Origin of the sequence: Paracoccus beibuensis (assembly GCF_026162625.1) — a bacterium.
Lineage (GTDB): Bacteria > Pseudomonadota > Alphaproteobacteria > Rhodobacterales > Rhodobacteraceae > Paracoccus > Paracoccus beibuensis.
Genome location: NZ_JAOTBD010000002.1, coordinates 1 through 57060, shown reverse-complemented (window position 1 = coordinate 57060; position 57060 = coordinate 1). Strand labels below are relative to the sequence as shown.

Annotated in this window: 48 protein-coding genes and 3 pseudogenes (1 of these 51 only partly in view); 20 read left to right on the top strand and 31 right to left on the bottom strand. The window is 67.0% G+C overall.

What is annotated here, in order from left to right; all coding sequences use genetic code 11:
• The 3 genes from OC159_RS01960 to OC159_RS01950 all read right to left on the bottom strand — a co-directional run.
• Positions 1-1039, bottom strand: the 5' portion of a protein-coding gene (locus OC159_RS01960; RefSeq protein ID WP_265499476.1) for an NAD(P)(+) transhydrogenase (Re/Si-specific) subunit beta. 404 nt of this gene lie to the left of the window's left edge; only the first 1039 of its 1443 coding nucleotides appear in the window; the start codon lies at positions 1037-1039; its stop codon lies off the left edge, out of view.
• A gap of 10 nt (positions 1040-1049) precedes the next feature.
• Positions 1050-2624, bottom strand: coding sequence for a Re/Si-specific NAD(P)(+) transhydrogenase subunit alpha (locus tag OC159_RS01955; protein WP_265499475.1), 1575 nt, complete (start codon positions 2622-2624; stop codon positions 1050-1052).
• Between the two features lie 196 nt (positions 2625-2820).
• Positions 2821-3459 carry a hypothetical protein gene (locus OC159_RS01950; RefSeq protein WP_265499474.1) on the bottom strand — a complete coding sequence of 213 codons (639 nt, stop codon included), beginning with the start codon at positions 3457-3459 and terminating at the stop codon, positions 2821-2823.
• Between the two features lie 181 nt (positions 3460-3640).
• Between OC159_RS01950 and pepN the strand changes: the two genes are divergently transcribed.
• Both pepN and OC159_RS01940 read left to right on the top strand, forming a co-directional pair.
• Complete coding sequence (gene pepN / locus OC159_RS01945) at positions 3641-6214, top strand: aminopeptidase N (RefSeq protein WP_265499473.1); 2574 nt, start codon at positions 3641-3643, stop codon at positions 6212-6214.
• A 12-nt stretch (positions 6215-6226) separates the two neighbouring features.
• Positions 6227-7138: a 1-acyl-sn-glycerol-3-phosphate acyltransferase gene (locus OC159_RS01940; RefSeq protein WP_265499472.1), complete on the top strand. Its 912-nt coding sequence runs from the start codon at positions 6227-6229 to the stop codon at positions 7136-7138.
• 117 nt (positions 7139-7255) lie between these two features.
• Here the strand turns inward: OC159_RS01940 and proB are convergent, their stop codons facing one another.
• Both proB and obgE read right to left on the bottom strand, forming a co-directional pair.
• Positions 7256-8371 (bottom strand): glutamate 5-kinase, encoded by a 1116-nt coding sequence (gene proB, locus OC159_RS01935; protein WP_407674039.1) that lies wholly within the window; start codon positions 8369-8371, stop codon positions 7256-7258.
• Positions 8359-9390: a GTPase ObgE gene (obgE, locus tag OC159_RS01930; protein ID WP_265499470.1), complete on the bottom strand. Its 1032-nt coding sequence runs from the start codon at positions 9388-9390 to the stop codon at positions 8359-8361. Before obgE ends, proB begins: the two co-directional genes overlap by 13 nt.
• Before the next feature lie 110 nt (positions 9391-9500).
• Here obgE and OC159_RS01925 point away from each other — a divergent pair, with 110 nt between their 5' ends.
• The 3 genes from OC159_RS01925 to eno all read left to right on the top strand — a co-directional run bounded on the left by OC159_RS01925 (position 9501) and on the right by eno (position 13013).
• Positions 9501-10901 carry a protein adenylyltransferase SelO gene (locus OC159_RS01925; RefSeq protein WP_265499469.1) on the top strand — a complete coding sequence of 467 codons (1401 nt, stop codon included), beginning with the start codon at positions 9501-9503 and terminating at the stop codon, positions 10899-10901.
• Between the two features lie 87 nt (positions 10902-10988).
• Positions 10989-11669 (top strand): endonuclease/exonuclease/phosphatase family protein, encoded by a 681-nt coding sequence (locus OC159_RS01920; protein ID WP_265499468.1) that lies wholly within the window; start codon positions 10989-10991, stop codon positions 11667-11669.
• A gap of 69 nt (positions 11670-11738) precedes the next feature.
• Entirely contained in the window at positions 11739-13013 is a 1275-nt protein-coding gene (gene eno, locus OC159_RS01915) for a phosphopyruvate hydratase (RefSeq protein WP_265499467.1), read from the top strand.
• Positions 13014-13045: 32 nt separating this feature from the next.
• Here eno and OC159_RS01910 read toward each other — a convergent pair whose 3' ends face one another.
• Complete coding sequence (locus tag OC159_RS01910) at positions 13046-14467, bottom strand: aminotransferase-like domain-containing protein (RefSeq protein WP_265499466.1); 1422 nt, start codon at positions 14465-14467, stop codon at positions 13046-13048.
• 252 nt (positions 14468-14719) lie between these two features.
• Here OC159_RS01910 and OC159_RS01905 point away from each other — a divergent pair, with 252 nt between their 5' ends.
• From OC159_RS01905 to OC159_RS01895, 3 genes are all read left to right on the top strand, one after another.
• Entirely contained in the window at positions 14720-15838 is a 1119-nt protein-coding gene (locus tag OC159_RS01905; protein WP_265499643.1) for a TRAP transporter substrate-binding protein, read from the top strand.
• Positions 15839-16035: 197 nt separating this feature from the next.
• Positions 16036-16455, top strand: a complete 420-nt coding sequence (locus OC159_RS01900) for an Hsp20 family protein (protein WP_265499465.1) — start codon at positions 16036-16038, stop codon at positions 16453-16455.
• A 1-nt stretch (position 16456) separates the two neighbouring features.
• Complete coding sequence (locus OC159_RS01895; RefSeq protein ID WP_265499464.1) at positions 16457-16684, top strand: DUF1150 family protein; 228 nt, start codon at positions 16457-16459, stop codon at positions 16682-16684.
• A gap of 304 nt (positions 16685-16988) precedes the next feature.
• On the opposite strand, the gene OC159_RS01890 is transcribed toward OC159_RS01895, so the two are convergent.
• From OC159_RS01890 to trxB, 3 genes are all read right to left on the bottom strand, one after another.
• Positions 16989-17810: a TolB family protein gene (locus OC159_RS01890; protein ID WP_265499463.1), complete on the bottom strand. Its 822-nt coding sequence runs from the start codon at positions 17808-17810 to the stop codon at positions 16989-16991.
• Positions 17811-17870: 60 nt separating this feature from the next.
• On the bottom strand, positions 17871-19580 hold the full coding sequence (locus OC159_RS01885) for a bifunctional sulfate adenylyltransferase/adenylylsulfate kinase (RefSeq protein WP_265499462.1): 1710 nt from the start codon (positions 19578-19580) through the stop codon (positions 17871-17873).
• A 195-nt stretch (positions 19581-19775) separates the two neighbouring features.
• Positions 19776-20759 carry a thioredoxin-disulfide reductase gene (gene trxB / locus OC159_RS01880; RefSeq protein ID WP_265499461.1) on the bottom strand — a complete coding sequence of 328 codons (984 nt, stop codon included), beginning with the start codon at positions 20757-20759 and terminating at the stop codon, positions 19776-19778.
• Between the two features lie 164 nt (positions 20760-20923).
• On the opposite strand from trxB, the gene OC159_RS01875 reads away from it, so the two are divergent.
• Positions 20924-21424, top strand: coding sequence for an Lrp/AsnC family transcriptional regulator (locus OC159_RS01875; RefSeq protein ID WP_265499460.1), 501 nt, complete (start codon positions 20924-20926; stop codon positions 21422-21424).
• Positions 21425-21430: 6 nt separating this feature from the next.
• Positions 21431-22465 carry a hypothetical protein gene (locus OC159_RS01870; protein WP_265499459.1) on the top strand — a complete coding sequence of 345 codons (1035 nt, stop codon included), beginning with the start codon at positions 21431-21433 and terminating at the stop codon, positions 22463-22465.
• Here the strand turns inward: OC159_RS01870 and pgeF are convergent.
• From pgeF to lgt, 3 genes are read right to left on the bottom strand one after another with little or no spacing between them, the layout of a single operon-like run.
• A complete protein-coding gene (gene pgeF / locus OC159_RS01865; protein WP_265499458.1) occupies positions 22462-23226 on the bottom strand; it encodes a peptidoglycan editing factor PgeF in 765 nt (254 codons plus the stop codon). The two genes, OC159_RS01870 and pgeF, sit on opposite strands and share 4 nt — an antisense overlap.
• A complete protein-coding gene (locus tag OC159_RS01860; protein WP_265499457.1) occupies positions 23210-24268 on the bottom strand; it encodes a class I SAM-dependent methyltransferase in 1059 nt (352 codons plus the stop codon). The genes pgeF and OC159_RS01860 overlap by 17 nt, the downstream gene beginning before the upstream one ends.
• On the bottom strand, positions 24265-25146 hold the full coding sequence (gene lgt, locus OC159_RS01855) for a prolipoprotein diacylglyceryl transferase (RefSeq protein ID WP_265499456.1): 882 nt from the start codon (positions 25144-25146) through the stop codon (positions 24265-24267). Before lgt ends, OC159_RS01860 begins: the two co-directional genes overlap by 4 nt.
• 114 nt (positions 25147-25260) lie before the next feature.
• Here lgt and OC159_RS01850 point away from each other — a divergent pair, with 114 nt between their 5' ends.
• Positions 25261-25512 carry an accessory factor UbiK family protein gene (locus tag OC159_RS01850; RefSeq protein WP_265499455.1) on the top strand — a complete coding sequence of 84 codons (252 nt, stop codon included), beginning with the start codon at positions 25261-25263 and terminating at the stop codon, positions 25510-25512.
• Here OC159_RS01850 and OC159_RS01845 read toward each other — a convergent pair.
• On the bottom strand, positions 25500-25817 hold the full coding sequence (locus OC159_RS01845; protein ID WP_265499454.1) for a DUF6476 family protein: 318 nt from the start codon (positions 25815-25817) through the stop codon (positions 25500-25502). The two genes, OC159_RS01850 and OC159_RS01845, sit on opposite strands and share 13 nt — an antisense overlap.
• On the opposite strand from OC159_RS01845, the gene OC159_RS01840 reads away from it, so the two are divergent.
• The 3 genes from OC159_RS01840 to OC159_RS01830 all read left to right on the top strand — a co-directional run bounded on the left by OC159_RS01840 (position 25816) and on the right by OC159_RS01830 (position 29020).
• The gene (locus tag OC159_RS01840; RefSeq protein ID WP_265499453.1) at positions 25816-26847 is read left to right on the top strand and encodes an RluA family pseudouridine synthase; all 1032 of its coding nucleotides are present in this window, start codon (positions 25816-25818) and stop codon (positions 26845-26847) included. The two genes, OC159_RS01845 and OC159_RS01840, sit on opposite strands and share 2 nt — an antisense overlap.
• Positions 26848-26995: 148 nt before the next feature.
• On the top strand, positions 26996-27904 hold the full coding sequence (gene rpoH / locus OC159_RS01835; protein WP_265499452.1) for an RNA polymerase sigma factor RpoH: 909 nt from the start codon (positions 26996-26998) through the stop codon (positions 27902-27904).
• A 93-nt stretch (positions 27905-27997) separates the two neighbouring features.
• Positions 27998-29020, top strand: a complete 1023-nt coding sequence (locus tag OC159_RS01830; protein WP_265499451.1) for a hypothetical protein — start codon at positions 27998-28000, stop codon at positions 29018-29020.
• 419 nt (positions 29021-29439) lie between these two features.
• On the opposite strand, the gene OC159_RS01825 is transcribed toward OC159_RS01830, so the two are convergent.
• The gene (locus OC159_RS01825) at positions 29440-30201 is read right to left on the bottom strand and encodes an NAD kinase (RefSeq protein WP_265499450.1); all 762 of its coding nucleotides are present in this window, start codon (positions 30199-30201) and stop codon (positions 29440-29442) included.
• A gap of 159 nt (positions 30202-30360) precedes the next feature.
• Here OC159_RS01825 and glyA point away from each other — a divergent pair, with 159 nt between their 5' ends.
• Positions 30361-31656, top strand: a complete 1296-nt coding sequence (gene glyA, locus OC159_RS01820) for a serine hydroxymethyltransferase (RefSeq protein WP_265499449.1) — start codon at positions 30361-30363, stop codon at positions 31654-31656.
• A 70-nt stretch (positions 31657-31726) separates the two neighbouring features.
• Here the strand turns inward: glyA and OC159_RS01815 are convergent, their stop codons facing one another.
• The 7 genes from OC159_RS01815 to OC159_RS01785 all read right to left on the bottom strand — a co-directional run bounded on the left by OC159_RS01815 (position 31727) and on the right by OC159_RS01785 (position 40103).
• Complete coding sequence (locus OC159_RS01815; RefSeq protein WP_265499448.1) at positions 31727-32509, bottom strand: crotonase/enoyl-CoA hydratase family protein; 783 nt, start codon at positions 32507-32509, stop codon at positions 31727-31729.
• Entirely contained in the window at positions 32502-33365 is an 864-nt protein-coding gene (locus OC159_RS01810; protein WP_265499447.1) for a hydroxymethylglutaryl-CoA lyase, read from the bottom strand. The genes OC159_RS01815 and OC159_RS01810 overlap by 8 nt, the downstream gene beginning before the upstream one ends.
• Positions 33358-35283 carry an acetyl/propionyl/methylcrotonyl-CoA carboxylase subunit alpha gene (locus tag OC159_RS01805; protein ID WP_265499446.1) on the bottom strand — a complete coding sequence of 642 codons (1926 nt, stop codon included), beginning with the start codon at positions 35281-35283 and terminating at the stop codon, positions 33358-33360. Before OC159_RS01805 ends, OC159_RS01810 begins: the two co-directional genes overlap by 8 nt.
• 71 nt (positions 35284-35354) lie before the next feature.
• Positions 35355-36959: a carboxyl transferase domain-containing protein gene (locus OC159_RS01800; protein WP_265499445.1), complete on the bottom strand. Its 1605-nt coding sequence runs from the start codon at positions 36957-36959 to the stop codon at positions 35355-35357.
• Complete coding sequence (locus OC159_RS01795; protein ID WP_265499444.1) at positions 36956-38503, bottom strand: AMP-binding protein; 1548 nt, start codon at positions 38501-38503, stop codon at positions 36956-36958. The genes OC159_RS01800 and OC159_RS01795 overlap by 4 nt, the downstream gene beginning before the upstream one ends.
• Entirely contained in the window at positions 38503-38943 is a 441-nt protein-coding gene (locus OC159_RS01790; RefSeq protein ID WP_265499443.1) for a lysozyme inhibitor LprI family protein, read from the bottom strand. The genes OC159_RS01795 and OC159_RS01790 overlap by 1 nt, the downstream gene beginning before the upstream one ends.
• Positions 38943-40103, bottom strand: coding sequence for an isovaleryl-CoA dehydrogenase (locus OC159_RS01785; RefSeq protein WP_265499442.1), 1161 nt, complete (start codon positions 40101-40103; stop codon positions 38943-38945). Before OC159_RS01785 ends, OC159_RS01790 begins: the two co-directional genes overlap by 1 nt.
• Positions 40104-40271: 168 nt before the next feature.
• Here OC159_RS01785 and OC159_RS01780 point away from each other — a divergent pair, with 168 nt between their 5' ends.
• The gene (locus OC159_RS01780; protein ID WP_265499441.1) at positions 40272-40814 is read left to right on the top strand and encodes a histidine phosphatase family protein; all 543 of its coding nucleotides are present in this window, start codon (positions 40272-40274) and stop codon (positions 40812-40814) included.
• On the top strand, positions 40814-41725 hold the full coding sequence (cbiB, locus tag OC159_RS01775) for an adenosylcobinamide-phosphate synthase CbiB (RefSeq protein WP_265499440.1): 912 nt from the start codon (positions 40814-40816) through the stop codon (positions 41723-41725). The genes OC159_RS01780 and cbiB overlap by 1 nt, the downstream gene beginning before the upstream one ends.
• Here cbiB and OC159_RS01770 read toward each other — a convergent pair.
• The 5 genes from OC159_RS01770 to OC159_RS01750 form a co-directional block, all read right to left on the bottom strand.
• Positions 41722-42501, bottom strand: a complete 780-nt coding sequence (locus tag OC159_RS01770; RefSeq protein WP_265499439.1) for a transglutaminase-like domain-containing protein — start codon at positions 42499-42501, stop codon at positions 41722-41724. The genes cbiB and OC159_RS01770 overlap by 4 nt on opposite strands.
• A 49-nt stretch (positions 42502-42550) precedes the next feature.
• Entirely contained in the window at positions 42551-43690 is a 1140-nt protein-coding gene (locus tag OC159_RS01765) for a sensor histidine kinase (protein WP_265499438.1), read from the bottom strand.
• A gap of 89 nt (positions 43691-43779) precedes the next feature.
• On the bottom strand, positions 43780-45012 hold the full coding sequence (locus OC159_RS01760; RefSeq protein WP_265499437.1) for an AGE family epimerase/isomerase: 1233 nt from the start codon (positions 45010-45012) through the stop codon (positions 43780-43782).
• Between the two features lie 11 nt (positions 45013-45023).
• Positions 45024-47321, bottom strand: a complete 2298-nt coding sequence (locus tag OC159_RS01755; protein ID WP_265499436.1) for a Tex family protein — start codon at positions 47319-47321, stop codon at positions 45024-45026.
• A 36-nt stretch (positions 47322-47357) separates the two neighbouring features.
• Entirely contained in the window at positions 47358-49907 is a 2550-nt protein-coding gene (locus tag OC159_RS01750; protein WP_265499435.1) for a cation:proton antiporter, read from the bottom strand.
• A 163-nt stretch (positions 49908-50070) separates the two neighbouring features.
• On the opposite strand from OC159_RS01750, the gene OC159_RS01745 reads away from it, so the two are divergent.
• Positions 50071-51138: an alkene reductase gene (locus OC159_RS01745; protein WP_265499434.1), complete on the top strand. Its 1068-nt coding sequence runs from the start codon at positions 50071-50073 to the stop codon at positions 51136-51138.
• Between the two features lie 52 nt (positions 51139-51190).
• Here OC159_RS01745 and glnA read toward each other — a convergent pair whose 3' ends face one another.
• Both glnA and OC159_RS01735 read right to left on the bottom strand, forming a co-directional pair.
• A complete protein-coding gene (gene glnA, locus OC159_RS01740; protein ID WP_265499433.1) occupies positions 51191-52597 on the bottom strand; it encodes a type I glutamate--ammonia ligase in 1407 nt (468 codons plus the stop codon).
• An 81-nt stretch (positions 52598-52678) separates the two neighbouring features.
• Positions 52679-53017, bottom strand: coding sequence for a P-II family nitrogen regulator (locus tag OC159_RS01735; protein ID WP_265499432.1), 339 nt, complete (start codon positions 53015-53017; stop codon positions 52679-52681).
• Positions 53018-53172: 155 nt separating this feature from the next.
• On the opposite strand from OC159_RS01735, the gene OC159_RS01730 reads away from it, so the two are divergent.
• On the top strand, positions 53173-54687 hold the full coding sequence (locus tag OC159_RS01730) for an NAD(P)H-hydrate dehydratase (protein WP_265499431.1): 1515 nt from the start codon (positions 53173-53175) through the stop codon (positions 54685-54687).
• 182 nt (positions 54688-54869) lie between these two features.
• Here the strand turns inward: OC159_RS01730 and OC159_RS01725 are convergent.
• Positions 54870-55274: pseudogene (locus tag OC159_RS01725) on the bottom strand (transposase).
• 242 nt (positions 55275-55516) lie between these two features.
• Here OC159_RS01725 and OC159_RS01720 point away from each other — a divergent pair.
• Complete coding sequence (locus OC159_RS01720) at positions 55517-55996, top strand: hypothetical protein (protein WP_265499430.1); 480 nt, start codon at positions 55517-55519, stop codon at positions 55994-55996.
• Positions 55997-56277: 281 nt separating this feature from the next.
• Here the strand turns inward: OC159_RS01720 and OC159_RS01715 are convergent.
• Together OC159_RS01715 and OC159_RS01710 are read right to left on the bottom strand one after the other, a co-directional pair.
• A pseudogene (locus OC159_RS01715) lies at positions 56278-56476 on the bottom strand (IS3 family transposase); the annotation flags it as partial.
• Between the two features lie 27 nt (positions 56477-56503).
• Positions 56504-56866: pseudogene (locus tag OC159_RS01710) on the bottom strand (IS66 family transposase); the annotation flags it as partial.
• Positions 56867-57060 lie beyond the last annotated feature (194 nt).

The window sequence follows — 57060 nt, the reverse complement described above, 5'->3', positions numbered from 1 at the left end:
TCAGCTCGCTGACGGCACCCTGCGCCTGCGCGACGGCCATGCCGTAGCCCGGGACGATCACCACGCTGTCGGCCTCGTTCAGGGCCGCAGCCACGCCGTCGGCGTCGATGGCGACCTGCTCGCCCTCGATTTCGGCCGCCGGGCCCGTCTCGCCGCCGAAGCCGCCCAGGATCACGCTGACAAAGTTGCGGTTCATCGCCTTGCACATGATGTAGGACAGGATCGCACCCGAGGAACCGACCAGCGCGCCGGTCACGATCAGCAGGTCGTTGCCAAGCGTGAAGCCGATGGCTGCCGCCGCCCAACCGGAATAGCTGTTCAGCATCGACACCACGACCGGCATGTCGGCGCCGCCGATGCCCATGATCAGGTGATAGCCGATGAAGAAGGCCAGCAGCGTGATCAGGATCAGCCACAGCATCGCCGGGCCGGCGCCGGTGAAGTAGAGGATGCCCAGCAGCACGGACAGCGCCAGCGCGCCAGCGTTCAGCATGTGCCCGCCGGGCAGCTTCTTCGGCTTGCCGTCGACCTTGCCCGACAGCTTGCCGAAGGCGACGACCGAGCCGGTGAAGGTGACCGCGCCGATGAAGACACCCAGGAACACCTCGATCTTCAGCATGGCGATTTCGGCCGAGGTCTTCTCGGCCAGCAGAGCCGCGAAGCCATGGAAGATCTGGTCGATGCCGTCCATGCGGGCCCGCATCACGCGCGCCAGCTCGATCTGGGCGTTGAAGCCCACGAAGACCGCGGCAAGGCCCACAAGGCTGTGCATCGCGGCGACTAGCTGCGGCATTTCCGTCATCTGGACGCGCTTGGCGACGATCCAGCCGACGGTTCCGCCGATGGCAATCATGATCAGCGACACCAGCCAGTTGCCCGCGCCCGGCCCGAACAGCGTGGCCAGCACGGCCAGAGCCATGCCGACGATGCCGTACCAGATCGCGCGCTTGGCACTTTCCTGTCCCGACAGCCCGCCAAGCGACAGGATGAACAGGATCGATGCGACCACATAGGCCGCGGTGGTGAATCCGTATTCCATTCCTGCCCCCTTACGACTTCTGGAACATGGCGAGCATGCGCCGGGTGACCAGGAAGCCACCAAAGATGTTGACCGATGCCATCAGCACCGCCAGCGCCCCCAGGATCACGACCCAGGCAGAGCCGGACCCGATCTGCATCAGCGCCCCCAGGATGATGATCGAGCTGATCGCGTTGGTGATCGCCATCAGCGGCGTGTGCAGCGAATGCGCCACGTTCCAGATGATCCGGAAGCCGACGAAGCAGGCCAGGACGAAGACGATGAAGTGCGACATGAAGCTGGCCGGCGCCACAAGCCCGATCAGCAGAAGCAGCAGGCCGCCGCCCACCAGCAGGCCCACCTGGCTGCGGGTTTCCGCCTTGAAGGCGGCCGCCTCGGCGGCGCGGCGCTCCTCGGGGGTCGGCGCCTTCTTCTTCTCCTTCGGCTTCTGTGCCGCGATTGCCGCGACCTTCGGCGGCGGCGGCGGCCACGTCACGTCGTGATCATGCGCCACGGTCGCGCCGCGGATCACGTCGTCCTCCATGTTGTGGTCGATGACACCGTCTTTCTTGGGCGTCAGGTCGGTCATGAAGTGGCGGATGTTGTTGCCATAAAGTTCGGACGCCTGCGCGCCCATCCGCGACGGGAAGTCGGTATAGCCGATGACGACGACGCCGTTCTCGGTCACGATCCGCTCGTCCGGGACGGTCACGTCGCAGTTGCCGCCCTTTTCGGCGGCAAGGTCGATGATGACGCTGCCCTGCTTCATCGCGGCGACCATGTCGGCGGTCCACAGCTTCGGCGCATCGCGGCCCGGGATCAGCGCCGTGGTGATGACGATATCCATCTGCGGGGCCAGTTCGCGGAACTTGGCCAGCTGCTTTTCTCGGAACTCGGGGCTGGAGGGGGCCGCATAGCCACCCGTCGCCGCGCCGTCCTGCGCAGCCTCGTCGAATTCCAGGAAGACGAACTCGGCCCCCATCGACTCGATCTGCTCGGCCACTTCGGGGCGCACGTCGAAGGCATGGACCTGCGCGCCAAGCGACACCGAAGTGCCGATCGCCGCCAGGCCCGCGACCCCTGCCCCGACCACCAGGACCTTGGCCGGCGGGACCTTGCCCGCAGCGGTGACCTGGCCGGTGAAGAAGCGGCCGAAGTTGTTCGCGGCCTCTATCACGGCGCGATAGCCGGCGATGTTCGCCATGGACGACAGCGCGTCCATCTTCTGCGCACGACTGATGCGCGGAACCATGTCCATCGCGATGGCCGTGACGCCCTGCTCCTTGGCCAGGGCCAGCAGATCGGCGTTCTGTGCCGGATAGAAGAACGAGATGATCGTCTGTCCCTCGCGCATCTGCCGGATCTCAGCCTCGGTCGGCTGGCGGACCTTGGCCACCACGTCGACCGCACCGATCAGCTCGGCCGCCGTCTGGCAGACCGTGACACTGGCCTTGCGATAATCCTCATCGGAAAAGCCGGCCCGATTACCGGCGCCGCTTTCGACATAGACGTCGTGTCCCAGCTTGCCGAGGTGCCCGGCCGAGGATGGCGTGACCGCCACCCGGGCCTCGCCCCCGAAAGTCTCCTTCAATGCGCCAACCTTCATGGCTTAACTGTCCCCCGCCTTGTTGATGTCGCAGTCGCGAAAGTCATAGCATCGCGAAATATTCTTTCACAAGGCCATGTCCCCGAACATCCAGAGCAAAGTCTTATGGCAGCGCGGCGACATCTGTCGTCATCCGGCACAAAAAACGGCCCGGACACGATTGCGTCCGGGCCGCGTTGAGATGCTGTCGGGGCGATCAGTTCGCCGGGGCCGTGGCAGGCTCTTCCTCGACCGGAGCGGCGGGCTCTGTCGTCGCCTCGGGGGCCAGCGGCTCGACCTCGGGCTCGGCCGTATCGGCCGGGGCCAGCGGCTCGGGCAGCTCTTCTGTTTCCGTGGCGTCCGGCGTCACGGCCTCTTCGACGGCATTGGCCGCGTCATCGGCAGCGGTGGCCGCGGCATCGGCGGCATCGGACGCGGCGGCGCCGGCATCCTCGACCGCTTGGTCGACGGCGGCACCGGTGCTCTCGGCGGCGGATTCGGCAGCTGCCGCGGCATCGTCGGCGGCGGCTTCGGCCTCTTCGGCCGAGGCGTCAGCTTCGGCAGCGGCGTTGTCGGCGGCGGCCTCCGCCTCGTCGGCCACAGGCTCGGTCGCCACGACCGCGTCGACGTCTTCCGGCGTCTCCTCGGTGGTGGTCACGGTGGTGGTGTCGCCTTCGACGACCGCCGTGTCATCGGCCATGAAGCGCTGCAGAACGAAATAGGCCAGCGCCAGCGCCAGCAGGACCCCGATGATCAGCGGCAGGGCCGACGATTTGCGCTCGACCGGCTCGACATATGTCTCGCGGTGATCGGCTGCAGGTTTGGGACGGTTCGGGTCGTTGGGATCGTAGCTCATGCTGGCCTCCAAATAAGTCAGTCTTTTCACCGGGTCAGTAGGCGGATCAGTGGCCCGGCGCGGTTCCGCTGTCAATCGGCAGACTGGACGCCGCGGCTTGCGACCCTGCTCTGTGGCGATTAACACGGTGATCACACAAGGGTTCCGGCCCGCGTCGCAAAATTCAGGAAGGCCGCCAAGCATGTCGCAGACTGATCCGCAGCCCGTTCAGTATCTGGCCGACTATCGGCCCTGGCCCTTCGTGCTGTCCGAAACGCGGCTGGACGTGACGCTGGCGCCCCGCGACACCCGCGTGCGGGCCGAACTGCGGCTGACCTCGCAGAAGGCGGGGGCCGACCTGGTGCTGAACGGCGGCAAGGGGCTGCGGCTGATGTCCCTGACCATCGACGGCCAGCAGCCGGATCCGGCCCACGTGATCCGCGACGACGAGCGGTTGACGATCACCGCTGCCGCCCTTCCCCCCGGAACCTTCATCCTGGCGACCGAGGTCGGCATCGATCCGGCCGACAACACCGCATTCGAGGGGCTCTATCTTTCGAACGGGATCTTCTGCACCCAGTGCGAGGCCGAGGGCTTTCGCCACATCACCTTCTACCCCGACCGCCCGGACGTGATGACGACCTTTGCCGTCACCATCCGCAGCGGTCTGCCGGTGCTGCTGTCGAACGGCAACCCGGTGTCGCAGGGGCCGGGCGTGGCGGAATGGCACGATCCCTGGCCCAAGCCGTGCTACCTGTTCGCGCTGGTCGCAGGCGATCTGGTGGCTGTCAGCGACCGCTTCACCACGCGGTCGGGCCGCGACGTGGCGCTGAACGTCTGGGTCCGTCCCGGCGATCAGGACCGCGCCGGCTTTGCCATGCAGTCGCTGATCAAGTCGATGAAATGGGACGAGGACGTCTATGGCCGCGAATACGACCTCGATGTCTTCAACATCGTCGCCGTCGACGATTTCAACATGGGCGCCATGGAAAACAAAGGGTTGAACATCTTCAACTCGAAACTGGTGCTGGCTTCGCCCGAAACCGCCACGGATGCCGATTACGAGCGGATCGAGTCGGTCATCGCCCATGAATATTTCCACAACTGGACGGGCAACCGCATCACCTGCCGCGACTGGTTCCAGTTGTGCCTGAAAGAGGGCCTGACCGTCTTCCGCGACCAGCAGTTCACCAGCGACATGCGCAGCGCGGCTGTCAAGCGGATCGAGGACGTGCAGGCGCTCCGCGCCCGCCAGTTCCGCGAGGACCAGGGCCCGCTGGCCCACCCGCCGCGGCCCGACCACTATGAGGAGATCAACAACTTCTACACCGCCACGGTCTATGAAAAGGGTGCCGAGGTCATCGGCATGCTCCAGCGCCTGGTCGGCGGCGACGGCTATGCCAAGGCGCTGGACCTGTACTTCGACCGCCACGATGGTGAAGCGGCGACGATCGAGGACTGGCTGAAGGTGTTCGAGGATGCGACAGGCCGCGACCTGGCGCAGTTCAGCCGCTGGTACACCGATGCCGGCACGCCTATCGTCGAGATGGACGAGGACTGGCAGGACGGCAGCCTGACGCTGACCTTCCGGCAATCGACGCCGCCGACGCCGGGCCAGCCCGTCAAGCCGGCCCGCGTCATCCCGATCGCCGTGGGCCTTCTGAGCCCCAACGGCGACGAGGTTGCGAAAACGCGGGTGCTCGAACTGACGGAAGACGGGCAGAGCTTCACCTTCGATGGTCTATCCGTGCGACCCGTCGTGTCGGCACTGCGGGGCTTTTCGGCGCCGATCATCCTGCGTCGCAACATGGACGATGCCACGCGCGCCTTCCTTCTTGCGCATGACGCGGATCCGTTCGCCCGGTGGGAGGCCGGGCGCGAACTGGCGCTGTCCGCCCTGACGACGCTATCGACGGGTGGCGAGGCCGGGTCGGATTACGTCGCCGCCATTGGCGCCCTGATCGCCGAGGAGGGGACCGACCCCGCCTTCCGCGCCCTCAGCCTGAACCTGCCGGGCGAAGAAGAGATCGCGACGCGGCTTGCTTCTCTGGGCCACACGCCGGATCCCGACGCCATCCATGCGGCGCGCACCGACCTGGCCCGGCGCATCGCGCTGGCGCACGAGCCGCTGCTGGGACGCATTTACGACGAGATGGCAGTGACCGGCCCCTATTCGCCCGATGCCGCGTCGGCGGCGCGCCGCGCCCTGCGAATCGCGGCCCTGGGGCTGCTTGGCCGGATCGACGGCGGCGACCGGGCCGCGGTCCTCTTCGGCGCCGCCGGCAACATGACCGAGCGCATGGCGGCGCTTGGGATCCTGCTGCGACTGGGGCGCGGCGCCGAAGCCATCTCGGCGCTGCACGACGAGTTTGCTGACAACCGTCTGGTCATGGACAAGTGGTTCAGCATCCAGGCGATGGCCGCGCCGCCGCAGGACGCAGTTGCGATTGCACGCGAATTGTCCGCTCGACCCGATTTCGATTGGAAGAACCCGAACCGGTTCCGGTCGTTGCTGGGCGGGCTTGCGGCAAACCATGCCGGCTTCCACGCGGCCGACGGTTCTGGCTATGGCTTCACCGCCGACTGGCTGATCCGCATGGACGCGATCAACCCGCAGATCGCCGCGCGAATGTCCACCGCGTTCGAGACATGGCCACGGTATGACGCACAGCGGCGTGATCATGCGCTTGCGGCGCTGGAACGGATCGCCTCTGTCGAGGGTTTAAGTCGAAACACGCGGGAAATGGTCTCGCGTATGATCGCCGGCGGGCGCTGAGGGGGGAAAGCGATGGGCAAGACGGACGAAGCCCGCGCCGAGATGCGCGCGCGCCTGGACCCGCTGATCGAGGAACGGGCGCCCTGGCTGTTTTCGACTAAGCTGCATCACCAGATTGCGCGGCAGGCGATGATGCGCCTGCTGCAATACCCCCGGACCATCGACCTCGGGGCCCAGTTCCGCGGCCTGCCCACACCCGAGATCTTTCGCCGAATGAGCGAGATGATCGTCCACGACCTGCGCGTCGAGGGGCTGGAGCATCTGCCCGCCACGGGACCGGCGCTGATCGTCGCGAACCACCCCACGGGGATTGCCGACGGCATCTTCCTGAACGCGGTGGTGTCGCACCTGCGCGACGACCTGTTCATCTATGCCAATCACGACATGATCCGCGTCCTGCCGCAGATGGTCGAAGTGATCGCCCCCGTCGAGTGGCGAGTCGAGAAGCGTAGCCACGCGAAGACCCGTGCAACCATGGATTATACCCGCGACGCGCTTGGCGCGGGGCGGATCGGGTTGATCTTCCCGTCCGGGCGCTTGGCCAAGCGGCGCGGCCTGACGCTGCACGAGCGGCCTTGGATGGCCAGCGCGGCCATGATCGCGCGCAAGTTCGACGTGCCGATCATCCCTCTGCGGATCAGGGCGCGAAACTCGGCGCTGTTCTACCTGTTCGACCGCATCCACCCGACGCTGCGCGACGTGACGCTGTTCAACGAGGTGCTGAACAAGACCAGCCAACCTTATCGCGTGACCATCGGAGAGCCTATCGCGCCCTCGACCCTGCCTCGCAGTAGTGAGGATGCCATCGCCGTCCTGCGCGACCATGTGCTTTCCCTGCCGGAACCGGGCGCAAACGCGGCGCGGCTGAGCCGGGAGCGTGGCGTTGGCAGGCTGGTCGGGGCGCGTCGACCCGTCGGTGGCTGATCGCGTCCCGCGACGGCCGGGGGGCCGGCCCCCCGGACCCCCCTTGCCTGCCCAAGTCGTCTGAAGGCAGGAAATGGGCCGCCTCGAGTCGAATCGTCTGCCGGATAGCCGATTGGATCAGAGCGCCATGTCGTCCCTGTGGACCAGCGCAGCACGAGCCGGATAGCCCAGGAGATCCTCGATCTCGGCGCTGCGGTGTCCAGCGATCAGGCGCGCCTCGTCGGCGGTGTAGCGCGCCAAGCCCGTGGCGAGGCGCTGGCCCCGAGGACCCGTGACGGCGACGGGGTCGCCGCGGCCGAAGTCGCCGATGACATTTGTCACGCCAGCGGGCAACAGCGACTTTCCCCGACCAAGGGCAAGCGCGGCACCATCGTCGACCTGAAGCGTTCCGCGCGTCTTCATTGCGGCAATCCAGCGCTTGCGGGCCAGTTGCGGATCCGCCTCGGGCAGGAACCATGTGGCGCGCGCGCCGTGCGTCACCGCCGTCAGTGGCCGCAGGACCGAGCCTTCGGCGATGGCCATGGCGCAGCCGCCAGCCACGGCGGTCCGCGCGGCCATCAGCTTGGTCTTCATGCCGCCCTTTGACAGGCCCGAGACCGGGTCGCCGCCCATAGCCTCGATCTCTGGCGTGATCGTTTCGACGACGGGCAGGTGCCGCGCGGTCGGGTCCGTCTTCGGGTTCGCGGTATAGAGGCCATCGACATCCGACAACAGCAGCAGCTGGTCCGCGCCGCAGGTCACGGCAATCTGCGCGGCCAGGCGGTCGTTGTCGCCAAACCGGATCTCGTCCGTGGCCACTGTGTCGTTTTCGTTGACGATGGGGACGACGCCAAGCGACAGCAGCGTCTGCATCGTTGCACGGCTGTTGAGATAGCGGCGGCGGTCGGCGCTGTCTTCCAACGTCAGCAGCACCTGGGCGGTGGTGACGCCATGAGGCGCCAGGGCTTCCTCGTAGGCGCGGGCCAGGCGGATCTGGCCGACGGCAGCGGCGGCCTGCGCCCGTTCCAGCGGCAGCGCACCGGGCGGCAGGTCCAGCACGCGGCGACCAAGCGCGATCGAGCCCGAGCTGACCAGCACCACGTCGCATCCGCGCGCCCGCCATGCCGCCACGTCGTCGCAGAGCGCCCGCAGCCAGTCCGTGCGCAGGCCGTCAGGTTCCACCAGAAGGGCCGAACCGATCTTGACGACCAGCCGGCGCGCGCCGGCAAGCGACGGCGCGGTCACGGCTGCCAGGTTCCTTCGGAAGCGCCGGTGGCTGGCGCACGCGAAGGCTCGATCCGGGTCCAAAGCGCGCGCAGCACCTCGACCACCCCGGTTTTCGCCACACCGGACATCAGCATGACGGGGTGGCCCAGTTCGGCCTCCAGCGCGGCACGGCGTTCGGCCAGCGTTTCATCGTCCAGGGCATCGATCTTGTTCAGCACCGTCACGCGGGGCTTCTCCATCAGGACCGGCGAATAGGCGGCAAGTTCGGTCAGGATGGTGCGCGCATCCTCGGCCACCGTGTCCGAGGTACCGTCGACCAGGTGCAGCAGCACGTTGCTGCGTTCCACATGGCCAAGGAACTGATCGCCGAGGCCCCTGCCCTCGCTGGCGCCCTCGATCAGGCCGGGGATGTCGGCCATCACGAACTCGCGCCCGTCGACGCCGACCACGCCCAGGTTAGGGTGCAGCGTGGTGAAGGGATAGTCCGCAATCTTCGGGCGCGCGTTCGATACCGCCGCAAGGAAGGTCGACTTGCCGGCATTCGGCAGGCCCAGCAGGCCGGCGTCCGCGATCAGCTTCAGCCGCAGCCAGATGGCCCTCTCGACCCCTTCCTGCCCCGGATTGGCGTTGCGGGGCGACCGATTTGTCGAGGTCTTGAAATGGAGGTTGCCCCAGCCGCCATTACCGCCCTTCGCCAGCAGCACGCGCTGGCCCACCTCGGTCACATCGGCGATGACCGTCTCCTCGTCCTCGTCCAGGATCTCGGTGCCGACGGGCACGCGCAGGACGATGTCGTCGCCCGACTTGCCGGTCATCTGGCTGCCCATGCCGTGCTGGCCGGACTTGGCGAAGAAGTGCTGCTGATAGCGGAAATCGATCAGCGTGTTCAGCCCCTCGACCGCCTCGGCCCAGACATCGCCGCCGCGCCCGCCATCGCCGCCGTCGGGGCCGCCGTATTCGATGAACTTCTCGCGCCGGAAGGACACGCAGCCCGCGCCGCCGCCGCCCGAGCGGATATAGACTTTGGCGAGGTCGAGGAATTTCATCTGGAGGCTCCTTTTGCCGCTGACGGATACGCCCTTGCCCCAGACCGCGCAAGGGTCGCGGGCTTTCAAACGGGCGTCCGCGCCCTATCTATGGGTCAAAGGAGACCGCGATGATCCACTTCGACAACAGCTATGCCCGGATGCCGCAGGGGTTCTTCGCCCGCGTTGATCCCACGCCGGTGGCCCAGCCCCGGCTTCTGGCCCTGAACACGGCGCTGGCGGGCCGGCTGGGTCTGGACACCGGAACGCTGCAGAGCGCCGAGGGCGTGGCCATGCTGGCCGGCAACGCTGTTCCCGAAGGGGCCGAACCGATCGCACAAGCGTATGCAGGCCACCAGTTCGGCGGCTTCGTGCCGCAACTGGGCGACGGTCGTGCCGTCTTGCTGGGCGAGGTCGTGGCCCCTGACGGCGCGCGGTTCGATCTGCAACTGAAGGGTTCGGGTCCCACGCCGTTCTCGCGTCGCGGCGACGGGCGCGCCTGGCTGGGGCCGGTGCTGCGCGAATACATCGTCAGCGAATTCATGGCGGCGATGGACGTTCCGACGACCCGCGCGCTTGCGGCCGTCGCAACGGGCGAACAGGTCTGGCGCGACCAGGGCGGCCTGCCCGGTGCGGTGCTGACACGGGTTGCGGCCAGCCATATCCGCGTCGGTACGTTCCAGTACTTCGCCGTCCGAGACCGAAAGGACGCGCTTCAGGCGCTGACGGATCACGTGATTGCGCGCCACTATCCCGACGCCACGGGCCCGTTGGACCTGTTGAACCGCGTGGTCGCACGGCAGGCCCGGACCATCGCGCAATGGATGTCCCTTGGCTTCATCCACGGGGTGATGAACACCGACAACATGGCGGTTTCGGGCGAGACGATCGATTATGGCCCCTGCGCCTTCATGGACGTCTATCACCCGGACACGGTCTTTTCCTCGATCGACCGGGCGGGGCGCTATGCCTGGGCGAACCAGCCGCAGATCGCGGTCTGGAACCTGGCGCAGTTCGCGACCTGCCTGATCCCGCTGATGGGCGACGAGGCCGAGGCCATCGAGGCCGCGACCAAGGCCGTGCACGGGTTCGCGCCGGTCTACCAGGCGGCATGGCAGCAACGCTTCGGCGCCAAGCTCGGGATCGAGGGCGCGCCGAACCAGGCCCTGATCGAGCGGCTGCTGGACCTGATGGCGCAGCAACGAGCCGACTTTACGCGCGTGTTCGCCGGCCTTTCGGACGGCACTGCACGGGACGAGTTCACCGACCGCGAGGCCTTCGACGTCTGGGCGCGCGACTGGCAGGCACTTCGGCCGGACCAAGACGCGATGGCGCAGGCAAATCCCCGGCGCATCCCGCGGAACCACCAGGTCGAGGGCACCATCGCCGCGGCCGTGGCGGGCGACATGGCGCCGTTCGAGCGGCTCTTCGACGCCGTCACCCATCCGCGGGAGGATCGTCCGGACTGGGCGGATCTGGCGCGTCCGCCGCTGCCGGACCAGGTCGTGCATCAGACCTTCTGCGGGACCTGACGTCGATATGCGTGCCGGCCCCCTTGCGGGCCGGCGGATCGTTGTCATGATCCGCGCGACGCGACACCGCGACCCAATGGAATGAAGATGCTGAAACTGGCCAGCTACAACCTCCACAAGTGCCGCGGCATGACGGGACCCCATGCGCCTTTGCGGAACCTTGCCGTCATCCGCGCGCTGGACCCCGACATCATCGCCCTGCAAGAGGTCGACTTCCGATACGGCGTGCGTCCCGAGGCGCTGCCGCGCAAGCTGATCCAGGCCGAGACGGGCCTGCTGCCCGCCCGCATCAACGGCACCACCGAAAGCAGCCTCGGCTGGCACGGTCAGACCATCCTGATGCGCCCCCACCTGGCCGAGATCGCGACCCTGCGCCGCCTGCCCTTGCCGGGGCTGGAACCACGGGGCGCCATTGCGCTGCGGCTGCCCGGGCTGACGGTGATCGGCATGCACCTGGGCCTCGCGCGATCCTCGCGCCGGCAGCAGCTGACCCGCATCACCGCGCAGGCGGCCCGCATCGCCGACGACCGGATCGTGATGATGGGCGACTTCAACGAGTGGCGCGACGACCGCGGGCTTGAATCGCTGGCTGGTTTTCGGATGATCGCGCCGGGCCCGTCCTATCCGGCGCCCCTGCCGCAGCTGCGGCTGGACCGGATGGCGATGTCGACGAACCTCGACCTGGTCGAGACCGGCGTCTTCAGCGGGGCGGGCGCGCGCGACGCCTCCGACCACCTGCCGATCTGGGCGCGGATCAACCTGCCGTGAAGATTGCGACTTTCGGCATCGCCCCCGGCTCGCTATGAATGCCGCGACGCAGATCAACGGAGGCCCTTCATGACCACCATCATCGACATTTTCGCCCGAGAGATCCTCGATAGCCGCGGCAACCCGACCGTCGAGGTCGACGTCACGCTGGAGGACGGCACCATGGGCCGCGCCGCCGTGCCATCGGGGGCGTCGACGGGCGCGCACGAGGCGGTGGAAAAGCGCGACGGTGACAAGTCGCGCTATATGGGCAAGGGCGTTCTGGAGGCCGTCGCCGCCGTGAACGGCGAAATCGCCGAGAACCTGGTTGGAGAGGATTCGACCGAACAACGCGCCATCGACGCGATGATGTGCGAACTGGACGGCACGCCGAGCAAGGGCCGCCTTGGCGCCAACGCTGTCCTGGGCGTGTCGATGGCGGTGGCCAAGGCCGCGGCCGAGGCGACGAACCAGCCTCTCTACCGCTATGTCGGTGGCACCGCCGCGCGCATCCTGCCGGTGCCGATGATGAACATCATCAACGGCGGCGAACATGCCGACAACCCGATCGACATCCAGGAATTCATGATCATGCCGGTCGCCGCGGAGAACATCCGCGAGGCCGTGCGCATGGGATCGGAAATCTTCCACACGCTGAAGAAGGAACTGTCGGCGGCGGGCCTGTCGACGGGTATCGGCGACGAGGGCGGGTTTGCGCCGAACCTGTCGTCCACCCGCGACGCGCTGGACTTCATCCTGAAGGCCGTCGAGAAGGCAGGCTACAAGCCCGGCGACGACATCATGCTGGCGCTGGACTGCGCCTCGACCGAGTATTTCAAGGCCGGCAAATACGAGATGAAGGGCGAAGGCGCCTCGCTGACACCTGCCGAGAACGTCGACTACCTGGCCGCGCTCTGCGACGCCTATCCGATCCTGTCGATCGAGGACGGCTGCGCCGAGGATGACTGGGACGGCTGGAAGATGCTGACCGACCGCCTGGGAAGCCGCGTGCAGTTGGTCGGCGACGACCTGTTCGTGACCAACCCGACGCGCTTGGCAGAAGGCATCCAGAAGGGCTGTGGCAACAGCCTGCTGGTCAAGGTCAACCAGATCGGCACCCTTTCGGAAACGCTGGACGCGGTGCGGATGGCCGACCGCGCGGGCTTCACCAGCGTCATGTCGCACCGTTCCGGCGAAACCGAGGACGCGACCATCGCCGACCTGGCGGTAGCCACCAACTGCGGCCAGATCAAGACCGGCTCGCTGGCCCGCTCGGACCGGCTTGCGAAGTACAACCAGCTGATCCGGATCGAGGAGATGCTGGGCGCCACGGCCGAATTCGCAGGCCGCAGCATCCTGCGCTGATTACAGGGCGCGGCCGGACGGATCGGCCGCGCCTATTCCGGTCCCACCAGGGGTCCCGACCGGACCATCTGCGCCAGTGCCGCCAGCGCCCTTGCCAGACGCTCCCGCTCCATCCGACAGTTGAGGGCGATCCTGATGCCGTCCACCGCAGGCTCCACGCCAGGTGCGGCGGCGAAGTCGCTGGCAGGACGAATGACGACGCCCGCCTGGGCCGCGCGGGACACAAGGTCCTCGGATCTCCAAGGCGGGGTTACGGGCAGCCACAGCATCGGAACGCCGTGACGGCTGACGGCGCCCAAACCCTCCAACAGGCTCAGCGCCAGCATGCGGCGATCCTCGACCACGGTCAGCACCTCGCCCGCAATGTGCTCGGCCTCTCCGCTTTCCAGCAAGCGCAGCACCAGCGCCATGATCGGCAGCGACAGGCCCATGTGGCTGTGCTGGGCAGCGATGCGGCCGGCCTGACCCATTCCCTCGGGGCAGATCAACATGCCGAAGCGCAGCCCGGCCGCGATGATCTTGGAAAAGCTCGATACGTGCCACACGCGCTCGGGGGCCAGCATCCGCAGGCTGGGACCGGCAGTTGCGGCTGGGCTTGGGGCGTAGCACTCGTCCTCGATGATCTGCAGGTCGTGGCGACGTGCAACCTCGACGATCCGGGCCTTGCGTTCGGCGCTCATGCCGGCAAGCGTCGGGTTCTGCGCCGAGGGTGTCAGGCAGACCAGCCGCGCCCCCGAACTTCGGGCGGTGCGGTCCAGCGCGTCGGGGATCATCCCTTCATCATCCAGCGGGACCGGCAGCGTCTCGGCCCGCATCAGCCGCGCGGCATGGCGCATTCCCGGATAAGTCAGGGCCTCGGCCATGACCTTGGCCGGCTGGTCGGCCAGACACAGGCCCATGACCAGCGTTATCGCATGTTGTCCACCATGTGTCAGCACCATGTCGTCGGGCGTCAGCGCGCCCAACTGGCGTCCCTGCAGCCATGCGACGGCCGCGCACCGGCACTCCGCATCGCTGCTGAGCGGCGTGTAATCCAGAACCGCTGTCCCCATCTGGGTCGCGATTGACGCAAGCTGAGTGCCGATCCGCGCCGCCTGGCCGCAATCGGGCAGCTGGGGGATGCGCAGGTCGGCCAGCCCCTCGGCACGCCAGCCGCCGTCCAGCGCCTCGTAGAGCAGCGGCTGCGGCGCGGGCCGCCTGGCGGGCGGCGCGGCGACAAAGCTGCCCCGCCCGACATGGCTCTCGACCACCCCTTCGGCCGCGGCGACCTGATAGGCGCGTGCGACCGTGCCGGTGGTGACCTTCAGCCGCCAGGCAAGCTCTCGCATCGGCGGCAGGCGCGTTCCGGGCGCGAGTTCGCCTGACCGGGCCGCCTCGCGCAGAGCATTGGCCAGCGCGCGAAACTTGGGTCCCTGCTGCAGGGACAGGTCAGGCTGCCAGTCGTCGATGCGCATGTGCTTTACCCCGGGCCACACCTGTCTGTGACAGAAGTGTTAATCCCGCCGATTGGGCAGCACAATCGGCTGCATGACCCGCCCGGCGCGCGGCTGCCGGCGATGGGGCGAAAATTACCCGGCGGAACTTCGCTCGGCTCTCGACAGGCTGGCATGGGGGGGTAAAATGCGGCCCATGCAGGGCGGGAACTTGTCGGCCGAGGGGGCCGGCCCGACCCGAGCGGAGGAGAAACGATGAACAAAGACAAAGCTCTGGACCGGCGGTCCTTCCTGACGCGTGCGTCGGTGGGTGGCGCGGCTGCCGCGGCCGGCAGCGTGCTTGCCGCCCCGGCCATCGCGCAGGAAAGCACGCAGATCAACTGGCGCTGCGCGTCGAGCTTCCCCAAGTCGCTCGACACCATCTATGGCGGTGCCGAAGAGCTTTCGGCCCGCCTGGCAGAGGCCACCGATGGCCGCTTCCAGATCCAGATCTTCTCGGCCGGAGAGATCGTGCCGGGCCTTGACGCGATCAACGCCGCGACCGATGGCACTGTCGAATGTGCGCATTCGGTGGGCTACTACAACTGGGGCAAGGACCCCGCCTTCGCCTGTGGCGCCGACCTGCCGTTCACGTTCTCGGCCCGTGCCAAGGCTGCCTACAACTATCACGGCGGCGGGATCGAGAACTACAACACCTTCCTCGACCAGTATAATCTTGTCGGCTATCCGGCCGGCAACACGGGCACCCAGATGGGCGGGTGGTACCGCAACGAGGTCAACACCGTTGCCGACCTGAACGGGTTGAAGCTGCGGATTGCCGGTCTGGCAGGCCGGGTGATGGAACGCCTCGGCGTCGTTCCGCAGCAGATCGCCGGCGGCGACATCTATCCGGCGCTGGAGCGGGGCACGATCGATGCGGCCGAATTCGTCGGTCCCTACGACGACGCCAAGCTCGGGTTCCAGAAGGTCGCGCCATACTACTATTATCCCGGCTTCTGGGAAGGTGGTCCGACCGTCAGCATGTTCGTGAACAAGGGCCAGTGGGAACAGCTGTCCGAAAGCGACAAGGCCCTCTTCCGGACGGCCTGCCAGGCCGTCGATCAGAACATGCTGGCCAAGTACGACTTCCTGAACCCTACCGCTTTGAAGGAACTTGTCGGCACCGGGGCGCAGCTGCGTTCGTTCAGCGAGGAAATCCTGACCGCCGCCTTCGCCGCCTCGCAAGAGGTTTATGCTGAGCTTTCGGCCGAGAACGAGGCGTTCAAGACGCAATACGAGGCGATGCGCCAGTTCCGCAACGACTGGTACCTGTACCAGCAGACCGCTGAATACACGTTCGACACCTTCATGATGATCCAGCAGCGCAACGGCGTTCTGGACCCGGCAGGCTGATCCCGCAGCCCCCGCCGCCGCGGCTCGTCCGCGGCGGCACCGACCAGCTGCCGCGGCGCCTTGTGCGCCATGGGGCGGCGCCCTGTCAGCCGCAGGGATCTTGCAAAGGCTTTCAAGCGTTCACATATTGCAAGGTATCAGGGGTTGCCGCACCGGGACCCCGAACAACAACAGTCGCTTCCACTCAAAGGGCTGAAATGTCGAAGATTTCCTTGGGATCCCATCCCTACCTTCTGGGGTTCGACCAGCTTGAACGCCTTGTCGAACGCGCCGCAAAAGGCGCCGAGGGCTATCCGCCTTACAATATCGAGCACCTCCCGCCCGATGCCTTCCGCATCACACTGGCGGTTGCGGGATTTTTGGACGACGATCTGGCCATAACCACCGAGGACCGGCAGCTCGTGATCCGTGGCCGGATGCCTGAGACCGAGGAGAGCCGCGTCTTCCTGCACCGCGGCATCGCCTCGCGCGCGTTCCAGCGCAGCTTCGTGCTGGCGGACGGAGTCGAGGTTGTGTCGGCCGGAATGGAAAACGGACTGCTGCATATCGATCTGCGTCGAACCAACCCTCAGCAGGTCGTCAAGACCATCCCGATCAGCCGCAAGGAGGGGATCTGAAATGGATAGCAAATTCGACTTCGGCGACGCCGCCGATGCGCCCACCGTCTATATCCGCGAAGTTGCGACGGACACCCTGCCCCAAGACCTGCAAGAGCAGTTGCCGGGCATCACCACCATGTACGCCGTCCACGACGCCGAGGGCGAACGACTTGCCCTTGTGCGCGACCGCCGCATGGCCTTCGTCCTGGCCCGCCAGAACGAACTGCAGCCGGTCAGCGTCCATTAGCGCCGGTTGCTCAAGCCAGCATGGCGGTTGGCAGATGATCTCGGGCACCTCTCGCTCGCGTTCGTGCGGGCTTTGGACTGGCCTCTCAGACCATAGTGAACCCTACCTGAAAATGCGCGACTGCCAATAATTGCGTCGCGGACGGTCCTGTCTTGATATCGACGGTGGTGACGCTGACTGGACCGCAGAAGCACTCAGCGAGAATGTCTGCAGCCAGCGCGATCAGCCTATTGGCCGTACGTTCATCGCGAGGCATGAACCTCAGCCAAGCGCGCCAGCGACGACCCTTGGGATGAATACGGCGCTACGACGATGCGTAGCGCATGAAGGCGACGGAAGTGCCGTCTGGCGACCAGCAGGGAACGTTCAGCGTTCCCTGCCCGCCGTGAACGTCCAGCAGCTTCCGCCTGTCGGAACCGTCGGGACGCATGATCCACAAGGCGACGTCCCGGTCGCGCGGATGCTCCTCGGTCCCCGGCTCGTAGGCCAGGTAGACGACATGGCGACCGCAGGGCGACGGGTGGGGAAACCAGTTCACGTTGTCATCCTCGAAGACCACGCCTGCCTCTGCCCCGTCCCGGCGCATGCGCCAGATCTGGGCATGTCCCGTTGCATCCGAATTGAACCAGATGAACTGGCCGCAGCTTGAGAAGTCCGGTCCGTCGTGATGGGCATCTGCCGGTGTCAGCACTATCTCCTCGTTGCCCGAAAGGTCGCTGATGGCGATACGGACCACGCGGTCGCCCCTCGCACAGGCGTAGGTCAGCAAACCGCCGTGTGCACCGTGCCACCAGCTGGGGCGCGCCATCTCCAGCGGCGTTACACCGGTGCCATCCCAAACATGGATGCCGGCGCCAGTGCCGTCGTGCGAGCTGAAGACGATCCGTCCGTCCGGCAGGAAACCGTGGTCGTTGTTGCACCGCTCGTCATGCGGCATCCGGATCGGCCGAAGGCCGGAAGCGTCGGCCTGCCACAGCCGCCCGTCGCCGTTGACCAGGAACCAGCCGTGGGGGTGCCAGTTTGGCGCCTCGATCAGCTTGTCGGTGCGCAGGATGACGCGCGGGCGCCCGGTTCCGATATCCATAACCTCGAGCGAGGATCGCCAGGGCGCGACAGGCTGGGTCATGACCGGCTCTAGGTCCTTAAAATGCACGGCGCGACGTCGACCGCCGCGCCGCCGCGAAGGTCAGCTGAGACCGATCAGCCCCATGCCTTCCAGCTTCAGAAGCACCTGGTGCGCGACGCCGTCGACGTCGATATCCGTTGTGTCCAGCCGCAGCTCGGGCGTCTTCGGTTCCTCGTAAGGGTCCGAGATGCCCGTGAACTCTTTGATCTTCCCTTCGCGCGCCAGCCTGTAGAGGCCTTTGCGGTCGCGGCGCTCGCACTCCTCCAGCGGGGTGGCGACATGGACCTCGACGAAGGCGCCACCGGCCTCGATCATCTCGCGGACGGCGCGGCGGGTGGCGGTATAGGGCGCGATAGGCGCGCAGATCGCGATGCCGCCGTTCTTGGTGATCTCGGACGCGACATAGCCGATGCGCTTGATGTTGATGTCGCGGTGCTCCTTGCTGAAGCCCAGTTCGGACGACAGGTGCTTGCGCACCACGTCGCCGTCCAGCAGCGTCACGGGGCGGCCGCCCATTTCCATCAGCTTCACCATCAGCGCGTTCGCGACCGTCGACTTGCCGCTGCCCGACAGGCCGGTGAAGAAGACGGTGAAGCCCTGCTTGGCGCGCGGGGGCGAGTTGCGGCGCAGTTCCTGCACGACTTCGGGGAAGCTGAACCACTCGGGGATCTCCAGCCCCTCGCGCAGGCGGCGGCGCAGTTCCGTGCCGCTGATATTGAGGACGGTCACGCCCTCCTCGATCTCGTCTGCGGGTTCGTACTGTGCGCGTTCCTGCACATAGACCATGTGCTTGAAGTCGACCATCTCGACGCCGATCTCGTCCTGGTGCTTGCGGAACAGGTCCTGCGCGTCATAGGGGCCATAGAAGTCCACGCCCGCGCTGTTCTTGCCGGGGCCGGCGTGGTCGCGGCCGACGATGAAGTGAGTCGCGCCGTGGTTCTTGCGGATCAGCCCGTGCCAGACGGCCTCGCGCGGGCCGGCCATGCGCATCGCCAGGTTCAGCAGCGACAGCGTGGTCGTGGCCGAGGGGTACTTGTCCAGCACCGCCTCATAGCAGCGGACGCGGGTGAAGTGATCGACGTCGCCGGGCTTGGTCATGCCGACGACCGGGTGGATCATCAGGTTGGCCTGCGCCTCGCGCGCGGCGCGGAATGTCAGCTCCTGGTGCGCGCGGTGCAGAGGGTTGCGGGTCTGGAAGACCACGACGCGCTGCCAGTTCAGCTTCTTGAACATGGTGCGCAGTTCGTTCGGCGTGTTGCGGCGCGCGCGGAAGTCGTAGTGCGTGGGCGCCTGCAGGCCCTTGATCGGGCCGCCCAGGTAGACCGGGCCCGCGACGTTGTGCAGGTAGTTGACGGCCGGATGCGCCACGTCGTCGGCGCCGAAGACCTTCTCGGCCTCGATCGACTTGTTCGGCGTCCAATTGTCGGTGACCGACATGATCGCCAGGATCACACCTTCCTGGTCGCGCAGGGCGATGTCGGTGCCGGGTTCCAGCCCCTCGGCGAACTTCTCGCTGACGTCCAGGTTGATGGGCATCGGCCACAGCGCGCCCGAGGTCAGGCGCATGTCGTTGACCACCCCGTCATAGTCCGCTTGTGTCAGGAACCCCTTCAGCGGGTTGAAACCCCCGTTCATCAACAGTTCCAGATCGCACAGCTGGCGCGGCGTCAGGTCCCAGCTGGGCATGTTGCCAGCTTCGTCCTTCAGCGAGGCGGCAGCCTCGGCCGAGACATAGAGTTCAGGGATCGGGGTCTGATTCGGGTGGGTCATGAACAGGCCTGGTGGTTGCAGGGGTGGCGGGGCAGCACGCGATCCGGGTGGAGGCGTGGTTCGCGGGACGCATAGCGGCCTTCAAGGCGATATTCAAGTCTGGGAAAACGCTTTTCGCAGATGCACGGGCGCGTAAATCTGACGCCCCGGAAGCCGCGGCGGTGCAGCGGGACCTGTCCCGCTGCACCGCCTGTTTCAGTGGATCGCAGCGACCAGTTGTTCCGGCGCCGTCTCGACACCGTCCTGGGCGGTCAGGAAATGCTCGGCATCCAGCGCCGCCATGCAGCCCATGCCGGCGCTGGTGATGGCCTGGCGATAGACGTGGTCGGTAAGATCGCCCGCCGCGAAGACGCCGGGGATCGAGGTCCGAGTGCTTCCCGCCTCGACCTTGACATAGCCGCCGTCATGCAGTTCCAGCTGGTCCGCCACAAGTTCGCTGGCAGGTGCATGGCCAATGGCCACGAACACGCCGTCGGCCTTGATCGCCCGGGTCTCGCCGTCGTTGACGTTGCGAAGCACCGCACCGGTCACGCCCATCGGCGTGTCGACGCCTGTTACCTCGGACAGCTCGTGGTTCCAGACCACCTCGACCTTGGGGTGGTTCATCAGTCGATTCTGAAGGATCTTTTCCGCCCGCAGGCTGTCGCGGCGGTGCACCAGCGTCACCTTGCTGGCGAAGCGCGTCAGGAACATCGCCTCCTCGACCGCGGTGTTTCCGCCGCCGATGACGACAACCTCGCGGTTGCGATAGAAGAAGCCGTCACAGGTCGCGCAGGCGCTGACGCCAAAGCCCTTGAACCTCTCCTCGGATGGCAGACCCAGCCAGCGGGCCTGGGCGCCGGTGGCCAGGATTACCGCATCGGCGGTCACCACGCGGCCGCTGTCGCAGACGGCCCTGAAGGGCCGCGTCTGCAGGTCCAGCCGCGTCACCAGATCGGTCACAACCTCGGCGCCCATGGCCTTGGCATGCGCCTCCATCTTGAGCATCAGTTCGGGACCCTGGATCTCGGTCTCGCCGGGCCAGTTTTCCACCTCGGTCGTGATCGTCAGCTGTCCGCCGGGCTGCATGCCCTGGATCAGCATCGGCTCCAGCATGGCGCGGGCGGCATAAACGGCGGCGGTATAGCCCGCTGGCCCCGATCCCACGATCAAAAGTTTCACATGGCTGCGTTCGCTCATCTTGCGCCCCTTTCGCGGTTTGTGCATGAGGTAGTCGCTTGCGACGCCGACTGCAACGCATGGCGGCCTTGTGCATCACCAGCGGGGGACAGAAACAATGTTGCGCCGCAGGGGCGCGCGTTGTAGTTTCTGGCAACGCCTCGACCGAACAAAGAAAGACAGACATGGCTGGCGCCAAACTCGACGACATCGACCGCAAGATCCTGGCCGAACTTCAGGCCGATGGCCGGATGACCAATGTCGAGCTCGCGCGCCGCGTCGGGATCTCGGCCCCGCCCTGCCTGCGCCGCGTCCGCACGTTGGAGGAACTGGGTTATATCCGCGGCTACCATGCCGACATCAACGCCCGCGAGTTGGGGTTCGAGGTGCAGGTGTTCGCAATGGTCCGCCTGGCGTCGCAGTCCGAGAGAGACCTGTCGGCATTCGAAACGCTTGTGCAGGGCTGGCCGCTGGTCCGCGAATGCCACATGCTGAACGGTGAAATCGACTTCATCCTGAAATGTGTGTCGCCTGACCTTTCGACCTTTCAGCGCTTTCTGACGAACAACCTGACGGCCGCGCCCAACGTGGCTTCGGTCAAGACCTCGCTGGTGATACGCGGCGCAAAGGACGAACCGACGATCCCCTTCGAGATCGTCGAGGAGCGTGTCCGCGAGGCGGGCTGACCGCTCGTGGCAGCGCAGGCCATCGTCGCCGATTATCGCCCCGGCCCGGCACCGCGGAACCGTCTTCGGGCGCTGGCGCGCATGATCCTCCTCCTCTGGGCGGTCGGCAGCGTGGCCGTCACGGGATGGGTTCTGTCGCAGAACCCTTTTGTCAACCCGGTCATCCAGCGCAGTGCCGCCAAGGCGCAGATGGCAATCGAAGCCGCCATGGCCCGGGAGGTGACGCCGGAATGGCTGGTCCCGCGCCTTCAGGCTGCGCTGGCTGACGATGACACGCCGCGCGTGACGCTGCTGACCGATCTGGGCCGGGACCACGACGTTATTCTTCCGCCCGCGCTGCAGGCGCAGGTTGACGAGGCACGGGCCGCACATGAAGGTTGGAGGGCAGCCGTGTCGGACTGCGGCGTCTGCATTGCCGACGTTACGCAGTGCCCCAGCTTGGCGCTCGTCGCAAGCTGCACGTTGCCGTTCGAACTGTCGCCCGCCGGCGATGCCGCTGCGTTGGCTCGGCAGGGCGGCAATCTCGTCGCGGGAGGCGAGGTCGACGAAATCGAGGCCGCGCTGGCGGGTATCGGACTGGCCGCCACGGTCGCGACAATCGCCACGGCGGGCAGCAGCCTGACGCTGAAAGGCTCGGCCACGGTGCTGCGGGTCGCGCGGCGCGCGGATGCGCTGACCCCAGGAATGCGGCGCGCCCTGCGCGGGGCCACGCGAAGCCCAGCCCCAGTCGCGGCGCTGAGCGCCATGGCGGGCGACGTGCGCAAGCTTGCGAACCGAACCTCCACCGCCGAGGTGCTGCCGCTTCTGCGCCTTGCCGATGGACCGGAGGACCTGCGCGCCCTTGCCCGCCTGTCGGATGTGACGGGATCCGACACGCGCCGGACGCTCGAGGTGCTGGGAAAGGCCCGCAGCCTGCGCCTGCTGAGCCGCATCAGCGACCTTGCGCTGGCCGCAATGGGGCTGATCGCGCTGGTCCTGGCTCAGGCGGCTGCCCTGGCTGCCGCGTTGCTCAAGCTGGGCCTGCGTTCGCTGCTGCGCTAGAGCGAGATGGCGCTGATCAGGCGGCCGTAATCGACCTGCCCTTCAAGCGTGGCGCGGCGATAGCTGAAGAAGCGCTGCGGGTCTGAATAGGTGCAGTGCCGCGACCATTCGGCCTCGACACCCGCGTCGCGCAGCCGCATCAGGCCGAATCCCGGCAGGTCGAACATCGGCTTGCCCTGCGGACCGCCGCTGAAGAAACGTTCTGCATCAGGATCTTCGGCCATGAAGTTATCCATGAACTCATCGCCCACCTCGTAGGCCTGTTGGCTGATCGTGGGGCCGATGACTGCCTTGATGCAGGTGGCACCGACCGAACGCATTGCATCCACCGTCGCTTCGATCACGCCGCCGATCGCGCCGCGCCAGCCTGCGTGGCAGGCAGCGACCACCCCCGCCTGCGGGTCGGCCAGAAGGATCGGCTGGCAGTCGGCCGTCAGCACGGCCACCGCCACGTCGCGGCGCGTGGTCACCAGCCCGTCCGCCTGGACGTCCCGGACGGCGGCAATGTCGTCGCCATCGGCCAGCGTCACGACCGTGGCGGAGTGCACCTGCTTGACCGTCGCAAGGTGATCCTGCGGCACGCCCATCGCGGCGGCGACGCGGGCGCGGTTCACCTGCACCATGTCGGCTTGGTCGGTGGATCGCCGCCCGCAGTTCAGCCCGGCAAACAGCCCGGACGATGCGCCGCCCTTCCGGGTGAAGAAGCCGTGCTTCACATCCGAGAGGAGCGGGTGAGTCAGGATTTCAAGCGTCGTCTGCATAAGCCTCCAGCGCGGTGAACCCGGGGACGGCGGGCGCCCCCTTCGGCCAGATCGCGATTGCCTTGAACAGGTGACCCATTTCCCCCGGATCGGTCAAGCGATGAAGCGCGGCCATTGCGCCACCGTCCCCAGCCGCCGCCAGCTTCGATGCACGCGCCTCGGCCCCAAGCGCGCGCAGCCAGTCACCCTGATGTACCAGGCGCGAGACCTGCGCGCCTGCACGCAACGCGGCGGCGGCCAAGGGGGCGAAGTCGACATGGGCCGTCAGATCAGCCTCTCCGGGATGGGCCAGGGGATTTTCCGGCGCATGGTTGCGCAGCGCCTGCAGCGTGTCGCCGTATCCGTTCCAGCCGCCGTAATCGATCAGGATGCCCGCTCCGCCATGCTTGGCTATCCGTCTTGCGACGGCCTCGGCGACGGCGGCACCTTCGGGGCAATCCTCGACGACGTCACCCGGTTCGCCCTTTCGCGGCAGGTCGACGGTTCCGCCGAGTCCGATCCGCAAGACGCCATCGGCCAGCCCGACGAACCGTTCGCGCCAACCATCTTGCGTCATCTGGAACTGCCGCACCGGCAAGGCGTCGATGAACTCATTCCCAATGAGAAACAGCGGCTTATTATCGATTTCCTCGATGCTGTCGAGGTGCCGGACGGGTCCCAGCAGGCGACGCTGCGCCTGTCTCAGGTGCGGCGACGCTTCGATCAGGGCCACCTCGGCGGCGTCTCGCATTCCCGGCGCCACCCGGAGCGCCCGAAGGATGTCGGCCATCAGCGTCCCGCGACCCGGACCCGGCTCGGCCAAGGTGAAGGACGACGGCCGGCCCTGGTCCATCCAGGCCTGCGCCAGCGCCAGCCCGCAGAGTTCCCCGAACATCTGGTGGATTTCCGGGGCCGTGGTGAAATCGCCCGCGGCCCCGAACGGGTCGCGGGTGGCGTAATAGCCATGGCGGCTGTCCAGCAGGCAGATCTGCATATAGTCGGCAATGCTGATCGGCCCTGTCGCGCGGATGCGTGCCGCGATGATCTCTGCCAAGGGCGTCATGCCGACACGCGCGGCCGCGACTGCGCGCGCAAGATCAGCGCCAGCCCAATCAGAACCATCGGCAGCGACAGCACCTGCCCCATCGTCAACCCGACCAGAGGACCGCCGACGACGTGGCCAAGCGGATTGTCGGGGGTGATGAACTGCGCATCCGCAACCCTGAACAATTCGACGAACATGCGCGCCAGACCATAGCCCGCGAGGAAGACGCCGAAGGCCAGGCCGGGGCGACGCATGCCTCCTGCGCGCACCAGGCCCCAGAGGATCAGGGCCAGCAGCAGCCCCTCCAGCCCCGCCTCGTAGAGTTGGCTGGGGTGGCGCGCGCAAAGACCCTCGACCCCCGGACAGGCCTGCGCGGCCTCGCCCGGGAAGATCACGCCCCAGGGGAGGTCGGTGGGGCGGCCCCACAACTCGGCGTTGATGAAGTTGGCGATGCGCCCGAAGAAGAGCCCGATGGGTGCCACGACGGCCAGCGCATCCGCCAGCCGCAGGACCGGCACGCCATTCCCACGCGACCAAAGCCAGGTCGCCACGATAACGCCCGCAAAGCCGCCGTGAAAGCTCATCCCGCCTTGCCAGACCTTGATGATCTCGACCGGGTTCGACAGGTAATAAGCGGGCTCGTAGAACAGCACGAAACCCAGGCGGCCGCCCAGGATCACGCCCAGGATCACCCAGGTCAGCAGGTCATCAATCTTTTCAGGCGAGGTCGGGGGCGTGCTGCCCCAGATCGCCGGGCGGCGCATCATGGCCACGATCAGCCGCCAGCCGATGATCAGTCCCGCCATATAGGCCAGTGCGTACCAACGCAGCGACAGCGAAAGGCCGCCCAGGTTGATCGTGAAGATCTCGGGCGCGATGTCGGGGAACGGGATCATGGGACCTCGGGGTTGCGGCTCGGGCGCACGCTAGCCGCCAAACCGGTCGTGTCAACATTGAACCCGGCGGTGCGCCGGACCATATAAGGGCGAACGCTAGACAAGGGGCCACCGATGACCACGCAGAACCGCTTCTTCGACGACATGTCCAAGCTGATGACCAACGCGATGGGCGTCGCCCACGGCGCCCGCACCGAGGCCGAGAACGCCATGAAGGGCTGGGTCGACCGCTGGCTGGCCGACCGCGACTTCGTCACGCGCGAGGAATTCGAGGCCGTGCGCGAGATGGCGATCAAGGCCCGGACCGAGAACAGCGAACTGAAGGCCCGGCTGGACGCGCTGGAAGCGGCGCGTCAGGGCGACTGATTGGTCACCGTCTGACTGACCAGGTCGCCCGAGCTGTCATAGAGCAGCACCTCGGCGCCTTCGGTCACGACGACGATCCAGTCGCGGGCGAAGGTGACGGCTGCGGGCTGGGCGCCGGCCGGCAGCGTGATGGTGGCCGGCAGTTCCGGCAGCACGGGCTGGTTCAGCCGCAGCCACAGCATCGCCACCACCGCGACCATGCCCAGCCCCATCACCAGCGTCAGCCCCGTGACCAGCGCCTTCAGAAAGCGCAGCTCGGGGACCGCCTTTGCCGCAACCTTCCAGTCGGTGTCATCATCCGCCATGTCGAACCTGCTTGTGATCATTCCGGCGAACCCGCCCGACCGACTTGATAAGGCGCTTGCCATGGCGGTGCCAGAGGAGGCGGCGCTATCGCGGTCCCGTCTTGCACGGTTGATCGTCGAAGGTGCCGTCACCGGCCCCGAGGGTGTCGCGCGGGACGTCAAGGCCCGCGTGGCCGAGGGTCAGGAGTACCGCATTGCCCTGTCTCCCCCGGAAGAGGTCGAGACCCGGCCCGAGGCGATCCCGCTGGTCGTCGTCCACGAGGACGATGACCTGATCGTGATCGACAAGCCAGCTGGGATGGTCGTCCACCCTGCCCCCGGCAGCCCCTCCGGCACGCTGGTGAACGCGCTTCTGGCGCATTGCGGCGACTCACTTTCGGGGATCGGAGGCGAGAAGCGGCCGGGCATCGTGCACCGGATCGACAAGGACACGTCGGGTCTGCTGGTCGTCGCCAAGTCCGACCGCGCCCATCATGGCCTGGCCGCACAGTTCGAGGCGCATTCCGCCAGCCGCCGTTATCTGGCGCTGGCGCATGGCGTCATCGACGGCGCGGACCCCCGCCTGCGCGGCACGCCCGGCGTCGCGTTCGAGGATGGCGCAGTCCTGCGCATCGCGACGCACCTGGCGCGGCACGCCACCGACCGGCAGAAGCAGGCGGTCTATTTCGACAAGGGCCGACACGCGGTCACCCGCGCGCGGATGATCCAGTCCTTCGGCCGCCCGCCGGTCGCAATGCTGGTCGAGTGTCGGCTGGAGACCGGGCGCACACACCAGATCAGGGTCCACATGGCCCATGTCGGGCTCGGGCTGATCGGCGATCCCGTCTATGGCGGTTCCCGGCGCGCCTCGGTCAAGGCGCTTGGGGCGGCGGCGGAACTGGTGCAGGCCTTTCCGCGGCAGGCGCTGCACGCGGCGCACTTGGGGTTCCTGCACCCGCTGTCCGGGCAGGCGATGGCCTTCGACAGCCGGCTGCCCGCCGACATGCAAACCCTTCAGGACGCGTTGGAAAAGGCCGCGTCGCCCCCTTGACGCGGCGCGAACCCGGCCACAGATTACACGCCAGCCACATGCGTCCGGACATTCCTGTCCGCGCCGCGTTCTATCAGCCTGCGACAAACAGGACCGGAACCGGTCGGACGCAGGCTGCGTTGGGCGATCTCTGCGAAAGGCTTTTACCATGGCGTCATATGGAAATCTGCCCGCCCCCAGTCCCGAACAGGGGCTAAACCGCTATCTGCAAGAGATCCGCAAGTTCCCGCTGCTGGAGCCGGAAGAGGAATACATGCTGGCCAAGGCCTGGGCCGACCACGAGGACAGCGAGGCCGCCCACAAGCTGGTCACCAGCCACCTGCGTCTGGCCGCCAAGATCGCGATGGGCTATCGCGGCTATGGTCTGCCCCAGGCCGAGGTCATCAGCGAGGCGAATGTCGGCCTGATGCAGGCGGTCAAGCGGTTCGATCCCGAGCGCGGCTTCCGCTTGGCGACCTATGCGATGTGGTGGATCCGCGCTTCTATCCAGGAATACATCCTGCGGTCCTGGTCGCTGGTGAAGATGGGCACCACCAGTGCCCAGAAGAAGCTGTTCTTCAACCTGCGCAAGGCCAAGTCCAAGATCGGCGCGCTTGAGGAAGGCGATCTTCGGCCCGAGAACGTCGCCCAGATCGCCACAGAACTGAACGTGACCGAGAAAGAGGTCATCGACATGAACCGCCGCCTGTCGGGTGGCGATGCATCGCTGAATGCACAGGTCGGTTCGGGCGACGGCGATTCCGCCGCGCAATGGCAGGACTGGCTGGAAGACACCGACGCGAACCAGGCCGAGGCCTATGCCGAAAACGAGGAACTGGACACCCGCCGCAACATGCTTGTCGCCGCAATGGACGTCCTGAACGAGCGCGAGCGCGACATCCTGATGGAGCGGCGCCTGCGCGACGACCCGATGACGCTGGAGGACCTGTCGGCCCGCTACAGCGTTTCTCGCGAGCGGATCCGCCAGATCGAGGTTCGCGCCTTCGAAAAGCTGCAGGAACGCATGCGAATCCTCGCCCGAGAAAAGGGCATGCGGATCGGCGAAACCGTCGAATGAGCTGAAGCGTCCGCATCGCGCTGCATTGACCCGATGCGGCGCGGCGCTATGGTCGCGGGAACTGACAGGACGATCCCGGACCATGCCCACGCCATGACAGCCCTGACTGAATTTCAGCGCCTGGAGGCGCAGGGCCTGTGGCGCGAGACACCCCAGACGCGGCAATGCGAGGTGATCGTTTCCGTCGGCGAAGCGACACTGACGCTGATGGACCCGCGGACCGACAAGCCTTTGTCGCACTGGTCGCTGCCAGCTGTCACGCGCCTGAACCCCGGGCGGCTTCCGGCGATGTACACCCCCAACTCGGACGGCCCGGACGAGGTCGTCGAGATTGAAGACCCCCTGATGATCGAGGCGGTCGAGCGGGTGCAGCGCGCCATCGCCACGCATCGGGCGCAACCGCGACGGCTGCGCGGGGTCTTCACGGGGATCACCTTGCTCCTGATGGTGATTGGTCTTGCATTTTGGCTGCCCGATGCGCTGATCCGCCATGCCGCGCGCATCGCTCCTCCGGCACAGAAGCGCACCATCGGCCTTGCCGTTCTGGCGGACATCGAGCGCAGCGGCGGCGCCGTCTGCCGCCGTGTCTCGGGCCAGCAGGTGCTGAACTGGTTCACGCCGGCCTTCGTCGGTCCCGATGGGCTTGTGCAGGTCATCCCGGGGCCGCTGAATGGCGCACGCCGCCTGCCGGGCGATGTCTACGTGCTGGGCGAGGACCTTCTGGCGGCCTCGGCCGGTCCCGAGGCTGCCGCTGGACACCTGCTGTCAGCGCAACTGGCGCAGGACGATGACGAGGTCACGCTGGAAGCCCTGAAGCACGCGGGCCTGATGTCGGCGCTGCGGCTGATGACCCTGGGAACATTGCCGCAAGGCGCGATGGCAGGATACGGAGAGGCGCTTCTGGACCAGCCCCTGCCCCGCCCGGACCTGGCCGTCCTGCCCGCCGCCTTTGCCGAGCGCGATCTGTCGACAGAACCCTTCGCCCGCAGCATCGACCCTACCGGGACGGCCCTCCTGCCGCTGATCGAGGCCGACCCCGTCCGCGCCGGAACGCCAGCCAGAGACCTGTTGACGGACGAACAATGGCTGGCCCTCCAGCAGATCTGCGCGGGCTGAGCCGGACCGACTTGGGCCGGTTCGGTGGGCGACAGCGCGGATGATGCGCGCACGCTCGGATGTCAGTTGCGTGCGCAATGCATTTGCAACGCATTGATAATGACGATGCAGGTCAAGACAGCCAGCACTGGCCATCATCCAGCCTACTCGCGGCCTATGCTTTTGTTAGACCTGCGCGGCCAGAACTTTTGCATGATCTTCAGCCAGAAGAAGCGGCAGGTGCAGCGGGACAGGCCGGCGGCAAGCAGGACCACTCAGCCCTGAACTGCAAGGAGAACCAGTGGCGATAGCTTGGAAATACCGAAGTGATGGGCAGGACGTGCAGACGGCACAGGGATTACTTGGCCCGCTGCCTTAGATAGGCCGCGCCAGGATGTCCCGCCCAACAAAACCGCCAAAAGTGCCGCTGTCGGGTCCGGTCAGACGAATTGCTCGCGAAGCAGTCGCTCGTCCAGGCCGTGACCGGGATCGAACAGCAGCCGGTGGCTGATATCGGCGGCGCTGCGGATCTGGACGCGGATCACATTGCGGACCGAACGGCTGTCCGCATCGGCCATGACGGGGCGGCGGGCGGGGTTCAGCACCTCGACCACGACCTCGGCCTCTTTCGGCAACAGCGCGCCGCGCCAGCGCCGCGGGCGGAAGGGCGCGATGGCGGTCAGGGCCAGCACCTCGGAGCCGATCGGCAGAATCGGACCGTGGGCGGAATAGTTGTAGGCGGTCGAGCCGGCAGGCGTCGCCACCAGTGCACCGTCACAGACCAGCTCCTCCATCCGCAGCCGACCGTCGACGTGGATGCGCAGCTTGGCCGCCTGCGGCCCCTCGCGCAGCAGGCTGACCTCGTTGATGGCAAGGGCCTCGTGGCAGGTTCCGTCCGCGCAGGTCGCCCGCATGCGCAGCGGGTTGATGACCGTTTCCTCGGCCTCGGCCAGACGCTCGGGCAGGTCGTCCTCGGCATAAGCATTCATCAGGAACCCCACGGTGCCGCGGTTCATGCCATAGACCGGCAGGCCCAGCCCCTGCGTCACGTGCAGCGTCTGCAGCATGAACCCGTCGCCGCCAAGCGCCACGACGATGTCCGCCCGGTCCAGCGGCGTTTCGCCATATCGCGCCGTCAGCGCGCTCAGCGCAGCGCGGGCGTGGTCGGCATGGCTGGCGGTGAAATGTACCCGTGGCGTCATAGGCCGCATCTTTTTCCGTTGATGCCTGCACCTTCACGCGGGGCCGCGCGGATGGCAAGCCCCGGCGGTCGTCCCGCTTTTGTCACTTTCCGCACTGCGGACGTTGCGCTAGAAGGCGCCAACCGCAGCCGCCGCAGCAACTGAAAGGACGCAGGACCGATGAACGCCCCCACCCGCGACAACGGCTTCTTCACCGAAACCCTGGCCAGCCGCGATCCCGACATCGCGCAGGCCGTCACTCGGGAACTGGGCCGCCAGCGCGACGAGATCGAGCTGATCGCCTCCGAAAACATCGTCAGCCGCGCCGTGCTGGAAGCGCAGGGCTCGGTCCTGACCAACAAGTACGCCGAAGGTTATCCGGGCAAGCGCTATTACGGCGGCTGCCAGTATGTTGACATCGCCGAGAACCTGGCGATCGAGCGCGCCAAGCAGCTGTTCGGCTGCGAATTCGCCAACGTCCAGCCCAACAGCGGCAGTCAGATGAACCAGGCCGTGTTCCTGGCGCTGCTGCAGCCGGGCGACACGTTCATGGGGCTCGACCTGAACTCGGGCGGGCACCTGACGCATGGCAGCCCGGTGAACATGTCGGGCAAGTGGTTCAACGTCGTCAGCTATGGTGTGCGTCAGCAGGACCAGCTGCTGGACATGGAGGCGATCGCCGAAAGCGCGCGCCAGCACAAGCCCAAGCTGATCGTCGCCGGCGGCACCGCCTATAGCCGCGTCTGGGACTGGGCCGCCTTTCGCAAGATTGCGGACGAGGTCGGGGCCTACCTGATGGTCGACATGGCTCATATCGCGGGCCTGGTGGCCGGCGGTCAGCACCCGTCGCCCCTGCCGCATGCCGATGTCGTCACCTCGACCACACACAAGTCGCTTCGGGGCCCGCGCGGCGGCCTGATTCTGACGAACGACGCCGACATCGCCAAGAAGATCAACAGCGCAGTCTTCCCCGGCCTTCAGGGCGGTCCGCTGATGCATGTCATCGCCGCGAAGGCGGTCGCCTTCGGCGAGGCGCTGCGCCCCGAGTTCAAGACCTACGCCGCGCAGGTCGTCAAGAACGCGCAGGCCATGGCGGATGAGCTGATGAAGGGCGGCATCGATATCGTGTCGGGCGGCACCGACAATCACCTCTGCCTGGCCGACCTGCGCCCGAAGAAGGTGACCGGCAAGGCGACCGAGGCCGCGCTTGGCCGCGCCCATATCACCTGCAACAAGAACGGCGTGCCGTTCGACCCTGAGAAGCCGTTCGTCACCTCGGGCATCCGCCTGGGTGCCCCTGCCGGCACCACCCGCGGCTTTGCCGAGGCCGAGTTCCGTCAGATCGCCCGCTGGATCGTCGAGGTCGTTGACGGCCTGGCCGCGCATGGCGAAGACGGCAATGCCGAGATCGAAGCAAAAGTCCGCCAGGAAGTCGCGGAACTTTGCGGGCGCTTCCCGCTCTATCCGGACCTGTAAGCAGGTCTGGGGAACACGCCCGCCGCTGATGTCAGCGGCCGGGCGTCTTCAGGGATCGAACGACCCACCGTCAGCTCTGCCAGCCGGGTTTGCGCTTGTCGAAGAAGGCGGCGATGCCTTCCGATGCCTCGCCGCCCTTCCAGACTTCCACCAGGCGATCGATGCTGTCCTCGATGACGGCGTTGTCGATCCGGGGGCCAAGCGCGCGGCATTGAGCCTTGGCGGCGGCGACAGCTGCCGGTGCGGCTTGCAGAAAGGGCGCGACTTCGGCTTCGACGGCGGCGTCCAGATCCTCTGGCGCCACGGCACGCGCGGCAAGGTTCAGCGTCACCGCTTCGGACGCATCGAAGAGGCGGGCCGAGAAGAAGACGCGCCGCGCCATCGGCTCGCCCATCCGCGCCACGACATAGGGACCGATCGTCGCCGGGATAAGGCCGAGGCGCACCTCGGTCAGGCCGAACCGGGCCGGGGCGGCGGCAATGGCGATGTCGCAGACCGACATCATCCCGACCCCACCACCAAAGGCGTTTCCGTGCACGCGCGCGATCAGCGGCTTGGGCATCAGGTTCAGCGCCGACAGCATGCCGGCCAGCGCGCGGGCGCCTTCCCGCCGCGTCGGCTCGTCAGCCTCCATCTGCTGCCGCATCCAGCCAAGGTCGCCGCCCGCACAGAACGTGGCACCCTCGGCCGCCAGGATCACCGCGCGCACTGCAGGTTCAGAACCCAAGGCACGGGCCGCTTCGGTCAGTTCATCCATCATCCGGCGCGACAGGGCGTTGTGCTTGTCGGGCCGTGCAAGCCTCAGCGTGGCCACGCCGCGCGCGTCGGTCTCGATCCTGATCGTTTCAGGCATCTGCGCCCTCCCTCATGGCGCGGGCCATGTCGGCCGCGCGTCCGATGATGTCCATGTCCAACCCGTGATCGAAGCCCCGCGCCGACAGATGCGCTGCCAGCGTCTCGGTCGCGACGTTGCCCGCCGCGCCGGGCGCATAGGGGCAACCGCCCAGCCCTCCGACGGCGGCGTCGAAGATCCTCAGCCCCCGGGCCAGGCTGACATCGACGTTGGCCAGCGCCCGCCCGGCGGTGTCGTGGAAATGCCCCGCCAGCCGATCCGCCGGCAGCTCTTGCAGGACGGCCGCCAGCATCGCGTCGACGGTTTCGGGGCGCCCTTGCCCGATCGTGTCGCCAAGGCTGATCTCGGCGCAGCCCATGTCGCGGAGGGCAGCCGCGACCTTTGCCACCTGCGCGGGCGGCGTCGGGCCGTCGAACGGGCAGTCGGTGACCACGCTGACATAGCCGCGCAGGGCGATCCCGTCGCCGAGCGCGGCTTCCGCCACCGGCGCCAACCGCTCGAGGCTTTCCGCGATCGAGGCGTTCAGGTTGGCCCGGCTGAAGCCTTCTGATGCGCTGGCAAAGATCGCAACCTCGTCGGCACCCGCGGCCCTGGCGGCATGGTATCCGCGCAGGTTCGGCGTCAGGACGGCATAGCGGACGGTCGCCGCCCGCGTCATCCCGGCCATGACCTCGGCCGCGTCGGCCATCTGCGGCACCCATTTCGGCGACACGAAGCTTGTCACCTCGATCCGGCTGAAACCCGCCTGCGACAGCAGGTCCACCAGCGCGATCTTATGGACCGTTGGGATCAGCCGCTTCTCGTTCTGCAACCCGTCGCGTGGTCCCATCTCGAAGATCTCGACACGCTCAGACATCGGCGTCCTCCAGCCGGATCAGCGGGGCACCGGCCTCGACCTGGTCGCCCGCCTGCGCCAGAACCTCGGCCACCAGGCCGTCGCGCGCGGCAGTCAGGCTGTGCTCCATCTTCATGGCCTCCAGCACGACAAGCCGGTCGCCGGCTGCGACCGCCTGCCCTTGCGTCACGTGGACCGCCTTCACCAGTCCCGGCATCGGCGAACGGGTCAGCCCGTCGCCGCCATCCTCGGCACCGGCCCGCGCCAGCGGATCCAGCGCCGCCAGATGCACCGTTCGCCCGCCGAAGACGCTGACCCCGGCGGCATGGCAGACGATCCGCTCTCGGCAAAGGTGACCATCGACCCACCAGCGGTCGCCCTGCCAGCGCACGTCATGCGCTTGATCCAGCGTCACGCGGGCAGCGCCGGGCCCCAGCACCTCGAGCATGGCCTGTCCACCATCCCACGCCACGGTCCGCCGCAGCGGCTGCCACAGCGTCACCCCGCCCCGGACGGCGGGATCGGACAGCCCCGCCAGCCCGACGACCCCCAGCACCAGCGCCCGCGCATCCGGCGCCGAATCCGCGATCAGCGCGTCCAGGTCGCGGGCGATCAGCCCCGTGTCGACCTCTCCGCGCCGAAAGCCGCCGTGCCGCGCCAGCGCGATCAGGAAGTCCAGGTTCGTCACCGAGCCCGCGACCTCGGTATCGACCAGCGCCTGTTCCAGCGCCCGAAGTGCCACGGCCCGTGTCGCGCCATGTGTGACCACCTTGGCGATCATCGGGTCATACCACGGGCTGATGGCGTCGCCCGGGCGCACACCGGTTTCGATGCGCGCGCCGTCCGGGAAACGCAGGTGCGACAGGCGCCCGGTCGCCGGCAGGAAGCCTGCCGCCACATCCTCGGCATAGAGCCGCGCTTCGAAGGCGTGGCCCTGGATTGCCAGGTCCTCCTGACGAGCGGGCAGGCTTTCGCCACTGGCGACGCGCAATTGCCATTCGACAAGGTCGATGCCGGTGATCGCCTCGGTCACGGGATGTTCCACCTGCAATCGGGTGTTCATCTCCATGAACCAGAAGCGGTCCGGCCGCAGCCCCTCGCTGCCGTCCACGATGAACTCGATCGTCCCCGCCCCGGAATAGCCGATGGCCTCGGCTGCCTTCACCGCCGCCCCGCCCATCGCGGCACGCATCTCGGGCGTCATGCCCGGCGCCGGAGCCTCCTCGATGACCTTCTGGTGGCGCCGCTGCAGCGAGCAGTCGCGCTCGAACAAATGCACCGCCCGTGTGCCGTCGCCAAAGACCTGGACCTCGATATGGCGCGGCGACAGTACGTATTTCTCGATCAGGACGTCCGGGTTGCCGAAGGCCGTCCGCGCCTCGGAGCGGGCCGAATCCAGCGCCTCGCCGAAACCCGCCGGATCGTCGACGCGCCGCATCCCCTTGCCGCCACCGCCCGCGACCGCCTTGATCAGCACCGGATAGCCGATGGCGGCGGCCTGATCCGCCAGATGCGCCGGGTCCTGGTTGGCGCCGTGATAGCCGGGGACGACCGGCACACCCGCCTCTTCCATCAGCGCCTTGGCCGCGTCCTTCAGCCCCATCGCGCGGATTGCCTTGGCCGAGGGGCCGATGAAGACCAGGCCCGCAGCGTCGACCGCATCCACGAATCCGGGGTTCTCGGACAGGAAGCCATAACCTGGATGAATGGCCTGCGCCCCCGTCGCCAGCGCCGCCGCAATGATCGCGTCGCCCCGCAGATAGCTGTCGGCAGGCGCGGGCCCGCCCAGGTGCACCGCCTGATCGGCCATCGCGACATGGCGCGCCGCGCGATCCGCGTCCGAATAGACCGCGACCGTCGCCACGCCCATGCGCCGGCAGGTATCGATCACCCGGCAGGCGATCTCGCCCCTGTTGGCGATCAGGATCTTGTCGAACATGGCTGCCTCCCTTGCGAACGCCTGCCGTCTTGTCTTTGCGTGAAGAACTCCGCCCAGTGCACCGCCACCGCTCACATCCGGAAGAGGCCGAAGCGCGTCGGCTCGATGGGCGCGTTCAGCGACGCGCGCAGCGACAGGGCCAGCACGTCGCGCGACTTGCGCGGGTCGATGATGCCGTCGTCCCAAAGCCGCGCCGAGGCATAAAGCGGATGCGACTGCCGCTCGAACATCTCGATGGTGGGGCGCTTGAATTCGGCCTCCTCCTCGGGCAGCCAGGTGCCGCCCTGACGCTCGATCCCCTCGCGGCGCACGGTGGCCAGCACGCCCGCCGCCTGTTCCCCGCCCATCACGCTGATGCGGCTGTTCGGCCAGGTCCACAGGAAGCGCGGTGAATAGGCCCGACCCGCCATGCCATAGTTGCCGGCCCCGAAGCTGCCGCCGACCAGCATGGTGATTTTGGGCACATTTGTGGTGGCGACGGCGGTGACCATCTTTGCGCCGTGGCGGGCGATGCCCTCATTCTCGTACTTGCGGCCGACCATGAAGCCGGTGATGTTCTGCAGGAAGACCAGCGGGATGTTGCGGGCGCTGCACAGCTCGATGAAATGCGCGCCCTTCTGGGCGGCCTCGCTGAACAGGACGCCGTTGTTGGCAACGATGCCGACGGGGCAGCCGTCGACATGGGCGAAGCCAGTGACCAGCGTCTCGCCGAAGCGGGCCTTGAACTCGTCGAAGCGCGACCCGTCAACGATGCGGGCGATCACCTCGCGGATGTCGTAGGGGGTACGCAGGTCGGCCGGCACGACGCCGAGGATCTCCTCGGGGTCATGGGCGGGCGGTTCCGGCGACTGCCACAGCACCGTGTCCGGCCTGCGGCGGTTGAGGTTGCCGATGGAGCGCCGCGCCTGTGCCAGCGCATGGGCGTCATCCTCGGCCAGATAGTCCGCCACGCCGGACAGGCGCGTATGAACGTCGCCGCCACCAAGATCCTCGGCCGTGACCACCTCTCCGGTCGCGGCCTTGACCAAGGGCGGGCCTGCCAGAAAGATCGTGCCCTGCCCGCGCACGATGATCGTCACATCCGACATCGCCGGCACATAGGCGCCGCCCGCCGTGCAGGACCCCATGACCACGGCGATCTGCGGGATGCCCTTGGCGCTCATCCGGGCCTGATTGAAGAAGATGCGCCCGAAATGGTCGCGGTCGGGAAAGACCTCGTCCTGGTTGGGCAGGTTCGCGCCGCCGCTGTCGACCAGGTAGACGCAGGGCAGGTGACATACCTCGGCGATCTCTTGTGCGCGCAGGTGCTTCTTCACTGTCATCGGATAATAGGTGCCGCCCTTGACGGTGGCGTCATTGGCCACGACCATCACGTCCTGACCATGCACCCGGCCCACGCCCGCAATGACGCCCGCACAGGGTGCCGCGCCGTCATAAAGCCCATGTGCCGCCGTCGCCCCGATTTCCAGAAACGCACTGCCGGGGTCCAGCAGGTTCGCCACCCGTTCGCGCGGGGGCATCTTGCCCCGGCTGACATGCCGCTCCATCGCCTTGGGGCCGCCGCCGGCCGCGGCGGCCTCGGCGGCCTGCCGCGCGGTGTCCAGCAGCGCCAGATGCGCATCGCGATTGGCGCGGAACTGGTCCGAGGACGGCAGCGCGGTCGAGGTCAGCTTCATGTCGGGGTCTCCTCGGTCATGGCCAGCTTGCGCAGCTCCCGGCGCATGACCTTGCCGGTCACGGTCATCGGCAGGGCGTCGAGAAAGGCGATCTCTCGCGGATAGGAATGGGCGGCGGACTGGCTGCGGGCATGGGCCTGAAGCGTGGCCGCAAGTTCATCCGATGGTTCATATCCTTGCCGCAACACGATGTAAGCCTTGACAATTTCCGTGCGCAGGGGATCAGGTTTGCCGATCACGCCGACCTGCGCCACGGCGGGGTGACGCAGCAGGCAATCCTCGATCTCGGATGGCCCGATCCGGTATCCGGCCGAGGTGATCACGTCGTCGTCGCGCCCGACGAAGCGGATGTACCCGTCCTCGATCACGCCACGGTCGCCGGTCACCATCCACTCGCCCCGGAACTTTGCGGCCGTCGCCTCGGGCTTTTGCCAGTAGCCCAGCATCATGCTGCCCGCGCCGCGACGGATGGCGATGTCGCCCTCGGCAGCCGTGGACTGGCCGCTGTCGTCGATGACCTGCACGTCGAATCCCGGCGCGGCGCGTCCGATGGCGCCCGCGCATTCAGGGAACATCGCCGCGCTGCTGGAGGCGACCATGTTGCATTCGGTCTGGCCATAGAACTCGTTGATCGTCAGGCCAAAGGCACCGCGCCCCCAGGCCAGCATCTCGGCCCCCAGGGTCTCTCCGCCCGATGCGACGCTGCGCAGCCCCGGCAGGCGGATGTCGGCAGCCTTCAGCATCTTCAGCGCCGTGGGCGGGAAAAACACGTTGCGGATGCCGCAATCCTCGATCAATTGCGCCACGGCCCGAGGATCGAACTTGGGCATCCGCGCCGCGACCACGGGCACGCCAAGCGCCAGCGCCGGCATGGCCACATCGAACAGCCCGCCGATCCAGGCCCAATCGGCCGGGGTCCAGATCACGTCGCCGGGCTGGCCCAGCAGGTCGTGGCTCATCTCGACCCCCGGCAGGTGGCCGGTCAGGACGCGATGCCCGTGCAGCGCCCCCTTGGGCGCGCCCGTCGTGCCCGAGGTGTAGATGATGACCGCCGGATCCTCGGGGCCGGTGGCACGGGTCGAGAACGGCCCCGCATCTGGCAGCCCATCCTCGGGGACGATGATGCGCAGATGCGCAAAGGGCTGCAGCATCGCGCGCCCCTCGGGGTCGGTGATGACGGTCCGGACGCCCGCATCCTCCAGCCGCAGCGCCAGCGCCTCGGGGCCGAACAGCTTGAACAGCGGGACAGCGATCGCCGCCGACTTCCACACCGCCAGATGCGCCGCAGCGGTCCAGGCCGACTGAGTGCGCAGGATGCCGACGCGGTCACCCGGGGCTGCATCCAATGCGTGCGCCAGCCGGTCGGTCATCGCCGTTAGCTGGGCATACGTCACCTGCCGCGCTTGGCCGTCATGTTCGATGATCGCCACCTGGTCCCGATCATGCGTCAAGCATTGATCCGCCATGTTCAGGCGCGCGGGAAACTGCCAGCGGAACTCGGCTCGCAGGCGGTCGTAATCCGCATGACTCAGCAGCCGCGTCATCAGCCGTCCTCGGCCAATGAGGCTTGCAGCCGCAGCGCCTGCTCGGCCGTCAGCTGCATCTGGCATTGAAGCCGGACGGTCCCCGCCAGGCTGCCGCCGTCATAGCGGGCCGCGTCATAGGCGCAGGCGGCGTCCCGATACCCGATCCATGCGCGCTGCATCTCGCGCAGCGCTTCCGCGCGGACCGGTGGCAGCGTCTGCATCGCTGACCCGAAGGCGTCGTTCAGCCGCCCGTCCCAAAGGTCGCGTTCGTCCGCGTAGCATTGGTTCATCCCCAGGGTCGTCTGGCTGCCCTCACCCTCCATGCAGGCCCGGGCGGCCAGGCCGATGCAGTCGCGGCCACCCTCGGCTGCAAGACAGTCGCTGACGGGGGCCGGATCGAAGCCGCCTTGGGCAAAAGCGGGCGCGGCGGACAGGGCCAGAACAAGAAGGGGGCGCATCAGACCAGCCCCATCAGTTCGCGGCCGATCAGCATGCGGCGGATCTCGCTGGTGCCGGCGCCGATCTCCATCAGCTTGGCGTCGCGGAACAGGCGGCTGACCGCGCTGTCGTTCAGGAACCCCGCCCCGCCAAGCGCCTGAACGGCCTGATGCGCCTGCACCATCGCCTGTTCGCTGGCATAAAGCACCGCGCCCGCCGCGTCCTGGCGGGTTACCTTGCCGGCATCGCAGGCCCGCGCCACCTCATAGACATAGGCGCGCGCGGTGTTCAGCGCGACATACATGTCGGCGATCTTGCCCTGCATCAGCTGGAACGACCCGATAAGCTGGCCGAACTGTCGACGCTCGGCCACATAGGGCATGACGGCGTCCAGGCAGGCCGCCATGATGCCGGTGCCGATGCCGGACAGGACCACTCTCTCGTAGTCCAGGCCCGACATCAGCACCCGAACGCCCCGGCCCTCCTCGCCCAGGACGTTCTCGAACGGGATCTCGCAATTCTCGAAGATCAACTCGCCCGTGTTCGATCCGCGCATTCCCAGCTTGTCGAAATGCGGGCCGGTGGAAAAGCCGGACATGCCGCGTTCGACGATCAAGGCCGTGATGCCTTTTGACCCCGCTTCGGGATCGGTCTTGGCATAAACCACCAGCGTCTGCGCGTCGGGCGCATTGGTGATCCAGTACTTGTTGCCGTTCAGCACGAAGCGGTCATTGCGCTTCTCGGCCCGCAGCTTCATGCCGACGACGTCGCTGCCCGCGCCTTCCTCGGACATGGCCAGTGCGCCCACGGCCTTGCCGCTGCACAGGTCCGGCAGATATTTTGCCCTCTGTTCGTCGGTCCCGTTCAGCTTGATCTGGTTCACGCAGAGGTTCGAATGCGCGCCATAGGACAGGCTGACGCTGGCGCTGGCGCGGGCGATCTCCTCGACCGCGATCACGTGGGCCAGGTAGCCCATGCCCGCGCCGCCCCATTCCTCGGGAACGGTGATGCCCAAAAGGCCAAGCTCGCCCATCTCGGCCCACAGCTCGTTCGGGAAGGCGTTGGTGCTGTCGACTTCGGAGGCCAGCGGCGCGACGCGGTCCTGCGCCCAACGGTGCACCATGTCACGCAGCGCGTTCACATCCTCGCCCAGATCGAATTCCATGCCCCGCGTGAACATCGCGATCCCCCTCCCCGGTTATTGAACGCTTGTTCATTTCCATAGAGCAGGCCACGCCCGCCCGTCAAGCACAGGCTGCGCGTCCGGCGCGATTGCGTCAAGCGGCAGGGCTTGCCTTGCGCGACGATGATTGCCAAGAAGACGCGAACCTGAACGGGCAGAGCATCCATGCGGCTGACAATCCTGCGCCACGCGCCTTGCGTTCCCGACGGCCGGATGGTTGGCCGGCGCGACGTCGCGGCGAATTGCGGCAACCTTGCGGCGCTGGCCCGGCAACGCGGCAGGATCGGCGCACCCACCCAGGTGATCGCCAGCCCCGCCCTGCGTTGCCGACAGACGGCCGAGGCGCTTAGTCTTGTCCCCGACCGGCTGGAGCCGTCGCTGTGGGAACAGGATTTCGGCCGGTGGGAGGATCTGCCTCCCGACCGGATCCCCGACCTTGGCCAGCTGCCCCCCGACCGACTCGCGCGGCACCGCCCGGATGGCGGCGAGAGCTTCGACGACATGGCCGCACGCGTGATCCCCGTGCTGCAGTCGCTCGACCGCGACAGCCTGCTGATCGCCCATGCCGGTACCGTCCGTGCGGCGCTGTCCATGGTCGTCGGCGCGGTGGCACTGTCCTTCGCGGTGGCGCCCCTGTCGATGACCGTGCTGAACCGCATCGGCGATCAATGGTCGGTCGAGGCCGTGAACATCGGAAGCGACAGCTGATGGCGCTGGTCGCGGCGCTGGCGCTTTTGCTGGACGCGCTGATCGGGTGGCCCGGGGCGCTGTTCCGCCGGATCGGCCACCCGGTGACTTGGCTGGGCCGATTGATCGACGTGCTGGACCGCAGGCTGAACGCCGGCGCGGGCCGACGGGCCAAGGGCGCGCTGGCGGTCGCCGTGGTCGTCGCGGCGGCCATCGTGCCGGCAATTGTGATCCAGTCGTGGTTGGGCGCCTGGGTGGCGGGCGTTCTGGCATGGCCGCTGGTGGCGGCGCGGTCGCTTCACGACCACCTGCGCGCCGTTGCCCTGCCGCTGGGGCGCGGCGACTTGGCGGCGGCGCGCCATGCAACGACTATGATCGTCGGCCGCGACGTCAGCCGGGCAGATGAAGCCGCACTAGCCCGCGCCAGCCTGGAAAGCCTCGCCGAGAACGCCAGCGACGGCGTCCTCGCGCCCCTCTTCTGGGCTGCGGTGGCGGGGCTGCCGGGTATCGCGGCCTACAAGGCGGTCAACACGCTCGATTCGATGATCGGCCACCGCACGCCACGGCACGAGGCGTTCGGCATGGTCGCCGCACGCCTGGACGACGTGGCGAACCTGGTCCCGGCGCGACTGTCGGCGGGGCTGATCGCGCTGGCCGCGGGTCATAGCGGTGGCCGCGCGATCCGCTGCGCCTGGCGCGACGCGGCCGCCCACCGCTCGCCCAATGCAGGCTGGCCCGAGGGGGCGATGGCTGGCGCGCTGGATGTCAGGCTGTCGGGTCCGCGCGTCTATGCCGACCGCATCGCCAATGAGCCGTGGCTGAACGGCGCGGCCCCCGACCCGACAGTGCAGGACCTGTGGCGCGGCATCGCGTTCTATCGCCGGGCGGTCACGCTGTCGGGCCTCCTGCTGGTCGCGCTGGCGCTGCTCTAGCCGAGGCGCGTGACCTTGACGGTCTGGGTCCGCAGCTCGGCGGCGGGAATCGTCGTCAGGAAGGCCACATCCGTGGCGTCGCGGCCGACGGCCACCAGCGCCATCTCGTCGGCCTCGGCCATGCCGGTCGCATCGACCAGGTGCCACTCTCCGGACAGGAAGACCTCGGCGACGGCGTGGAAGTCCTGCGGCTCGACGTCCGGCGCATAGACGCTTGCGATCCGCGCGGGGATCTGCCCCGCCCGGCAAAGCGCGATCAGCAGGTGGGCATAGTCGCGGCACACCCCACGCGCGTCCAGATAGGTGTCGGCGGCGGTGGTGTTTCCGTCGCTGACGCCGGCGACATAGTCCAGGTGCCCCTCGACCCAATCGCGCATCGCGGCCACCTTCGCGCCGCCCGTCAGCATCCCGAAGCGCGAGGCGACGAAGTTCGCGAACCGGTCGCTCTCGCAATAGCGCGACGGAAGCAGATAGCGCAGCGCGTCGGCCGGCATGTGCTCGACCTCGACGGCCTGCAGCGCGGCCATGTCGGGTCGCTGGCGCGTCACCTCGACGATCGCGGAATAGGTGCAGGCCATCCGGTCCTCAAGCCGCATCACCAGCCGCTCACCGATGCCTTCTTCGGCGGTCACCCGGGCAAGGTGGCTGGGCGATTTAACGTCGATGCGCGTGTCGGACAGAACCTGTCCCGCCACGCCCGCGGCCTCGACCACCAGGATGGCGGCGCCGGGCGCAGCCAGCCGATAGTCGAGAGCAACGTCTATCTTCATCCGCATCGGCGGCTCCTGTCTGAACTGGCGGTGTCGTGAACGGCGCTTGCGCTGCTCAATCGCGCGGGGCGGGATCGGTTCCCATCGAAGCGGGCGTACCCGGTGCCGGAGGCTCGATGACCAGCGACACGTCGACGGCAGCACCGCCAAGCGCCGAGGCGCGAAAATTCAGATCGCCGCCCATCTCGGTCGAATAGATGCGGCAGATCTGCATGCCCAGGCCGCGCGACCGCGCCGGGTCGAAGCCGTCGGGAAGCCCAGGGCCGTCATCCTCGACCGAAAGGACCAGCTTGCCGCGGCGTTCCGACAGGCGCACGACAATCCGCGTCTGGCGGTCTGGGCCGCCATGCTTGACGGCGTTGCCCATCAGCTCCGCAAGGATCTGGCCGATCGCCGCCGCCTGCGAGGGACTCGACTGGACCTGGCCGGACAGCTCGACCTCGATGTCGAGGTGGCAGTTCAGCGCCCCGCACAGATCCTTGGCCAGCGACGAGAGATATTCGGACAACTCCAGCCGTCCCGCGCCTGGGTCCAGATGCAGCTGCTCGTGCACGCGGGCCAGGGTCACGATGCGGCTTGCGGCCTCGGCCAGCAGGCTGCCCGCGTCGCTGCCCGCGTGGGTGCGCGCCTGCAGCCGCAATAGGCCGATGACGGCAGCGAAGCTGTTCTTGACCCGGTGGTCGATCTCTCCCAGCAGGATCTTCTGCCGGGCCAGTGCGGCGTCCTTCTCCGCGACCTCTTCCTGCAGCCGCAGACGTGCCGTCACCGTTGCCGTGATGTCGCGAGAGATCGAGACGATGCGTTCGATCTGCCCCGAAAGCCCGCGAACCGGGGCCGAGGTCACATGCCACCAGCGGGGCGTGCCGGTGAAGGTGGGCCGATAGGCTTCGAAGGTGGTGATCTCACCCCGACGCGCGGCCAGGATCATGCTTTCGACCATGCTGCGCTGCTCCTCGGGCCACATCGAGGTCCAGAGCCGGTCCTCGATGGTGCTGGCGTCGTCGATCTCCATCGCGACCACGCCGTTGCTGTTCATGAAGCTGACGCGGCCGTCAAGCTCGATCAGCTTGATGCAGTCGGGCGAGCTGTTCAGGATGGACAGCGCGAAGGCACCTTCGGAACCTGCCAGCAGGTCCAGGGCACGAAGGTCCGGGTTGGCGCTGCGCGGATCGGCAGGCGCGATCTTGTTCGGCAAGGAAGTCACTTTCGAGGCAGGTCGCGGGCGCGCCGCATTCGTCACGGTTGGCAAGCTTGCCGGGGCCTGTCAAGTGCCCGGGCCGTGGATCAGTCGTGCGCCGCCCGCAGCGGTTGAAGCCGGGCCAGCGCCGCCCCCTGGCGCGAGAGATCGGGCACCAGCGGCAGCAGGTCCGCCTGCAGCGCGTGGTAGATGTCGGGCTTGCCCGAGAACTGCGCAGCCGACGGTCGGTCCGCTGCATCCAGTTCCGGGACCCACCCGCCCCGCCGATGGTCGACCAGATGCCGGTCGGCGAAGGACCAGAGCCTGCGGTACCAGCGCTCGTCCTCGGGGCACGGATCCAGCTTGATCAGGGCGGCAAGCGCCCCGATGGCTTCGGTCACCGGCCACCAATAGCGCGCGGCGTTGTCCACCCGGCCGTCGCGCAAGGTATAGACAAGGCCCCCGCGATCCTGATCCCAGGCATCGGCCAGCGCCGCCCCGACAAGCGCCCGCGCCTGCTGCGGCGCATCCGTGCCGGGCCGGCCCGCCAGGTCCCACCAGTGCAGCAGAAGGCGCGCCATTTCGAAGCTGTGGCCGGGCGTCGTTCCGGCGGGACGGAACATCGGATTGCCAGCATAGCCGTGATCAGGCTGCCAGCTGTCGTCGTAGTGCTCGGGGATGCGCCAGCCGTTCGCGGCGGCCTGTCCCCCGATGAAGAAGTTCAGGATGCGACCGGCGCGCAACAAAAAGACTGCCTCGCCCGTGGCCTCGTGCGCTGCCAACAGCGCCTCGACCCCGTGCATGTTGGCGTTCATGCCGCGATAGGTGGAGAAGACCTGCCAGTCGCGCGTGAACTCGTCACGGAAAAGCCCCGCATCCTCGTCCCAATAGTGGCGGTCCAGCACGTTGCGGATGTCGTTCAGCAGCCGGTCCGCGTCGGGATGCCCGACCATTCGGGCCGAAGACGCCGCCAGCAGGACGAAGACATGTCCGTAGGCCAGCTTGGTCCCGTCGCCGATGCCGTCGCTCGTCACCGACCAGAGGTAACCGCCGTGGTCCGGGTCGCGGTGGCGGTTCCACAGATCATCCATCCCCCGGTCGATGATGCCGGCGCGATCTGGCCTGCCTGCCAGCTGCGCCAGCGCATAGGAGTGGACCAGCCGCGTCGTCGTGTGCAGCTCTTGCAGGTCGCGGGGCAGCGGGCGGCCGTCGTGGTCCAGCGCCCGGAAACCGCCATCGGGATCCTGGCTCGCGTCGAAGAAATCCAGCGCGCGATGCGCATCGGCAATCAGGAAAGCGCGGTGGTCGGCGTCGTCCAACACAGTCGGGGCAGCAGTCATCGTTGTCCCTTTCAGCGCTTGCGCAAGGCGTCGGCCAAGGCCGATCCGAAGGCGCCCTGCCCGGCCTGCGGCGGCGCGGCCTTGGCGGCCCGCGGCTTGCCTTGCGGCTTCGAGCGGGCCTCGGCGGGTGCCTGGCCACCATCCTTGCGCATGGTCAGGCCAATGCGCTTGCGGGCCACATCCACCTCGGTCACGCGGACGCGGACCACGTCGCCGGCCTTGACGACCTCGTGCGGGTCCTTGACGAAGCGGTCGGCCAGCTGGCTGACATGGACCAGCCCGTCCTGATGCACGCCGACATCGACGAAGGCGCCGAAGGCCGCCACGTTGGTCACGGTTCCTTCCAGCTGCATGCCCGGGCGCAGGTCCTTGATGTCCTCGACCCCATCCGCAAAGCTGGCGGTGACGAAGCCGGGGCGAGGGTCGCGGCCGGGCTTCTCAAGTTCGGCCAGGATGTCACGCACGGTCGGCAGGCCGAAGTCGCTGGTCACGAAATCCTCTGGCTTCAGGCGCTTCAGCACCACGCCGTCGCCCATGGCCGCGCGCAGATCGCGGCCGCAGGCGGCGACGATCTTGCGCGCCAGGCCATAGGCCTCGGGGTGGACGGCCGAGGCGTCCAGCGCCTCGTCTCCGTCGCGGATGCGCAAAAAACCCGCGGATTGTTCGAATGCCCGCGGTCCAAGCCCCGCGACCTTCTTCAGCGCCGCCCGCGACCGAAAGGCGCCCTGCGCGTCGCGATGCGTCACGATGGCCTGCGCCAGCGACGGCCCCAGCCCCGCCACATGCGCCAGCAGCGGCGCCGAGGCCGTGTTCAGGTCCACGCCAACAGCGTTCACCGCATCCTCGACCACGGCTTCCAGCGACTTGGCCAGCTGTCGCTGGTCCACGTCGTGCTGGTACTGGCCAACGCCGATGGACTGAGGCGGCACCTTGACCAGTTCTGCCAACGGGTCCTGCAGGCGCCGCGCGATGGACACCGCGCCGCGCAGCGACACGTCGAGGTTGGGGAACTCCTTCGCAGCCAGTTCGGACGCCGAATAGACCGAGGCCCCGGCTTCGGACACGATTACCTTGGTCGGCGCCTTCACGCCTTTCGGCAGGTGCTTCAGAACCTCGGCCACAAGGCGCTCCGTCTCTCGGCTGGCGGTGCCGTTGCCGATGGCGATCAGGTCGATTCCGTGGCGCGCGATCAGCGCCAGCAGCGTGGCCTCGGCGCCGCGCAGGTCGTTCTTGGGCTGGAAGGGATAGATCGTCGCCGTGTCCAGCAGCTTGCCGGTCTGGTCCACGACCGCAACCTTGCAGCCGGTGCGGATGCCTGGATCGATTCCCAGCGTCGCGCGCGGCCCCGCGGGCGCGGCCAGCAGCAGGTCGCGCAGGTTGCGGGCAAAGACCGCGATTGCCTCGTCATGGGCGCGCTTGCGCAGATCGGTCAGCAGGTCGATATACATCGTGTTCGACAGCCGCACCCGCCAGGCCCAGCCAGCGACACCGCGCAGCCAGTCCGCGCCCGGCCCCTGCCCGACCGGCCCCAGCCCCTGCGCCACGATCCCCTCGGCCCGCGCTGCCCCCGTCTCGGGATCGGGCGAGATGTCGATGGTCACCACCTCCTCCCTGGCGGCGCGCAGGATTGCCAGGGCGCGGTGGCCGGGGATGCCGGCCCAGGTTTCGCGATGGTCGAAATAGTCGCTGAACTTGGCGCCCGCCTCGTCTTTCCCCGCGACCACGCGGGCCGAGATGAACGCCTCGCGCCGCATGAAGTCGCGCAGCTTGCCCAAGACCTCGGCATTTTCGGACAGCTCTTCGACCAGGATGTCGCGCGCCCCGTCCAAGGCGGCCTTGGGCGTTTCGACGGGGCCCTGCACGAAATCGCGGGCCAGCGCCGACGGGTCGCGCGATGCGTCGGACTGGATGGTGCGCAGCAGCGGCTCCAGCCCGTTTTCGCGAGCGGTCATCGCCTTCGTGCGGCGCTTGGGCTTGAACGGCAGGTAAATGTCTTCCAGCGCGGCCTTGGTTTCGGCCACCGCGATGGCGCGGGCCAGATCGTCGGTCAGCTTGCCCTGATCGCGGATCGAGCCCAGGATCGCCGCGCGGCGTGCCTCCATCTCCCGCAGATAGCCGAGGCGTTCGGACAGGGTGCGCAGCTGCGTGTCATCCAGACCACCGGTGACCTCCTTCCGGTATCGCGCAACGAAGGGCACGGTGGCGCCGCCGTCCAGAAGCCCCGCCGCGGCGCTGACCTGGGCGGGCGTGGCCGCGATTTCGGTGGCGATCTGCCGGGCGATGCGGCTGGCGGTCTGGGCGGCGTCCATGGGGAACCCTTCGGTCGTGATCTTCAGGTCGCCTGTCTAGCCTGCCGCCCGCGCCTCGCCAAGCGGGGCGTCGATCTGCATCTCGGGCAGGCGCAGCACCTCTTGCCCGGCCGCCTTGCCGGTCAGGCTGGCACGGACCGCCTCGCGCAGTGCGGCCGAGCGCTTCAGCACGCGGCGAAAGTCGACTTCGTCCAGCACCAGAAGGCTGGTGGGGGTGATCGCTCGGACCTCGGCCCGGCGGAGGCGGCTGGTCAGGACGCCCATCTGCCCGAACATCTCGCCCCGACCAAGCCGGATCGACTGGCCCGCAACTTCCTGCTCGACCGCGCCAGAGGCCACGAAGAAGACCGTGCGCGCCGGCGTGTCCTTGCGGGTGATGATGTGGCCCGCATTGACATAGCGTGTGCGGATCGCCCGAGAGAGGCGCTTCATCTCGCCGTCGTCAAGGTCGGCGAACAGCGGGAACTGGCGCACCAGGTCGTTCTTCCTCAGCGCCAAGTCCAGCTTGGGCCGCCCCTCGGTCGCCGCGCGGCGGCGGGCGATGTCGGCCATCAGCTCGGTGTGGACCTCGGACCCGATCAGCCCGTCTTCGCGCATCGCCGCGTATTCGCGTTCCTCGAGGCGCAGCGCTGTGCGGCGGATGAAGCGGCGCTCCAGCTCCTCGGCATAGCCGGGATACTGCAGGCGCAGACCCTCCAGCGCGGTGTCCACCGCCTCGATCCGGCGGTTGAGCATTTCGTGCAGCAGCTCGGCCACGCGGCGGCCGTGGATGCGGCGGATACGCCGGTCGATGAAGCCGTGAAGATCGCGCAGGATCAACCGCTTGGCCAGCAACTTCTCGAACCGGTCTGCGGTCATCCGCGCCAGCTGCCCCGGCATGCCGAGGCGATTGCGCAGAAAGGCCGCAAAGCGGAAGGCCGGGCCATAGCGCAGACTGGACCGCGCCGCCCGCTGATAGCCGGTCCGTCCGCCGGACCGTGCGCCCTCGATCAACCGGTCGGCGTCGAACAGCGCCTGTTCCGACAGCCGGGCCGAAATCGCGCGCTCGCGGAAACGCTGGAGGATCACCTCTCGTTCGTGGCCCGCCAGCGCGATCAGGCCAAGCGTGATGCGATCGCGGTCCAAGATCTCGGCGTTGTCCTCGGCCTCGGCGCGCTCGACCGCCTCGTCAAGGCGGGCGCCGAAGCGCTTGGCCTCGGAGCGGACGGTTTCGCGTGTCAGGTCATAGTTTTCGGTCGCCGAAGCAACCCCCTCCCGCACCGTCTGCAGGGCGACGGCAACGACCTGGTTCGACAGCGCGCGATCCAGCGGCGACAACTTGTCCAGTCCCAGAAGCCCGATCACCCAGCGCAGCGTCGTCCCCTGCACGATCAGTGTGAAGACCGTGAACCCGGTGGCGACGATGCCAACCAGCCGCTTGGTTTCCACCGGCACGCGCAGGCTTTCGGTCACCGCCAGCGCCAGCGCCAGGGTGACAGCGCCGCGCAGTCCGCCCCACATGATCGCCACGCGATAGGGGCGCTGGATGCGCGGCGACAGGTGCAGCGCCGTCAACAGCGGCAGCAGTCCGAACAGGATGATGGCGCGGGCGACGAAAGCTGCCACGACCACGACGACGACAAAGCCGAGGTCCGTCAGCCGCAGTTCCACCAGCAGGCGCGGGATCAGCAGCGCGGCCAGAATGAAGATCAGCGCCCCGGCCCAGTGGGCCAGAAGGCCCCAGATCTCGCGCAGGTTGACCCAGAAGCCAGGCGCCAAGCGGCCCGGTCCCATGAAGTTCAGCGTCAGACCGGCGGCCACGACCGCCACGACGCCCGACGCGCCCGCCAACCGCTCCGCGCCGATATATGCAAGATACGGCACCGCGACCGAGACGGAAATCTGCGCCGTCTCGAAGCGGGCGAACAGGCTCATCAGGATCAGGGCAAGGCGTGCGACCAGCCAGCCCGCCAGCGCGCCGCCGAAGATCAGCGAGGGGAACTGGCCCACGGCCTCGCCGAGGCTGGGGTTGGGAACGCCCATCATGACGAAGCCCATGAACAGGCCAAAGAGCGCGATGGCGGCCGCGTCGTTCAAAAGGCTCTCGCCCTCGATGATCCGCGCGAGGCGCTTGGGGGCGGAGAGCGACCGGAAGATGCTGACGACGGCCGAGGGGTCGGTGGTCGACACGATCGAGCCGATGAGCAGGCAGACCATCAGCGGCAACCCGCTGATCCAGGACAGCGTGAAGCCGATGGTCAGCGTGGCCACGACGACGGCGACCACGGCCAGCGTCAGGATCGGCACCCAGTCGTCCAGCATCCGTCTGATGTTCATCTCCAGCGTGGCCTGGAAGATCAGCGTCGGCAGGAACACATACATGAAGACGCTGGAGCGGATCGGAAGCGACAGGATGCCCTCGGCGATCGGGTTCAGGGTATCGGTCAGTTCGGTCCGCAGCACGAAGATCGCGCCGCCGCCGATCAGGATTCCGATCGCGGCCAGCATCACGCTGAAGGGCAGCGACAGGCGCGCCGACAAGGGTTCGGCCGCAGCGATCACCAGGAACAGGAAGGCCGTGAAGGTAGTCAGCAGAACGATATCCATGTTTTCCGGATACTGGCAGATCCTCCCCGAGGGAAGCGCTTCGCGCCCTGAACCGCGAAGGTTTCGCGCGGCTGACGCCGATGTGACAGTTCGCGTCCGGCTTGAAATCTGCAGACTCTGCACACAGTTGCTGTTGCCCTAGTTTCAGTTGAAGGAAATCCCAATGTCCTCGATGTTCGAGCCGGTGACCCTCGGGGCGGTGACGCTTCGAAACCGCATCGTCATGGCGCCCCTGACCCGCAGCCGCGCCGGCGACAAGCGCGTCCCGAACGACCTGATGGCCGAGTATTACCGCCAGCGTGCGGGCGCCGGGCTGATCCTGTCGGAAGCCACCAGCGTGACCCCCATTGGTGTGGGTTACGAGGCGACGCCGGGCATCTGGAACGACGAGCAGGTGGCCGGCTGGTCGCAGGTGACCCAGGCCGTTCACGAACGCGGCGGGCTGATCTTCCTGCAGCTGTGGCATGTCGGGCGCATCTCGGACCCGCAGCTTCTGGACGGGCAGCTGCCGGTCGCGCCTTCGGCCATCCAGCCCGGCGGCCATGTCAGTCTGCTGCGCCCCAAGCGGCCCTACGTGACCCCCCGCGCGCTTGGCACCGAAGAGATCCCCGGCGTCGTCGAGGCGTTTCGCAAGGCCGCCGGGAACGCCCGCCGCGCAGGCTTCGACGGTGTCGAGATCCACGGCGCCAACGGCTATCTGATCGACCAGTTCCTGCAGGACCGCGCCAACCGGCGCGACGACGCCTATGGCGGCAGCATCGAGAACCGGACGCGCCTGCTGGAGGAGATCGCGGATGCCGTCATCGGCGTCTGGGGCGCGGACCGCGTCGGCCTGCACCTTGCGCCGAGGGGCGACGGGCACGACATGGGCGACCGCGATCCGCGGGCCCTGTTTACGCATGTGGCCCGGCAGATGGGCCGGCGCGGCCTGGCGTTCCTGTGTCTGCGAGAGCATGTGGCCGAGGACAGCCTGCTGGACGCCATCCGCGCCGCCTTTGGCGGACCCGTCATCGCGAACGAGGGGCTGACGCGCGAGACGGCGCAGGACCTGCTGGACCAGGATCGCGCTGATGCCGTGGCTTTCGGCCGCGACTTCATCGCGACACCCGACCTGCCGGAGCGCTTCCGCCAGGGCCTGCCGCTGAACGAGCAGGACGCCGCGACCTTCTATGCCGGAGGTGCCGAGGGCTATACGGACTATCCCGTCCGCACCGGCATCGCGGCCGAATGACGAAGAAAGGGCGGTCCTGCGACCGCCCTTTCCCGTTCCGGCTGCCGAAGGATCAGCAGCTGTAGTACATCTGGTATTCCACCGGATGCGGCGTGTGTTCGTATGCGTAGACCTCTTCCCACTTGAGCGCGATATAGCCTTCCAGCTGGTCGCGGGTGAACACGTCGCCCGCCAGCAGGAAGTCCATGTCCTTCTCCAGCTCTTCCAGCGCTTCGCGCAGGCTGCCGCAGACGGTCGGAATTTCCGCCAGCTCTTCCGGCGGCAGGTCGTAGAGGTCCTTGTCCGACGCGGGGCCCGGATCGATCTTGTTCTTGATGCCGTCCAGCCCGGCCATCAGCAGCGCCGCGAACGCCAGATAGGGGTTGGCCGCCGGATCGGGGAAACGGGCCTCGACGCGCTTGGCCTTCGGGCTTTCGGTCCACGGGATCCGGACGCAGCCCGACCGGTTGCGGGCCGAATAGGCGCGCAGAACCGGGGCCTCGAAGCCGGGGATCAGGCGCTTGTAGCTGTTGGTGGCGGGGTTCGTCAGCGCGTTCAGCGCCTTGGCGTGCTTCAGGATGCCGCCGATGAACCACAGTGCCTCCTGCGAAAGGTCGGCATACTTGTCGCCCGAGAACAGCGGTTTGCCGTCCTTCCAGATCGACATGTTGACGTGCATCCCCGACCCGTTGTCGCCCTTCATGGGCTTGGGCATGAACGTCACCGACTTGCCATAGGCATGGGCGACGTTGTGGATGACGTACTTGTACTTCTGGATGTTGTCGGCCTGCTCGACCAGGCCGCCGAAGATCAGGCCCAGCTCGTGCTGCGCGCTGGCAACCTCGTGGTGGTGCTTGTCGACCTTCATGCCCATGCGCTTCATGGTGGTCAGCATCTCGCCGCGGATGTCCTGGGCCGCATCGATCGGGTTCACCGGGAAATAGCCGCCCTTGTGGCCGGCGCGGTGGGCCTGGTTACCCATCTCGTATTCGGTGTCCGTGTTCCAGGCGGCGTCGGCGGCGTCGATCTGGAACGACACCTTCTGCGGCGTGACCGAATAGCGCACGTCGTCGAAGAGGAAGAACTCGGCCTCGGGGCCGAAATAGGCGGTGTCGCCGATACCCGAGGACTTGAGGTAGGCCTCGGCCTTGGCGGCGGTGCCGCGCGGATCACGGCTGTAAGGTTCACCAGTGTCGGGCTCGACCACGTTGCAGTGCACGCAGAGCGTCTTTTCGGCATAGAACGGATCGATATAGACCGACGCCGGGTCCAGGATCAGTTTCATGTCCGACTGGTCGATCGACTTCCAGCCCGCGATCGAGCTTCCGTCGAACATGAATCCTTCCTCGAAGAAGTCCTCGTCGACCAGATCGACGTCCAGCGTCACATGCTGAAGCTTGCCCTTGGGATCGGTGAAGCGGACGTCGACATAGGCGACCTCATCATCCTCGATCAGCTTCAAGACGTCCTTGATTTCCATCTCTTCCCTCTCTTCGTAGTTGCGACCCGGCGGCCGTGGCGACCGGGTGCAGAGATTTTGTGTTGTTCTGTCGGGCCGCGATCAGACCGCGTCGTCGCCCGTTTCGCCGGTGCGGATGCGGATCGCCTGTTCGACGGGCAGGACGAAGATCTTGCCGTCGCCGATCTTCTCGGTGCGGGCGGCGCCCACGATGGCCTCGATGGCGGCGTCGACCTGGTCGTCGGGCAGCACCATCTCGATCTTCACCTTGGGCAGGAAATCGACCACGTATTCGGCGCCGCGATACAGTTCCGTATGTCCCTTCTGGCGACCGAAGCCCTTGACCTCGGTAACGGAAAGGCCCTGCACGCCGACTTCCTGCAACGCCTCCTTCACATCGTCCAGCTTGAACGGCTTGATGATCGCCTCGATCTTCTTCATCGCAATTGATCCTTCCTCGCGGCTTGCCTGAAGACTGATTGGCGCGTTTGGTGGGTGGCGTAAATGAGCCAGCACCGTCTGAGCAAGCCAGAACGGCAGGACCCCTGCCAACTGTTCATTTTTTGCTCACGTTGATCGTTAAATAGGCAACTCCGATGCTCGAAACCTGCGAAATCCGCACCAGCGCCCAAATGCGCGCCATCGAATCCCGCATGATCGGTTCCGGGGCAGTTTCTGGTGTCTTGCTGATGGAGCGCGCAGGAAAGCGGGTGGTCGAGGCGATTCTGGCGCAATGGCCCGATCTTGTGTCCAGCGGTGATCGATCCGCCCTGGTCCTCTGCGGATCGGGCAACAACGGCGGCGACGGGTTCGTGATCGCGAGGCTGCTATCGGCGATGGGGTGGCGGGTCGAGGTGCTGCTCGCCGACGACCCCACAAAGCTGCGGCCGGACGCCCGTCTGAACCACGACCGCTGGCGGGCCATAGGTGGCGTCTTCAACGATCCCACACGCATTTCCCGACGAGCCGATCTGGCTGTGGATGCCCTGCTTGGCATCGGGCTGGATCGTCCGATCGATCCCCTGGCCCCATTCATCGCGGCGCTGCGGACGGCATCGCACCTGGTGGCGGTCGACATCCCGAGCGGCCTCTGCGCTGACAGCGGTCGGGTCATCTCCCGGTCGTGCACACCGGCAGCGGCCGACCTGACAGTGACATTTCATTGCAAGAAGCCCGGGCATCTTCTGGGTCAGGGGCCGTTGCTCTGCGGGCATGTCGTCGTGGCCGATATCGGTCTGCCGCAGGCGCCTTCGCATCTGCGGCAGGTCATCGGCGCCGATCTGGCGAAGCGGCAGGGACACAAGTTCGACCACGGCCACGCGCTGATCATCGCTGGCGGCCGCTGGAAGGGCGGCGCCGCGCGCCTCTCGGCCCGGTCCGCGCTGAGGATCGGGGCGGGGCTTGTCACGATCTGCCCACCGGCCGACGCACTGGCAGAGCATGCCGGTCCGCCGGACGCGCTGATGCGGCACCCGCTGGACGACGCTTCGGATCTGGCGGCGACGTTGCGGGACGACCGCATCTCGGCCATCTGCATTGGCCCGGGATGCGGCGTGGATCGGGCGGCAGCCCTGCTGCCGGTCGTCCTGCGCTCGGGCCGCCCGGCCGTGCTGGATGGCGACGCGATCACCGCCCTTTCGCAGCGACGTCTGCCGTTCCAGGATCTGCACCCGGCCTGCATTCTGACGCCGCATGCAGGAGAGTTCGCGCGTCTCTTCCCGGACGTGGCCGAACAGTTGAAGGAGCCTGTTCTGAAAGGGCCCGCCTGTTCGCGCATCGACGCGGCGAGCGAGGCCGCCGCGCGATCCTCGGCGGTCGTCCTGCTGAAGGGACCGGACACGGTCATCGCCGATCCCTCTGGCCGCGTGCTTGTCCATTCCGCCGCCGACCTGCCCTGGCTTGCAACCGCCGGGGCGGGTGACGTTCTGGCCGGGCTTATCGTCGGCCTGCTGGCCAGGGGCTTCGCCACCCCTGACGCTGCCGCTGCGGCCGTGCTGGCCCATGCGACGGCGGCACGTAACTTCGGCCCGGGGCTGATCGCCGACGATCTGCCCGAAGCAGTCCCGGCTGCACTTCGTGTGCTGCAGGCGCGTTTGCCCTCTCGCGCCTGATCACGGGCTTTGCTATCAGCCACCATGTTGCGGGTGTGGCGAAATGGCAGGCGCACGAAATTTAGATTGCGATGAAAATCGTCACTCGCCGACATCCTGACATGTAGAGATTACAGGACAAACTGCGCTCGAAATGTAAGACGCTGCGCAAGATCTGTTGCCGCCATTTCACGGACACTAGGTCATGTTGACAAATGGCGGATCCAGAGGCGGATCGAGGTGATGTCGATGAAGCCCGGGAAGATCTTTGCGGTTTAATCGTGGCGGATGGGGACGCGGCGGGCGTTCTTGAGCTTGTTGAAGCACCGCTCGACAAGGTTCCGCAGCCGGTAGAGCTTGCGGTCGACAGCCACGCGCAGCTTCCGTGACTTCCGCACGAAACCGGCGGTAGGCGCTGGACCACTTGCCGAGCTCATCGGGCAGGTCGCGCCAACGCGATCCCGTCCGTGCGATCCAGAAAATGCCGTCCAGAACAGGACGATGGTTCAGGGGTTTGCGCCCGTTCGGCGCGCGGACGGCCAGGATGGAGCGTTCATGGAACGCCACTCCTCGTCCGGCATCAGGTCCCGTGCGAATTTGGTCTCCATCGCAGATACCAGCTTGAACCATGATCAGCGCGACCTGTGAATCCCTTTTGTCAACACAGCCTAAGCTTGCATACATTGTGGTGTCCGCTAGTCACGGAGGGGCGCGGCACGCCTTCAAGGCGGGAGGCAGATCGGCTTCGATAGCTGCCCGAAAGGCCAAGTCGACTCGGATCGATGTTCACAGCTACATCAACCGCAGTTTTGTCCGTTCTTTTCTCTCCATCACCTAAAGGAAGCTCATAATGAAGCTTGCCATCGCCTTTGCCGCGCTGCTCGGCACTCCTGCCTCAGCAGCCACTCTTCACCAGGGTGACAAGTGGGTCGGTCAACTCTCGGGTCAGCAAACCCTGACCTTCGAGGCGCCCTATGCGACGCCTTGCGGAAACGGGAACTGGTCCGGCTGCAGCTATCAAGCGGGCGGTTCCATTCTTGCTGTCGATGATCCGACGAAGTGCGGCGGCTGGTGCGGAGAGACGCTGCACACGTTCAACATTGATGCCTACCAACCACAGGCGACCTGGACCTTCGACTTCACCAAGTGGGCAAACAAGTTCGTCCTGGTTCACCTGACGGGGCAGAACCCGGTCAACTTCACCTTGGCGGCTGAGGAAATGCAACAGCCGGCACCCGTGCCGCTGCCTGCCCCCGCCATTTTGCTTCTGGCCGCATTGGGTAGCTTCTTCGGCCTGCGGAGACATCGCCGCGCCGAGGAAGCAGCTTAGCCGATCAAGGGTCCTCAGAAAGCGAAGAAACCGCCCCCCGGCGTTGTGCCGAGGGGCGGACGGATCGAAGAGTGGAAGTGGGCGCTAATGAAAGAGCGCCTGCGCTGGCAGAAATGGCACATCTGCCTCCGTCAAACTTCACATTTTTTAAAATTATCTCTCATACTCAGACGTCTTTCGCCAAACGCGTAAGGACAGGACAGGAACGATTAGCGAATGTTGTGACAGCCGGAAGTCGGTGGATAGATCTTAGAACCGGTCAAGTTGTAGAATAACATTGATCACGGTCGCCGCAGTTTGAATAGCCCGGCAGTTTCGTGGACGCCCTCACGTCTCAACACGTGCTGCCGTTCGAACTCGGCGGGTGACAGCATCCTGTTCCTCGCGTGCTTGCGCATCGGGTTGTAGAACATCTCGATGTAATCGAACACGTCCTGCCGTGCCTCTTCGCGTCCGGTAGGTTCTGCGCCTGATCCTCTGGAATCGGTGTTTGAGGCGCACCTTCTTTCAGCTTGATGGCTTGAAGTTCCAAGGCAGCAGTTTGTCGATTTCTGCCTGCGGATGACCGGCGGCGACGGCTTCCAAGGTCGCCTTGAGATAGGCGGAGGGTTCGACGCTGTTTATCTTTGCGGTGGCAATCAGTGAGGCTCTACGCGTCCAGGATCGACCGCCTTCGTCATGGCCGGCGAAGAGCGCATTCTTGCGGGTCAGGGCGATAGGGCGGATCAGGTTCTAGACGCTGTTGGAGTCGATCTCGACACGGCCGTCGCGCAGGAAGGTCTGCAACCCGTCCCAGTGGCGGTGGATAAAGGCCAGTTTCTCGCCGAGGCGCGACTTCACAGATACGCGCCGACGCTGCAGCTGCAGCCATTCGAAGACGACGCCGGGCGGGTCTGCCTGCCCCGCCCCATGACCGGTCATCGCGCGCCAAGGCCCAGAGATAGGTAAGCGGCGTCTGAGCCCCACGTTGCTTAGCTGAGGCGGTATTGCGAAGTCCTTTTCATCGTTTGATGGGAATGCGTTTCGCAATGTGTGCCAAGAATTCGTTTCTCACTTCCCTGGGT

Bases quoted from the DNA above. Each gene is read 5' to 3' on its own strand.
- OC159_RS01895 (WP_265499464.1), top strand. From the start codon at position 16,457: ATGGATAGCAAATTCGACTTCGGCGACGCCGCCGATGCGCCCACCGTC.
- OC159_RS01800 (WP_265499445.1), bottom strand. From the start codon at position 36,959: ATGAAGCTGACCTCGACCGCGCTGCCGTCCTCGGACCAGTTCCGCGCC.
- OC159_RS01785 (WP_265499442.1), bottom strand. From the start codon at position 40,103: ATGTTCACGCGGGGCATGGAATTCGATCTGGGCGAGGATGTGAACGCG.
- OC159_RS01925 (WP_265499469.1), top strand. From the start codon at position 9,501: ATGATCCACTTCGACAACAGCTATGCCCGGATGCCGCAGGGGTTCTTC.
- pgeF (WP_265499458.1), bottom strand. From the start codon at position 23,226: ATGCAGACGACGCTTGAAATCCTGACTCACCCGCTCCTCTCGGATGTG.
- OC159_RS01845 (WP_265499454.1), bottom strand. From the start codon at position 25,817: ATGGCGGATGATGACACCGACTGGAAGGTTGCGGCAAAGGCGGTCCCC.
- OC159_RS01755 (WP_265499436.1), bottom strand. From the start codon at position 47,321: ATGGACGCCGCCCAGACCGCCAGCCGCATCGCCCGGCAGATCGCCACC.
- OC159_RS01825 (WP_265499450.1), bottom strand. From the start codon at position 30,201: ATGACGCCACGGGTACATTTCACCGCCAGCCATGCCGACCACGCCCGC.
- OC159_RS01920 (WP_265499468.1), top strand. From the start codon at position 10,989: ATGCTGAAACTGGCCAGCTACAACCTCCACAAGTGCCGCGGCATGACG.
- OC159_RS01730 (WP_265499431.1), top strand. From the start codon at position 53,173: ATGCTCGAAACCTGCGAAATCCGCACCAGCGCCCAAATGCGCGCCATC.
- eno (WP_265499467.1), top strand. From the start codon at position 11,739: ATGACCACCATCATCGACATTTTCGCCCGAGAGATCCTCGATAGCCGC.
- OC159_RS01790 (WP_265499443.1), bottom strand. From the start codon at position 38,943: ATGCGCCCCCTTCTTGTTCTGGCCCTGTCCGCCGCGCCCGCTTTTGCC.
- OC159_RS01910 (WP_265499466.1), bottom strand. From the start codon at position 14,467: ATGCGCATCGACGACTGGCAGCCTGACCTGTCCCTGCAGCAGGGACCC.
- glnA (WP_265499433.1), bottom strand. From the start codon at position 52,597: ATGGAAATCAAGGACGTCTTGAAGCTGATCGAGGATGATGAGGTCGCC.
- OC159_RS01805 (WP_265499446.1), bottom strand. From the start codon at position 35,283: ATGTTCGACAAGATCCTGATCGCCAACAGGGGCGAGATCGCCTGCCGG.
- OC159_RS01760 (WP_265499437.1), bottom strand. From the start codon at position 45,012: ATGACTGCTGCCCCGACTGTGTTGGACGACGCCGACCACCGCGCTTTC.
- OC159_RS01860 (WP_265499457.1), bottom strand. From the start codon at position 24,268: ATGACGCCCTTGGCAGAGATCATCGCGGCACGCATCCGCGCGACAGGG.
- OC159_RS01745 (WP_265499434.1), top strand. From the start codon at position 50,071: ATGTCCTCGATGTTCGAGCCGGTGACCCTCGGGGCGGTGACGCTTCGA.
- OC159_RS01875 (WP_265499460.1), top strand. From the start codon at position 20,924: ATGGCTGGCGCCAAACTCGACGACATCGACCGCAAGATCCTGGCCGAA.
- OC159_RS01940 (WP_265499472.1), top strand. From the start codon at position 6,227: ATGGGCAAGACGGACGAAGCCCGCGCCGAGATGCGCGCGCGCCTGGAC.
- glyA (WP_265499449.1), top strand. From the start codon at position 30,361: ATGAACGCCCCCACCCGCGACAACGGCTTCTTCACCGAAACCCTGGCC.
- OC159_RS01890 (WP_265499463.1), bottom strand. From the start codon at position 17,810: ATGACCCAGCCTGTCGCGCCCTGGCGATCCTCGCTCGAGGTTATGGAT.
- OC159_RS01735 (WP_265499432.1), bottom strand. From the start codon at position 53,017: ATGAAGAAGATCGAGGCGATCATCAAGCCGTTCAAGCTGGACGATGTG.
- OC159_RS01830 (WP_265499451.1), top strand. From the start codon at position 27,998: ATGACAGCCCTGACTGAATTTCAGCGCCTGGAGGCGCAGGGCCTGTGG.
- OC159_RS01900 (WP_265499465.1), top strand. From the start codon at position 16,036: ATGTCGAAGATTTCCTTGGGATCCCATCCCTACCTTCTGGGGTTCGAC.
- OC159_RS01850 (WP_265499455.1), top strand. From the start codon at position 25,261: ATGACCACGCAGAACCGCTTCTTCGACGACATGTCCAAGCTGATGACC.
- OC159_RS01750 (WP_265499435.1), bottom strand. From the start codon at position 49,907: ATGGATATCGTTCTGCTGACTACCTTCACGGCCTTCCTGTTCCTGGTG.
- OC159_RS01720 (WP_265499430.1), top strand. From the start codon at position 55,517: ATGAAGCTTGCCATCGCCTTTGCCGCGCTGCTCGGCACTCCTGCCTCA.
- OC159_RS01840 (WP_265499453.1), top strand. From the start codon at position 25,816: ATGTCGAACCTGCTTGTGATCATTCCGGCGAACCCGCCCGACCGACTT.
- cbiB (WP_265499440.1), top strand. From the start codon at position 40,814: ATGGCGCTGGTCGCGGCGCTGGCGCTTTTGCTGGACGCGCTGATCGGG.
- OC159_RS01810 (WP_265499447.1), bottom strand. From the start codon at position 33,365: ATGTCTGAGCGTGTCGAGATCTTCGAGATGGGACCACGCGACGGGTTG.
- rpoH (WP_265499452.1), top strand. From the start codon at position 26,996: ATGGCGTCATATGGAAATCTGCCCGCCCCCAGTCCCGAACAGGGGCTA.
- OC159_RS01780 (WP_265499441.1), top strand. From the start codon at position 40,272: ATGCGGCTGACAATCCTGCGCCACGCGCCTTGCGTTCCCGACGGCCGG.
- obgE (WP_265499470.1), bottom strand. From the start codon at position 9,390: ATGAAATTCCTCGACCTCGCCAAAGTCTATATCCGCTCGGGCGGCGGC.
- OC159_RS01950 (WP_265499474.1), bottom strand. From the start codon at position 3,459: ATGAGCTACGATCCCAACGACCCGAACCGTCCCAAACCTGCAGCCGAT.
- pepN (WP_265499473.1), top strand. From the start codon at position 3,641: ATGTCGCAGACTGATCCGCAGCCCGTTCAGTATCTGGCCGACTATCGG.
- OC159_RS01815 (WP_265499448.1), bottom strand. From the start codon at position 32,509: ATGCCTGAAACGATCAGGATCGAGACCGACGCGCGCGGCGTGGCCACG.
- OC159_RS01885 (WP_265499462.1), bottom strand. From the start codon at position 19,580: ATGACCCACCCGAATCAGACCCCGATCCCTGAACTCTATGTCTCGGCC.
- trxB (WP_265499461.1), bottom strand. From the start codon at position 20,759: ATGAGCGAACGCAGCCATGTGAAACTTTTGATCGTGGGATCGGGGCCA.
- OC159_RS01955 (WP_265499475.1), bottom strand. From the start codon at position 2,624: ATGAAGGTTGGCGCATTGAAGGAGACTTTCGGGGGCGAGGCCCGGGTG.
- lgt (WP_265499456.1), bottom strand. From the start codon at position 25,146: ATGATCCCGTTCCCCGACATCGCGCCCGAGATCTTCACGATCAACCTG.
- OC159_RS01770 (WP_265499439.1), bottom strand. From the start codon at position 42,501: ATGCGGATGAAGATAGACGTTGCTCTCGACTATCGGCTGGCTGCGCCC.
- OC159_RS01795 (WP_265499444.1), bottom strand. From the start codon at position 38,503: ATGACGCGGCTGCTGAGTCATGCGGATTACGACCGCCTGCGAGCCGAG.